The sequence below is a fragment of the Hungatella effluvii genome (assembly GCF_003201875.1).
GTDB lineage: Bacteria > Bacillota > Clostridia > Lachnospirales > Lachnospiraceae > Hungatella > Hungatella effluvii.
Window position 1 is genome coordinate 1 of record NZ_QJKD01000025.1, and the last position, 57,671, is coordinate 57,671.

Consider the following 57,671-nt stretch of genomic DNA (forward strand, 5'->3'; position numbering starts at 1 on the left):
GATCCCTCCCCTCATAAGTACCACCATTTCGAGTGTCAGATTTTCATTTTCTGGAATATGCATCCCTTTACCTGATATTAACTAACTGACATTGGCCTCTGAACAGTAACCTCATCTGCCTCTGCAGCAATTCGGTTCCGCGTTCATACATCTCCATGGTCTCATAGCGTCTGTATTCACATTCCAGAGACTGGAGAACCGCCATATAGATATCATACCACAGCGCCCGGCGTTCCTCGGCTTCAGTAAGCGTCTCTTTCCCATATCCAGCTTTAAAATCGCTGTTGTCACCGAATGTCCGGAATCCCACTTCCAGCAGCGGATCACCCCACAGGCTCCTCTCCCAGTCGATGATTCCAGTCACGTGTTTTCCGTCTGTGAAGATGTTCCCGGCCCAGATATCCCAGTGCACCAGGCGGGGTTCTGTCACCTCTTCGAAAAACCGGCGGTCTTTTTCCAGACGCTCCCGGATCTCGCTGACGGGCAGCTTCAAATCAACCGCTCTCGTCTCAGCGTCACAGAGGCCCATATCCATCATCCTTTTAAAAACGGGATACCACGCATCCCCCTGGCATTCCGTCTGTCCCGGAAGGCCGAAACGGGAGCAGATAATCTCATTGATTCTGCGGTTTATCGCACCGGTCTCCCTCATGAGCGCATGTACGGTTTCCTCTGCCAGCTCCTGACTCTGTGAATAGAGACTGTTTCCCCTCCGTTTTTCCATAAAGAAGTAGAAGGACGAACAGATACTCCTGCTGTCATCATAACCATATATCTCGGGAACCGGAATGAACGGGTCTGCCGCCGCCCTCTTCATGGCTTCCACCTCGGCAAGCATGATATTTTTTTCGTAGGACATCACGGGGACGCCTTCCGGGGGCGCCACTTTTAAGATTACACGTCTTCCGCTCTCTAGCGCCACTTCGTATGCCACATTGAAGTAACCTTCCGTCAGTTCCTCATATTCCTTCAGAGGATCATATGGGAAATACTTCTCTGCCATCCTCCGAATCGTCTCTCTGCTCTGTTTATTCTTTGTCAGGCTTTCCAAATCCCGTATTCCTCCCTGGAATCTCCCATGAAACAAGGAACTCTGCGATCAGGTCGATGCATCCTTCCACATCCTTTTCATCAGCCATCTCGGCCGGATGGTGCATGTAGCGAAGCGGAATCGACACCAGCACGGTGGGAATTCCTTCTCCGGCAAAATGAATCTTGTCCGCGTCGGTATAACTCAGTCTGCTGGCTGCCTCCGTCTGTACTTTTACCCCAATCCTGGATGCGCATTCCCTCATCTTACGGTTCAGCCGTTTGGAGACGATGGGACTGTTGCAGAGTACCGGACCTCCGCCTAAGGTTACCTCACCGGAATCCGCGGCGTTCATGCCGATGCAGTCGCTGGAATACGTCACATCCACCACTACGGCCAGATCCGGTTTTACGCGGCTGGCCGTCCAGTACGCGCCGTTCTTCGTGGTCTCTTCCCCCACAGTGGCCGCGCTGTACACGCCGCAGGTGCATCCACGCTTCCGTGCCTTTTTAAAGGCCTCCATAATAATAAAAACGCCGAGCCTGTCATCCAGTGCCCGGCTTAAGAAACGGCCTCCTGCCGCCTTGCAGAATCCGGTGTCCAGCACGACAGGCGCGCCGGGCTCCACCAATTCACACGCTTCTTCCTTCGAATCCACGCCGATATCGATCAGAAAATCCGATGTCTTTAAGCCGCCTTCCTTTTTAAATAAATCACGGTACGATTCCACGACGCCGTATACCGGTCCCCGCTCTGTCATCACCTTGACACGGTGGCCCGGGTAGGTTGCCGGGACGATCCCGCCGCGGTCGATCACCTGGAGACGGCCCTGCTCGTTTACTGTCGTCACCATAAGGCCGATCTCATCCAAATGAGCCGTCATCAAAATTCTGAAATCACGATCCGGCCCCAGTACGCATACGGTATCCCCAATATCATCAGTCCTCACCTCATCGGCCAGCGGTTCCATATATTTTCTGATGACGGCCTGTCCCTCTTCCTCATAGCCGGATACCGTCACCGCACCTAAAAGTTCTTCCAAAAATACTTCGTCTGTCATCTCTATTCTGTCCTTCCCAGTCTTTTTACGCTTTCTCTGATCACCAGCTTCGCGGGGATAAGCGTCTGAATGGAGATCTCTCTGCCGGTCAGAATACGCTCAGCCAGAACTAAAACCGCCTGCTCGCCCATAAAATCCATGTACAGGTGGACCGTGGTCAGCGGAGGAACCAGATATTTTGCCGCAGGAATATCGTTGTATCCCACCACGCTGATATCCTCGGGAATCGCAAGTCCATTTTCATGGACCGCTTTATAACAGCCGATGGCAAGGGAATCGTTGGCCACAAACACCGCCGTCGGCCGTTCCGAAAGCTCCAGCAGCTCCTTCATCATCTGATATCCATACTTTGGCGTGTAGCCGCCGATCTTTACATATTCCTCGTGAAACAGGCCCTCCTGCTTCATGAAGCGCTGATAGGCGTAAGTCCGGTTGTCCACCACCTCCGCGCCATCCGAGTCCGTCTCGTATCCGCCGATAAAGGCAATCTTTTCATGGCCCTGATCCATCAGGTATTTCATCACCTTCAGAACAGACCGCTCGATATCGTGGATAACGGAATCGAATTTCTCCGTATCGGGTACCGCGTCCGCGAAGACCGTAGGCTTCTGATACGACTCGATCCGTTCCATCATGGACTGGCTGAACGTCCCCAGGCAGATGATTCCGTCCAGGACTGATAAGTCCTCTTTCGTATCGCCGCTGTTAATCCGATACTTTTTGTACCCCTCTTCCGCCAGCTTCTTCTCAATAGCCACACGTACAGAGAGATAATACGTATCCTCCAGCTCCTCTTCCAGAGAATAGGAATAAAGGACGCCGATTTTCAGCTTCCTCTTTCTCTTTTTCTTATCCTTTACCTGGTAATCCAGCTGTTCCGCAACCTCGAAAATCCGTTTTCTCGTCTCATCCTGCACATTCAGTGTCTCATCGTAATTCAGGACTCTGGAAACCGTGGCGATGGAAACTCCCGCTTTCTCCGCAATATCCTTGATCGTAGCCATAACGTTATTCCCCTCTTATCCCCCATAAAAGTCAAAGATCACGGCAGGCCAATGTCTTACAACGTGTTCCTGCCGTGATACGAGTGCCGCCGGACCTAGTGCCGTTTCTGAAGACCTCACTAAGTGTTTTTAGTATACCTCGAAGATTTACGAATTGCAAGCCTCCAAAAGCTCTTCAAAGGATTTCAAATGGTACGCCGCAAGCTCGCAGTCCGATGCATCGCCGATCCCGGCGCCATCCATGCCTCCGGCCTTGGCTGCCATGAGACCGGCTCTGGCGTCCTCCACCACGAGGCAGTCTTCCTGCTTCTCATGGATCAGCTTCGCGGCCAGCAGAAAGACCTCCGGGTCCGGTTTGGAATGGGTGATCTGATTGCCGTCCGAAACGGCGTCGAAGTAACCGTCAAGTCCCAGCTGTCCCAGGATGAAGCAGGCATTTCTGCTGGAAGAACCGATAGCCAGCTTTAGGCCTCTCTCTCTCAGTTCATCCATGGTTGCCTTCACCTCCGGCGCCAGATCCGCCGGTGACATGTTCTTAAGCAGTTCTTTGTAGATTTCGTTCTTTTCCGCTGTATAGCGTTCCTTCTCTTCTTCGCTCATGGCGCCGTCATATCTCTCGAGAATAATCTCAAAACTTTCCATACGGCTCACTCCGCGCAGACGGTTGTTGATGGTCTCGTCAAAGTAGATTCCCAGCTGATCGGCTACCTGTTTCCATGCCTGATAGTGGTATTTGTCTGTATGGCAGATCACGCCGTCCAGATCGAAGATAATTCCGCGGTATTTCATAATTCTACCCCCACTTTCTCTTTCTTTGGTTCTGTTTTTTCCAGCTCTTCCTTCTTCTCTCCGGAGTAGTTGGATAAGATCACGGCCGCCAGAATCAGTACACAGCCGCCGATCATCCGCATCGTCACATTTTCATGGAGCAGGATTACGGAAAACAGGGTGCCGAATACGGATTCCATGGAGAGAATGATGGCCGCCTTCGTCTCATCCACATACTTCTGACAGTTTGTCTGAAGAAGGTACGTAAGCGCAGTACTCACTGCCCCCAAGTATAACACACTGAGCCAGCCTGTGGAAGTAGCATGTACAGAAAATTGTCCCTGCGCCGCCAGAAATACGGCAGACAGAAGAAATGCCGTTGCCATCTGTACTGTATTTAAAACCTTAACCCGGTATTTCGGTGCAAACTCGCCCGTCAAAAAGATCTGGAACGCAAAGCCCACGGCGCCCACCAGAGTCAGCGCATCGCCGGCGCCCAGGGAGAGATTCCCGTTCAAAGACAGAATTCCCACTCCCACAATGGCCATGACGGCTCCCACGATTCCATTCAGCCCTACCGTCTTCTTATAGACCAGGAAGGCGATAAAGGGCACCATCACCACATTTGTGGCCGTTAAAAACGCGTTTTTCGACGGTGTCGTGTACTGGAGACCCACGATCTGCAGGGCAAATCCGGCAAACAGAGCGCATCCCATGAAGAATCCGGCCCGAATCTCTTCTTTTTTAATGTCTTTCATGCCGGGCAGAGAGATTCCGCCCAGGATTACGGTTCCCAGGAAGAACCGGAAGGTCATGATCTGGAACGGGGTCAGGATCTCCAGCGCCATATCGCTGGCTACAAAGCCGCCGCCCCAGATCACGGTCACGAGGATCAGTCCGAATATTGACAGATATTTCTTCATGACGGTCCTCCTGCTGCCTGGCCTGAGCCTTCCGGAACCATCGCCTCATCTGCCGGGCCTGACCCTTTCAGAACCATCGCCTCGCCATTTATGCGAACCGACACCGGACCGCCCTCCAGCACCGTCACCGTCACGCTGTTGTCCGGCAGGACAGTAATCTCCATCTTGGATCCTCTGTGATGCAGCTTAAAGGACAGGCCTTCCCACTCCTTCGGCATATGCGGACGGATATCCACGACGCCGTCTTCCGAAAATGACACGCCTGCAAAACCGAACACCACGGTCTGCCACACACCGCCTGCATTGGCCGCATGGATGCCTTCCCTCGTGTTCTTCTGTAAATCGGTCAGATCGATGAACGCCGCCCTCCTCAAATAGCGGTAGGCCTTCGTCTCATCGCCCACATGGAGTCCCATGACAGAATAGATGCTGGGGCTTAAAGAGGAGCCGTGAAGCGTCCGTTTTTCATAATACGTATAGTTCTTTCGCTTCGTCTCCTCGTCGAATTCTTCCCCGAGAAGATGGAGAAGCATCACCACATCCGCCTGTTTGATGATCTGGGTCTGCGTCTTAGGCACGGTCCTTAAAATCTCCGGGCGAATAGGCCAGTCGTTCTCATCGTAGGCCTCTATCGTCACTTCCTTCAGATCGAAGTATCCCTCGAACTGCTCCAGCAGGCCATTTTCCTTACCTTTTGGAAGGTACATTTTCTCCTTGACGTGAGACCAGCTCTCCAGTTCCTCGTCCCGGATATTCAGGCGGGCCTTCAGATCTTCATAGAGCCCCGTCCCGTCTTCCTTAAATTCCCTTAAAAGCTCCAGGACATAGCCTAAATTCCACCTTGCCAGGTAGTTGGTGTACAGATTGTTGTCCACCGATTCATGCCATTCGTCCGGCCCCGTGACGCGGCGGATCTCATAGCGGTCCATCTCCCGGTTGTATTCGCACCGGCTGGCCCAAAATCGGGCTGTCTCGATCAGGATCTCCGCGCCTTTTTCACGCAGGAAGCACCGGTCTCCGGTTATCTTCACGTAGTTGTAGATTCCATAGGCCACAGCGGCGGTCACATGGTGCTCGTAAACCGCCACGTAGCACCGGTAGCAGGTGCCATCCGGTTCGATGGTCCAGTCCGGGCACTGCTCCGTGCCGTCGTCCGCCGATTCCCAGGGATACTGGGCCCCGCGGTAGCCATTCTTTGCCGCATTGGCTCTTGCCGCATCCAGAAGGCGGTACCGGTAGTTTTCCAGATTCCTGGCCGTATCCGGGAACACGCAGGCAAAGAACGGCAGCATGAAAAGCTCCGTATCCCAGAACGCATGGCCTCCGTATTCCTCGCCGCTCAAAAGCTTGGCTCCCACGTTGACCCTGTCGTCGTGCTCGCTGCCCGCGCTCATCAGATGGAAGAGAGTAAAACGAACGGCGCGGTCCAGATCAAAATCACCCCGGATCTCGATGTTGGCCTCATCCCACATGCGGGCGTACACCTCGATGTGGCGGCTCATCTCCGTCTCGAAGCCGTCGGCGGCAAAGCCTTTGATCTCGTCTCTTACACGGCAGTGAAGCTCAGAACGGTCACTCGCACGCTCTGTGCACGAGTCACCGTGACAATCCGGGACTTCGCGTTCCGTATAGACGGAGGCGTATTTTACCACCTCCACAGCCTTTCCCTCTTCCGCGTCAAAGTCCTGAAATTCCACGGCGGTTTCGCCAAACGCCCCGAAGCTCCGGTTCTTCATCACGGGTCTGCCCCCGGCGTAGGCCTCTATAAGGCTTCCGGTTCCCACGCAGAGCTTCCGGTCTCTCGTCGCCACCTCCACATAGGCGCCTTTGTCGGTAAGCGGGCAGTTTGTGAGCAGCCTGGTATGCTTCACCTTAAAACGAGGCGCATCGCAGAAGTTTATGACGGAGCCATCGATGATATTTTCCACCTCGATGATCCCGCTGTAGTTTAACGGCGTCACGAAGAGGCGGATTCCCATACGGTGGACGTTTGCCCGGCTTACCATCCGGATTCCCTCCACCTCGGTCCTCCTCCCCTTCTTATCTTCCAGGACAAACCGTTTGACCAGCAGCGCGTGCTTCATATCCAGAGCCCTGGAAAATTCCAGGACTCTGCACGTCTCAATGCCGATCAGCTCCTTCTCCACATAGAGCTTTATCCCCAGCCAGTCCGGTAAATTGGCCAGTTCTCTCATGAAGGTCTCCGATTTATCAAAAACGCCGTTAATATAGGTACAGGGAATACTCTTCGCCGCCCGTTCCTCGTAGGCGCCTCTCGTTCCCAGATATCCGTTGGAAAGGCAGAAAAGGCTTTCGTATTTTAAATTCTCCTCCGGATCGTAATGATCCTCGAGGATCATCCATGAGTCATCGCTTAAGTAATTCCTTATGTGTTCTGAAAATCGCTCTCTTATCACGTCTTTTCCACGCTTCCTTCCTTTAATCCAGATATTTTATTTTTGACTGTGCTACATCTTCTGCCGCATCGACTGCCCGCATGGTAAAGCTCAGGGCAAAATCCTGGCGTTTCACCTTATACGCCTCTTCCTGTTCCTGGCCGCAGCTGTTGCTTCCCAGGCCGGAATGGAGGTAGTCCATATGGATGATCACATCCTCCGCCTCCTTGATCTGCCACGGATACTTTGCTTCTTCCAGGCTCTCCTCCGTGTAATTGTGGATATTCAGCCCCAGAGGCCGATCCGCCGTCACCAGAAGACTGCGTTCCCCGTCGCCAAGCGAGTACCAGGAGACCTCTTCCCGATGGCCGTTTTCCTGCGGATATACGTAATTGGTGGACATGCCGTCCACATCGGAACGGTAGACTCCCATAAATGCCGCTTCCCTGCTGTCCGCATAATTCTCCTGGAAGCCCAGGCCATACCACGCGGCCTTCTGAAGGTCCTTTGACGCCTTCAGCCGGATTCCGATGCGGGGCAGAAATCCCGGCTCCGCTTTCCCGCGCTGAATCTGCTTTCCTTCCAGGCGGCAGGTCACAGCGCCGTCTCCGTACACCGTATAGTGATAGTCGCACAAAAATCCCCACGACTGGTTTAAGCAGCCAAAATACGTACCGATCGTCACATCGACATGGTTCTCATGCTCTTCGGTCCTGAAATACTCCATCTGCTCATCCGGAAGCTGTATGAAGTATTTGTTCATCCAGTCGTCCTTCTTATACATATCGTTGTCTATGGTTGCCCGGTAAACCGTCACCTCAGGCCCCGCCGTCACGTATGGCTTTCCATCCACCGTCCAGCGCTCCAGCCGGCCGTAGATCTTATGGAACACCACCTCCGACGACTTGCCTTTTACTTTGAATAAAATACCGTCATCCTCCGTCACAAAGCGGCCGCCTGCCTCATGGAGCACAGCTGTCTCCAGATGCTCCTTAAGCAGAAACTGCCCGCGGGATACCTCATGGCCCTTCCCGGCGTAGGGGACGTCTTGCTTCAGACAGACCGACACATTTAAGTAGTAATCCGTATTGCTCTCCGGCATAAACGGCCGGTATGGAATTTCCAGACGGCAGCCCTCTCCCGGTCCGGCATTCAAATCTTCGATCACGCCCTCTTCCTGTACGGTCTCATCACAGGAAATCCACCATTTGACGCAGAGATGGGACAGATCCTTAAAATCATACCAGTTTTTCAAAAGAATCTCGCGCCCGCTTCCTGTCTTCTTCCTGATTTCCACCGGGGCAATCACCTGCCGGTACTCGGTAAGCGACGGCGACGGCGTGCGGTCCGGCATCAGAAGGCCGTCGATACAGAAATTCCCGTTGTTGGGGAAATCTCCGTAGCTGCCGCCGTACCGGTAATATTCATGGCCTTCCTCATCCTTTGTAAGGAATCCGTGGTCGTACCATTCCCAGATAAAACCGCCCTGCAGCCGTTTGTATTTGCGGAACAGGTCCTGGTAGGCCTTCAGACAGCCGGCTCCGTTTCCCATGGAATGGCCGTATTCGCACATGACATGGGGTTTTTGATTCCCCTTTTCGCCGCGGCCGATCTCTTCCAGCTTATCCAGCCAGGTGTACATGGTGGAGTAGACGTCCGCCGCCTCCGCCTCGAAATCGCCCTCGTAGTGGACCAGTCTGGACGGATCCACCGTCCGCACAGCTTCCGCGCTCTTCACGAAATTACAGCCGAAGGCGGATTCATTGCCGAGGGACCACATGAGGATGGAGGGATGGTTGAAATCCCGTCTTACCATACGGACGGCACGGTCCACGTAGGCAGTCTCCCACGCAGGATCATCGGAGATCCAGGTATAGTTTTCCACCCATTCGAAACCGTGGCACTCCAGATCCGCCTCATCGATCACATAGAGGCCGTATTCATCACACAGATCGTACAGGCAGTCGGCGGCCGGATAATGAGAACACCGCAGCGCGTTGATATTGTGCTGCTTCATCAGAATCACATCGGCCTTCATCTGCTCATACGTGACGGCGCGCCCCTCGGTCGGGCTGTAGTCGTGGTGGTTGACACCATTTAACAGGATGGCGGTTCCATTGACGGTAAAATTACCGTCTTTGATCTCTATGGTACGGAAACCGGTCCGGACCGTGATCTCATGGTTCTCAAACCGGATTCTGATCCGGTATAGGTAAGGGGTCTCCGCGGTCCACGGCCGCACCGTTCCGGCTTCGGCTGTGATTCCTATCTCCTTCTGGTCTCCGGAGGAGGTAAAATCCCCCTCTGCCATCAGGCGTTCCCCGTCAAGCAGGCTCCAGGTTCCGCTTCCGACTCCCTTTACCGTCAGGTCGATGGCGGCCCGGCCGCATTCGCAGGCCGTGTCCAGAACTGCCGTCACGCGGCAGTCCAGGACCGCATTCTTAGGCTCGTTAATCAGTTCCACATCCCTGTAAATTCCGGAAAACCACCACATATCCTGGTCCTCCAGATACGTTCCGTCCGACCACTTGTATACACGGACTGTGACGTCATTTTCTCCCGGCTTCACCAAAGAGGTGACATCAAACTCTGCGGGCAGACGGCTCACCTTGCTGTAACCGGCGTGGACGCCATTGACCCAGATGTCATATGCGCTGTCCACCCCGTGGAATTTGAGAATCGTATCTCCCGCAAACCAGGCGTCGTCCAGAACAAAGCTTCTCTTATAAATGCCTGTAGGATTCTTCGACGGTACGTATGGGGGATTGACCGGGAATAAGTACAGGACATCCGTATAGTGCATATGATCGTATCCGCGCATCTGCCATACGGAGGGGACATCGATAGTATCCCATCCCGCCCCGCTTCCCGGCTCTTCAAAACCGGCCGGAGAAAATTCCGGCGCTTCCAGATACAGAAATTTCCAGTCACCGTTTAAGCTCACATGTCTGGCAGAATCCCCGTAAAATGAGGTTCTGGCTTCGCGTCTTCCCACTCCTGTGATTGTCTCATCTTCCCATCGTTTCTTTTTACGTCTTTCCATAGTTGTCTCCTATTATTTAATCGCTCCGCTCGTTCCCTCCACGATGTGTTTCTGTGCAAAGAGGAATACGATGATCGGGGGCAGAATCATAATGACTGTGATACAGAGCATCGGTATGATCTGTGTGCTGTGAACGCCCTTAAAGGATGCCAGCCCGAGTGCCAGGGTGAATTTACTCCTGTCCTGTAAGAAAATGAGTGGTCCCAGGTAGTCGTTCCACACGGTGATCATATTCAAAACGCCGACTAAGATTAACTGCGGCTTCATGATCGGCATAAAAATCCGCCAGTAAATCTGGAATGCATTGGCGCCGTCGATTCTGGCCGCCTCCTCAAAGTCCTTCGGCACGCCCATCAGGAACTGCCTCATCAGGAAAATATAGTAGGCGGAACCGAACCAGGCTGGGACGATCAGAGGCTTTAATGTATTAATCCATCCAAATATCTTGAACTCCATGTACTGCGGGATCATCGTCACATCCCAGGGGATCATCATGGTGGACAGCAGAATCATAAACAGGACATTTTTGCCTTTGAAATTATATCTTGCAAAACCATAGGCCACCAGCGAACAGGAGATAATCTGTCCCGCCGTGGTTCCGACCGTTACCACAATGGAATTCCAGAGGTAACGTCCGAAGGGCTGAGCGTTCCATGCATTTAAGTAGTTTTCCACCAGCCATTTCTTCGGGAACATCTTAGGCGGATAGGCGATGGCTTCCGCCTCCGTCTTAAATGTGGTAAACAGCATATAGACGAACGGCGACAGGAAATAGAGGGCCATAATGGTCAAAAGCACGTAGATGATGATCTTTGATTTTTTCGACATACTCATAATTACTTCCTGCCTTTCTTGGTCTTCTTCGTGGAATTCTTGGCCTCGGTCTCATAGAATACCCATGCAGAGGAGGACTTGAATACGAGGGCTGTCAGGAACAGGATAATGACAAACATCACCCATGCGTTGGCACTTGCGTATCCCAGCTTGTGGTGCTTGAACGCGTTGTTGTAGGTAAACATCCCGTAGAAATATGTAGATTTTAACGGTCCGCCGTTTGTGAGCAGCATGACGAGGGTCAGCTGCTGGAATGCGCTGATTAACGATGTAATCAAGTTAAACAGAATCGTCGGCGTGATAATCGGCAGTGTGATGGAAAAGAACTGTCTCGCCGGGCTGGCGCCATCCAGGGAAGCAGCCTCATATAAGTCGATGGGAATGCTCTTAATATCCGTATAGAATATCAGCATCATGGTCCCCACACCGAACGCGCTCGCCAGAATAACGGCCAGAAGCGCCCATGAAGGATCCACCAGCCAGTTAGGGCCTTCGATTCCCAGCAGAGAGAGCAGATAGTTTAACACACCGTAGTTGCCGTTTAAAATCCACCCCCAGATGATGGAGATGGCAACGCCGGATACGACTGCGGGGATATAGAAAATGGTTCTGTAAATTTTGACACCCTTTACCGGCTGCGTGATCAGCATGGCCAGGAACAGGGCGATAATCATGTTAAGGGGTACGAAGATTGCGGCATATTTTAATGTGATGACCAGAGATTTGTAAAACTGTTTATCCTTTGTAAACATTTCCACATAATTCCCCAGTCCCCGGAACGTCGGCGTCGATGTGATCGGCCAGTCAAAGAAGCTCATCACCAGCGACAGAATTAAGGGACCTGCTGTAAAGACGATGAACCCGATGATCCACGGCAGGATGAACAGATAGGGAGTTGCCTTTCTAAGGAAACTTTTCTTCTCCATGATTTACCTCCATTTAAGTTCCCCGCGCAGGGTTTGCCTGCCGCGGGGAATGTCTGCAGTTTACTGCATCTCGGATACCGCCTCATTCAGTACGGCTGCCGGATCTTCCATGGTACTCGGGTTATAGACACGCTCAAAGGTCAGATCCAGGGTGTCCTTAAGCTCGGACCAGTTGTCTACAATAAAGCTTGCAGGTGTGTAACCGCTGCTCTGCTCCAGCATGGAGTAGAATGGAGCGTTGGCCGGATCGTCCAGGATCTTCTCGGACTCTACGACAGACTTTAAAGCCGGAAGCTCATAGCCGATTCTCGCCTTGTTCATCTCCTCGCCTGTCCAGTATTTCACAAACTCCCAGGCGACGTCTTTGTTCTTGGAATCCTTGGAAATCGATACACCTGAGGAGCTTAAGATGCTGACAGAATCATGGCCCGCTCCTGCAAATGCCGGAATATCGACGATACCGTAGTTTAAGCCGTCCTCATTAAAGGTAGAAACAGACCATGCGCCGTAGATATACATGGCAGTCTGGCCGCTTCGGAACTCATCTGTACCGTTCTTCTCCGTAGCCACCCCGTATCCGTCCTTTTCCATATTCTGGAACATGGCGACAGCGTCAACCGCCTTGCCGGAGTTTAAATTTCCATCCAGTTTTCCGTCCTTATCCACAAACGCGGTTCCGTTGCTCCATAAATACATCTCATAATCGTATGGATCCGGCTTCATCTGGAAGGAAAAGCCCTTCACGCCGTCCACCTTCTCGGTGATCGTCTTCGCTGCCGCCATCAGATCGTCCCATGTCCAGTCGTTGGTCGGTTCAGCGACTCCCGCCTGTGTGAAAATATCCTTATTATAAAACAGCGCGTGTGTGGTAAAGCCTACCGGAATGCCATAGACCGAATCTCCCTTGGAGTTATATGGCCATAACGCGTCGTAGAAGTTGTCCTTATAATCTGCGCCCTCTTTTTCTATGTAGGAATCCAGCGGTTCCAGGCCTTCATAGTAGGACGGGTAATCCCACATGTAGAGCACGTCCGGCGTATCTCCCGATCCCATGCCGGCGCTGATCTTTGTATCATACTCGCTTCCGTAAGCTTCCAGTGAGACCTCGATGTCGTCGTGGCTGGCGTTGAACTGGTCTACCAGCGCCTGCTGCTTATCCAGATCCTCTGCATTGTCCCACGATGCAAAACGGATCTTTACCTTGCCGCCGTTTGCCTGGCTGTCAGCCTTCGCCCCACACCCGCTCAGTACTGTCACAGCCGCTACAGAAAGAGCTGCAATCACCGCAATTGTCTTTTTCATATAATTATTTCCTCCTTAACTTTTTGGTAAATACATCGTAGCATATCTTGGTAAAATATTCAATATTTTACTTAATAAAAATTACATTTTCAATATTATGCATGATTTTTACGCCTTGTTTTTGTGCATTATTTATAATAAATCTGACTATTTTTTAACTAAATATGCTCATCGTTATATTTTCAGTTTTTTATTAAGTAAAATTTTACCTTTATTATCTCGATAATACTATTTTTTTACCGTGGTATAGTTTCTTCAGTTTTTTCTCGGTTTACGTGTTTTCCGAAGAAGGAAAAAATTACTGTTGAAAAGAATTTGGCAGTTTTAAAGCAGTGGCTTAAACTTGCAGGAAAAGCGGATAAAAATGACCGGGAGTGCCGGACACAGAATACATGTGTCCGGCACTCCCAGTCATTTTTATGGTTCTTTTATGGTTCATAACCAGAATTCAGAGGTTTTCGGCGGGCCGTGAACGCCCCCTAAGACAGCCTCTCTCATCATCAGAATCTCTGATTATCTTAAATCTTCCCTCTCGAGTATCTGCACCTCATATCCATTAAGCTTCCCTGCCTCTTCACCATAGACCAGCCGGTAGGAGGAATCCACGGAGTAAGTCCTCTCCCTGTCTGTATGATTCATAGCAAAGATCCATCTGCGGTCAGCTTTTTCTCTGGCGGCAAGCTCTACACCTTCATCCGCATTTCCCAACGCTGCAATCCCCGCTGCATCTGTCATATACCGGACCAGGGCCGCCATGAACGCCTCGTCAGGCTCCGTTCCGATGTAGTAACAGCAGCCCTGTCCGTATTCATTCTTAGTAATGCAAGGCTCTCCAGCATAAAATTCACTGGCATAGACTGCAAGGACCTCCGCTCCCTCCTTCACGGTTATGATGTCACACCAGTTTCGGGCTGTGTGGCTTTCATTTTGAAAGACCGCCGATACTCTTGCATCTCTTAAGCAGTCATAATCCAATACCTCCGAACCCGTAAGCTCAGACAGCCGTCCCGGAAGTTCCCTGTCGGTCATACAGATATTGGTCTCATCCTTCACTCCGGTTCGCATGGTAAGGACTAAATGGCCGCCGTTTTTCACATAACGGAAGTAACGTTCCTCCAGTTCAGAATTCATCAGATACTGAAGCGGGGCGACAAGCAGCTTATATTTGCCGAAATCCCCGTCATCCGGTACGAAATCCACTGGGATCTGTCTGTCGTAAAATGCCCTGTAGTATTCCTGAATCTGCTCTGTATAAGACATATTGGGATTCTGCGGCTGAATCTGAAGGGCGTAATTCTGCCGGAACGAATATACGATCCCGACTTTTGGAGCGGGCATGGAGCCCTCCATCTTTTCCATCAATGGGGCTGCCTTCTGTATCATTTCCTTTAACTCGTAGTATCTGCGGCCGGGATTACCGCTGTGAGGCAGGATTCCGTGCCAGTACTGCTCCGTTCCCATCGCGCAGACTCTCCAGCGGAAATATACCACCGCATCGGCTCCGTGAGCCACCGACTGGAGAGACCACAGGGAAAGCTGCCCCGGCGCCGGTGCGCGCCCCATCACTTCCCAGCCGGTAATTCCTGACTGCTGCTCCATGATCCAGAAGTTTTTATTTTTGTAGCTTCTTACCACATCCAGGGTGGACGCCAGGATATCGCCGCGTCCGTGGGACTCATCGGCAAAAAATCCGCCGGGATACTGGTCATGACTGACAAAATCCAGTTCTTTTCCCAAATCATAGTAGTCCACCTTATCGGCAAATCCCATATAATTGTGGGTGATAAAATGATTCGGGCAGTATTTGCGGATAATATCGGTCTGCTCCTTCATGAAATCCACAATCAAGTCAGAACAGAAGCATTTCCAGTCCAGCATAGCGGATGGGTTCTCTCCTGTCACTGTAATCCCTGGTGTAAATACTTCCGAAAATTCATTGTACTCCTGGCTCCAGAAGGCATTGCCCCAGGCTTCGTTCAAGCGGTCCACTGTACCGTATTTCTTTTCGAGCCATCCCTGGAAGTTCTTCCGGCAGCTTTCGCACATACACAAATCATGATGGCTGTTTCCCAGCTCATTGTCCGGCTGCCATCCGATGACATTCGGATTGTCTTTATAATGAACCGCCATAGCGGTCACAATTTTCCGCACAAACCCACGGTATACGGCATTGGACTGGCAGTCATGGTGACGCCCCCCGAAGCCTCTTACCCGTCCCTCCCTGTCCACCGGAAGAATCTCAAGATAGCGGTTTACCATCCAGGCAGGCGGAGCGGCCGTAGGCGTTCCCACAATCGTCCTGATTCCGTAGCGGCCCAGCAGATCGATGGCATCGTCCAGCCATGCAAAGTCATACTTTCCTTCCTGCGGTTCCAGCTTGTGCCAGGAAAATTCAGCCATTCGGACTACCGCAAGCCCCATCTCCTTCATCAGTTCAGCATCGGTCTCCCACCGATCTCTCTGCCAGTGTTCCGGGTAATAATCGACTCCAAAATGAATGCCCATAGTATTTCGTCTCCTTTATGTATCATTGTTTTATTTATAGTTTTTTTACAGAATTCCCCTCGCTCAAATACGGTTTGAAGGAGTTAAAATAGTTTACTTTGCGCCCCTCAATCATATCCAGCAGGGTACTGACGCAGCACTCCGCCTGCTCCCCGATGTTTAAAGACACAGAAGAAAGAAACGGCGTCACATACTTCCTGTTTTCGATCCCATCGATACCGAGAATCGATATATCTTCAGGAACCCTGATGTTCAGTTGTTCAAAACGCCTCAGCATTCCCAGAGCAAACTCATCATTAAAGCAGATGATGGCGGTCGCCCCACAGTTTTGTTCGAGAAACCGGTCAGCACCGCTCATTCCCTCCTCGAAAAAATTCTCTCTAGCAAAAGCCGGTCTCGTGTTTCTGGCATTATCGATTACGTAATCCCTAAATTGTTTTCCATAGACCGGCTTCATCTGATTACCAAAGGCCACATGCCTCGGATGTAAACGGCTGTCATGAAAGAAATCATATAAAGTAGCAAAGGCAATCTTTTTATGTCCCATCTCTTTTAAGTAAGCAAGTCCAAGCTCTACCGCATCGTACGTATCCACATCCACATAGGGAATCCGTTTTAAATTTTTAACCGGTACTCCGTAGGAGGCAGTAACAATCGGCATATAAAACGATTCTCCCAATAGTGCCTGCACCTCCTCCGCAACACTGTCGTTCTCCACAATCATTCCATCCATCAGCATGGTTTTTACCCGATCTACACTGAAATTAGAAAAGTAGAACAATGTGTACCCGCGATCCATGGCGTAATCGGACATTTTATTAAAAAGTTCTTTATAAAAGGAATTGTAGATATCTGAACCAAAAAAACACAACTGATAAGTCTGTCTGTTTTTCAGAGAGTTACTCAGGGGATTCGGCCTGTAGCCCAATTCCTCCACCGCTTTATAGATCGCTTCCTTCTTATCCTTTGCAACATATCCTCTGCCGTTCATTGCTCTGGAAACCGCGCTGACCGATACGCCGGCCCTCTTCGCTACATCTTCTCTCGTAATCACCGGATTATTTCCTCCTTACTTTTTATTTTAATGAGTTCGTCATTTATTTCAATAATTTCTTATGTGCACAGATGAGTCATAGTGTATATTGTACTATTTCATATGACTCACGTGAAGCATATTTCTTGTCTTTTTGTTGTTTATTTTTATATTTTGCACATAGCTTATAGAACTATGTTTATATATTTTTAACTTGTACTGTGAACAGGTCATACAGGGTTTCACTTGTATGTCTATGATTTTATCAAAAAGCATACGGAACAACGCCGGCCAAATACCGGCAGAACGCCCTGAAATAGCGAAAGCAAAAAACGAAAAGAAAAAACGCTGTGCTGTCCCTTTCCTCGGACAGCACAGCGTTTTTTTCTTCTATCAGCTTTCATACAGATTCGCAGCCTTCTTTACCAGCCTTTCCAGAAGCTTCTGCATATTTCCGATCACCGGGTGATCTCCCAGGCTGTATTCCTCCGCCACCGGTTTCATCTTAGGAAATGCCAGCCAGGTGCTTCCCGCCTCATCTTCCCATACCGCGATCTTAAGAGGAAGCTCCAGGGCGATGCTCTGGTCCGCCTGCATGAGTCCGGTTCCAACCTTCGGCGCTCCGAATACGAGAACTGTTGTCGGTCTCAGTTCCAATCCTGCCTCCGCCGCGTTCCCTGCATGATCGAATTTGGCAAACACCGGGATATCCAGTGCGTTTAACTGCTTCTCCAGCCTGTTTACCGTCTCGTCTGCCGAGAACTGGCCTTCCATCAGGAACAGCCGCGTATCATCGTAATTGGTGGACAGGAGATCTCCGAAGGCGCCGGCGATCTTTCTTCCCAGATTCGTGAAATCCACGCCCTCCTTGTTTGCCATCAGGGTAACGCATACCAGCTCCTCCGGATGGGTAAAGCGGCTTAAGAAAGAAGAAAATCCGGGTACGGAACCTTTGATGTCCATCAGGCCTCTGTGATGGTAGAACTGCCATCCGGCACTGCCCGGAACGGTCCGTCCATCGGGAAGCGTCCATGACGCGTAGACAACCGCCCTGTCTTCCGGCTTTTTGATCAGGACACCGCCAGCAAGACCGATATCCCAGAAGGAGATATCCTGCGCCGACGCCCACACGTCCCCAAAACCGCGGAGGGCGGAGGAATGCATCTGCGGAAACGCACTTCCGTCGCTCTGGTAACTGACAGCCGTCTCCGCCGGATCAATATACCGGCCGTCGGTCTTAAAGATCTGGTGAACGTATTCACTCAAGGATAAATCCTCCTGATGAAATGCTGAGAGACCATCCGAAAACGATGTATGCTTAAGCCCAAGGAGTTCAAACTGATTCTTCCTGACGAATTCCTGGTACGCCATTTTGCTCACTCTCTCGACCACTTCGGTCAGAAGGAGGAAATTCGTTGCACTCTGAGCCACCTCTGTTCCGGGTTCAAACTGAAGAGGCAGATCTGCAGTCAGACCCATCAGTTCTTCAAACGTCCACTCTCTCGTAAGGCTGAATCCCTCCTGCTTCCTGTAATCCGCAAGTCCCGAAGCGTGATGAAGCAATTGACGAACCGTAATGCTCTTCCACTGTTCCGGGAGTGGATCCACATACTCTGCGGCAGGAACGTCCAACTCCACACTTCCCTCCTCGTACAGCTGCATGACCGCCACTGCCGCATATCCCTGGGAAATAGGACCTGCCGGCCAAAGTGTATTCACCGATGCGAGACGCTTCTGTCCGGCATCTGAAAATCCGTATCCCACAACCCGCGGAATATAGGGAGCCTGAACAATTGCCAGGGTCAGTCCCGGGATCTCCTGTTCCTCCATAAACTCCCATACCATCTCATCCACGGTTCTTCCAAGATAAGATACATCCGCGCTGCCCCTCATCTTCATCTCTGTGTGTTCTCTTGTGTTCATACTGAATACTCCTTTCGTTTTGGACCGGTCGCCTCTCGTTTCACGCACTGACAATCCCGCCAGTTCTCTATGGTGAACTCTGTGGCCGTATACTTAGACTTGTTTTGCTGTTGCTGGTGTGTTACTGCTGTTGTTACTACTGCCGTCATCGCTGTCACTACTGTTATAATTTAAGTTACAGTTTATACTGTAATAATACATGTTACAGTATAAACTGTCAACAGTTTTTTAATATTTTATTGATTAAAAGAATAGAAAACGTATTATAAGTGCTTTTAGGTCTGGAAGTTTACGATGAATGGCTCAGCAGCGGCTTTTTTTACAATTGTCAGGAACGACACAGAAACGGATACTCGTTTTAAAACTATCGATATTTTAGCAAGGTATTTGGGATTATGAATTTTGTAGGATGAGCATATTCATGGCGGAGACAGCAGCGCCATCCGCTCTCCAGCCCCTTTCACTTACTTTCTTCCAAGCAAAAGCGCTTATAAAGAAAGATTCTTCAGAAACTGCGCTCCCCAGCGGATACAGAAACGGAGCACCGTCTCCGGTACTCCGTTTCCCATCATGCACACAAAACTGCGCATTCTCTTTTATGCATTAAATAATAACCTTCACCGGACATTTCGCCGCGCACTTTCCACAGTTGGTACACTTCTCATAGTCGATGACCGCCACATTATTATCCATGTGGATCGCATCGAACTCACACTGCTTCGTACATAAGGTACAGGCGATACAGCCTGATTCACATTTTGCCTTTACATCTTTGCCCTTGTCATGGGAATTGCACTGAACAAGGTGCTCTGCAGAATACGGTACCAGATCGATCAGATGGTTCGGACAGGAGGCCACACATTTGCCGCAGGCCACACACTTCTCCTTATCGACAACAGCCACACCGTCAACTACGTGAATCGCGTCAAAGGCACAGGCCTTGACACAGGAACCGTATCCCATACAGCCGTAAACGCAGGCCTTTTCTCCGGCGCCTGGGACGACTGCGACTTTTTTACAGTCATCCATGCCATAGTAGTTGTACTGGACCTTCGTCTTATCGCAGGTACCCTTACATTTTACAAAAGCCACTTTCTTCTCCGCGCTTGTGCCGTCCACGCCCATGATGGCGCCGATTCTGCCTGCAACTGCCGCTCCGCCTACCGGACAGGCATCCACGGATGCGTCACCCGCGGCGATTGCCTTTGCCAAAGCATCACAGCCCGCATATCCGCAGCCGCCGCAGTTGTTGCCCGGCAGCTCGTTGCGCACGAGAATCTCTTTTTCATCTGTTTCTACTTTAAATTTTTCGCTGGCTACACCTAAGAAGACACCAATCAGAATACCTAGGATACCTACTACGGCTGCCGCTATGATAATACCTGTTATCATTTTCGTCTCCTCCCCTTAAATTAATCCGGAAAATCCGAAAAACGCGATTGCCATCAGTCCCGCGGTAATCAGTACAATCGGCGACCCCTTGAAAGAATACGGAACGTCGTTGTTCTCAATCCGCTCCCGGATACCTGCCAGCATAACGATGGCAATGGTAAATCCGACAGATGTACCAATACCGTTAATTACGCTTTCCAGGATCGAGTAATCATACTGTACGTTGTTTAAAGCCACACCGAGAACGGCACAGTTCGTCGTAATCAGAGGAAGATAGACCCCCAGCGCCTCGTAAAGAGGCGGCATGGACTTCTTTAAGAACATCTCTACGAACTGAACCAGAGCGGCAATAACCAGGATAAATACGATTGTCCGCAGGAATTCCAGGTTTAAATTAACCAGAATCCCTTTATAAATAACGCTTGTCACAAATGATGCAATAGTAATAACGAAAATTACAGCTGCGCCCATACCGGCAGAAGTTTTCACGTTCTTGGAAACGCCAAGGAATGGACAAAGACCGAGGAACTGGCTTAAGACTACGTTATTTACGAGAGCCGAGCCGACCGCGATTAAAAACAGTTCTTTCATCTATCCATCCTCCTATTCTTCTTTTTTCGAGGTCGCGGCCTTTAGCTCCGCTTCCTTTTTGGCAAGATCTGCCTTCTTGGATGCAAGCGAATCTTCCACCGCCTGTCTCTTTCTGGTCTCTAAAATCTCATGATTGGACATGCAGGAAGAGCCGGAACAGTTCATGCAGTCACCGCCGCACGCCAGCTTGGACTGCGGTACGGAACCGTTGGTGGCCGACGGAGCCTTGAATTTATTCTGAAGAGCTGTTAAGACTGCCAGAACAAAGAAAGCGCCCGGTGCCAGAACGAAGATGGAAATATGGAAATCCTCCGGTATAAACGCAATTCCGAAGAATGAGCCTGCGCCTAAAATCTCACGCACCAGACCGATACAGGTCAGCGCGATCGTAAAGCCTAATCCCATACCGATTCCGTCAAAGGTAGAGGCTGCAACCGGATTCTTGGAGGCATAGGACTCTGCACGGCCAAGGATGATACAGTTTACCACGATTAACGGGATGTAGATGCCCAGAGCCGAATTAAGGCTGGGCACATAAGCCTCCAGCAGCAGCTGCACGATGGTAACCAGCGTTGCCACAATAACGATATAAGCCGGAATTCTGACACGGTCCGGAATCACCTTTCTGAGGGCTGCAATAAGCATATTGGAAAACATTAAAACCACGGTTGTGGAAAGCCCCATACCAAGGCCGTTGATGGCTGACGAGGTTACGGCCAGAGTCGGACACATACCCAGCATCAGGACGAAGGTAGGGTTTTCTTTTACGATACCGTTATATAAACGTTCTGTACATTTATTCATAATCCCACCTCCTATTGCGGTATGCAGTTAGCTGCGAAATAGAGTGCCGCATCCACTGCATGAGTCACTGCGTTTGAAGTGATGGTCGCGCCGCTGATCGAATCAATCTCAGAATCAGAGGTACTGCCCGTCTTCGTCACAGTAAATTCTTCTACTGTCTTGTCTTTATACTGATCTTTGAATGCAGGCTCGGTCGCCTTCATTCCAAGACCTGGCGTATCGCTGATTTCAAGGACCTCAACGCCGGTGATCATGCCTTCCTTCGTAATACCCACGGAAACCTTTACCGTACCGCCGTAGCTGTCGGCTGAGGAGGCCGTAATGATATGGCCGATCACGTTGCCGGAGGCATCCACAGCGTTTAACGCCACGTTCACCTCAACGTTGCCGTATTCAGGCTTCTGCTCCGCCAAAGTCTCTTTGGAGACAACAACCTGATCCTGAATCGCCTGATCGAAGATGAAATCCGTTGCATCCGGATAGGCCTGCTGGTATTTGTGAAGGCTCTCCTTCGCCTGCGCCATCTGGATCGGAACCTTGGTGATCTGATACACAGCGCCCAGGAGCAGACCGGAAATCAGGGTAATTGCAAATAAAATCAATGCGTCTTTCATGAATCCGCCTTTTTTCATCTTACTTGCCCTCCTTTCCAAACGCCTTTGGAAGGGTAATCTTCTCAATCAGCGGTACCAGAATATTGCTGATGATGATCGCATAGGAAACGCCCTCTGCGGAACCGCCGAACAACCGGAACAGTCCTGTCAGCACGCCCAGAAGAATACCGAACAGGATCTGCCCCTTCGGTGTGATTGGGCTGGTCACATAGTCGGTCGCCATGAAGAACGCGCCGAAAATAATGCCGCCGCCGCATAAATGCGCAAGCACATACATCAGATCATGCTGTCCGAAAACGAATACGAAAACTGCAAAGGTAATTAAGTAGGCCGCCGGAATCCGGATGGTAATAACCTTCTTAATCAGTAAGTAAGCTGCACCTATTAACAGGGCGATCACAGACACTTCACCGATGGTTCCCGGAATCTTGCCGATGAACATGGCCGGAATATCCACTGCCTGTCCTGCCTTTAATGCTGCAAGCGGCGTCGGGCTGACGACCGCGTCATTATATGTGAATGTGGTCATCTTGCCTGCGAACGCAATCAGTAAGAAGCATCTCGCCGCCAGAGCCGGGTTCATAAAGTTCTGGCCAAGACCGCCGTATAACTGCTTCACAACGATGATTGCAAAGATACCGCCCAGTACCGGCATCCACAGCGGAATGGTGGGGGGCATGTTTAACGCCAGAATGAGGCCCGTTACCAGGGCGCTTCCGTCGCTGATGGTGACCGGTTTTCCCATGAGCGTCTCATACACGTATTCGCTGAGCACACAGGAAAGTACTGTCACAAGAATGACAAGTGCTGCTTTTATTCCAAATTGATATACACCATACGCAGTCGCAGGAATCATGGCAATCGCAACATCCAGCATGATATTACTTGTTGTCACCTGGTCCCTGACATGAGGTGATGATGATACGTTTAATAATTTACTCATTCTTCACCCTCCTACGCTTTCTTCCTGCTTGCCGCAACTGTTTTACGCATTTCCTTGAAGGCCTGGGTTAAAGGTCTCTTCGCAGGACATACATACGTACAGCAGCCGCATTCGCAGCATTCCATACCATTTAATGCGGTAAAACGTTCGATATCGGAGCGTTCCGCCGCATCCATCATCATCTGGGGAACCACATGGCTCGGACAGACGCTTACGCATCTTCCGCAGCGGATACAGGCGGAAGGAGCATGAACTGCCACCTCATCCTTTGTCATACAGGTAAGCGCTGAAGAGGTCTTTGTAACCGGAATCTCTAAATTGAACAGCGCCTGACCCATCATAGGACCGCCGGAAATCACCTTCTCCGGTTCCGTCTTGAAGCCGCCGGAAGCCTCTAAAAGTTCTTTGTAACTGGTTCCGGTCCGCACACTGTAGTTCTGAGGATTCGCTATCGCGTCTCCCGTCACCGTAATGATTCTGCGGATCAGCGGGGTTGTCTTGCATACAGCATTATAAATAGAAATAACCGTATCCACGTTGTCCACGATGCAGCCCGCGTCCGCCGGAAGCATGGAGGAGTTGATCTTTCTGCCGGTAACCGCATAAATCAAAGAACGCTCTCCGCCCTGCGGGTACTTGGTGAGGAGCGGACACACGGTAATTCTCGGTTCGTCCTTTACCAGCTCCGTCATCTTTTTAATGGCCTCCGGTTTGTTGTTCTCAATACCGATAACCCCTTTTGCGTTGTCAAACAACTGAAGGATGACGTTCAGTCCTTTGATAATGCTCTCCGGTTCTTCCAGCATCATACGGTAATCCGAAGTCAGGTACGGTTCACACTCCACGCCGTTTACGATGATTGTGTCGATCGCGGATTCATCTTTTGGCGTCAGCTTTACATGGGTCGGGAAACCTGCTCCACCCAGACCAACGATGCCTGCCTCTTTTACAATATTACGGATCTCTTCCTTGGATAAGGTCTTCGGATCACGGTCCCTGCCGAAGCCCTCCACCGTCTCATACTCGCCATCATTCTCCACAATGATGGAAGGCACCATGGCGCCGTTTGCAACCATTCTCGGTTCCAGAGCCTTTACCGTTCCGGAAACGGAGCTGATGACGCAGGCCGATATAAATCCGCCCGGCTCACCGATCTTCTGTCCAACCAATACATGGTCGCCCTTTGCCACAAGTGGCTTCGCGGGCGCGCCAATATGCTGGGACAGCGGGAAAACCATCTCGCCTTTTGGCTGCAGTACCGATACTGGTTTACTCTCCGACAGTTCCTTGCCCTCGTAAGGGTGGATGCCGCCTTTAAATGTAGCCAAACCCATCTAACTAACCCTCTTTCTATACAGTCTTAATCTCTCCCGGCAAAATATGACAATCGCATTTTTGCCATCTCGTACAGTATAACATAATTCAGGAATCGAAACAATTGAAACTTACACATTGTATACTGTGTTCTTTATGGAAATTCTTCCATTTATCAGATAAATACAGGGATGGAACACAAGAATTCCTTGTTAAAAGTGTGACGAAACTTATTAACCCAGGTTATGTCTTGTATTTATATAAATACAATTATCTTAAAATATTTCTGCTGCAGTGCCGCCGATCCCCTTTTTATTTGATAAATCGATTCTGCCGCTGAAATTTCCATTGTGAAATTTTTATTCAATTCCTTTGTCTGATCCCAGCTTCAGAGAGGATAATCTAATAATTATTTAGGTATTTAAGGTGATTATATATTAGAAAATTTAATAAATACGCCACTATCTGACAGAGGAAAGCAGCTCAGCCACCTTATCTCTCGCCACCGCCTCAAAGCAGGCTGCGTGCTGGGAATCCGCGTAGGAGTAGGATACTTCCTCTCCCACAGTGGTTGGATCGGCGATCCAGTCCTTGCAGGAACTGTGGACCTGCGCAATGCCGGTTTTCTCCGTCAGCTCTTTCGCGTTGCCCGCGTTGATGCCGCTGCCTGCGAGTATCTCAATCCTGTCTCCAAAACGATCCTGGAGCTCTTTTAACAGCTGCCAGCCATCGGGAGCCTTGCTTTTCAGTCCGCTGGTCAGAATCCGGTCCACGCCCAGTGAAATCAGCTGCTCCGCGGCCTCAAACGGATTCTTCACACAGTCGAATGCACGGTGAAACACCGCTTCTCCGCCCTTTTCCCGGATGGCCTTCACCATCAGTTCCGTCTGAGATAAATCGATGGTTCCGTCCGCCTTCAGGCAGCCGAATGCGATTCCATCCGCTCCGTGTCCCATCATCATCTGGCAGTCAAAAAACATCTGTTTGAAGTCCGATACCCCATAACAGAAACCGGCGCCTCTCGGTCTCGCCATGGCGATGACTTTTAGAGGTGTTTTCTGTTTTACCAGCAGAAGTTCGGCCATAGAAGGGGTCAGCCCTCCCAGTGCCAGCGCGCTGTTTAATTCAATTCTCTCCGCGCCTCCGGCTGCCGCCTCCAGCGCATCATAATAACTCCCGCAGCAGATTTCTACCGTAATTTGTCCCATTTTTTCCTTCCTTTCTCCATTTCACCGCCGGAAATAAGCACGCATTTCTTAAGGAAACGCGCGCCTCCGCCTTCCGGTTCATGAACGGCACACAGGGACAGTATATCAGTTTGAAAATACCATGTCAATTTTTGACGGGGGGGGGTGGATTGAAGAAACGTGGACTTTTGCGTAGGGTATTGAGGAAAAGGGCGCGCGGGAGGCAGGGAGAGAAAGGTTCAGGGATTCCGAGGGGGTGGGACTAAGGGAGAATAACCCCCTCCGCAGGGGTCCCGGGCAATTCGACCGAACGCCTGATGCGTTCGCTCTCAGTGCCCGCAAAATCGCGTCCTGAAAACGCGATTTTGCCCCTGCTCCGGCGGGCACTTGGCTCCACAAGGAATGGAGGAACATAAATGGCCTTCCATTGGGGAACTGTGAACTCTGGATTAGACTATTGTTTTTTATCTTAAGGAGCCAATACACAGCCAAAGAGCCTGAGGAGAGCAGGAAGGGGACGGGGGCAGACGAACAAAAGGGTTCCTTTTCCGAGGTTCGCAGGAAGTTAAGCAGAAAGACAGGAAAAAAGGGTGGTGAAATCTGGCCTCCAAGCCAGATTTCAAGTGGACACGGATGAGAAGTCCTTCAGGAGTTCTCCGTAGTTTGCACGATCCGCCCTTTTTTCCTGTCTTTCTGCTTTACTTCCTGCCACCGAGGAAACAAGAACCCTTTTGTTCGTCTGCCCCCGTCCCCCTCCTGCTCTCCTCAGGCTCTTTGGCGTAGCATTCTCCCCCCACTATTTTGTCAAGATCCGCATCGATCCGTCGTTTGCCGTCATAGCGATGTTTTTGTCCGCTCCGTTATTCTCTCTCATATCTTTTTCGCTCGTATTCCTGCCGTTTAAGTTAATATCTCCGTACTTCATCATGAGATCAAAATTATAATCCTTCTCGGCGCCTGTGAGCTCCAGAGTGATGTCGCCGTACTTGTTTTCAAAGTCTCCGTTCTTTATATCAGCCATTCTGATATCGCAGGACCCGTCTGACTGCTTCATGGTCAGTGAATCCGAAACTACTGCGCTGCCCTTGATGCTTCCATATTTATTGGTCACGGTAATATTCTTGGACACGATATCCTTTAATACAATCTGGCTGTCGGAGGCATCAATATCCAGGCGGTCAGCCTCAATACTATTTAAATCCGTTTCTCCATACTTGTTGATGATATCGAGAGAAGTAAACGTACCGCTGTCACAGTGAATGGTCCCGTCGGAAGCGGTAAAGTAAGCCGTTTCAGCCTTTATGCCATTTAAATCGATGCTGCCGTACTTCGATGTGATATCCAGCGTTTTGGTATCCGGTCCATCGTAGATTACGCTGCTGTCGCTGGTATAGAGTTTTACTGCATCCATGGGAGTGTCCTTCGGCACGTAAATCGTTACGCTGCCATCCTCCCGGTCGTGTACATAACTTCCCTCTATCACCAGGAAACCGGCCGATCCCCATGTCTCGCTGTTAGTTGATTCCGGGACACAGGTAAAGCTCAGAATTCCATTCTTTACCGTGTATTCAGGCTCTTTATTTCTTATATAGAGATGGTATTCCAGATAGAAGAAATCATCTTCTGACGGTTTTATCTTAATGCCGTTATAATTCACCCGGACATCCATGGAGGTGAACGGATCAATCTTTGTTTTCTCAAGCTCAACCAGCTTTTCAGCATTTAAATTCCGCGCCTGCTGGTTGGTATACATCCCATTCCGGCCGATCCAGAAGCCCGGCTCTCCGCCCATGGCATATCCGGCCAGAGACAGTCCCAGACCAGCCACGATGCAGACACCCGCAACAGCCATGGTAACCTTCATGATTTTCTTCATTTTTTGTCCCCCCTCGTCAGCAGTCTTTTTGTAAAACCGGCCATGCCCTGATAAATATACTTACAGCTTGCACATCCGGCGCAGATCAGAAGCAGTCCCACTCCCGATTCTCCCAGTGCCGTGCCGAGTATGAAGATTCCGCTGGCCAGCTGAGACGGAATGAAATAGAAACCTGCCACGATACTCACGATTCCAACAGCCACGAATACTACTCCGCTGAGGAAAAGCGCAACGAAAATGGAAAAGACCATAAGCACCATGGCCAGGCCGAAGACCACAACGAGCAGCAGGAGGGGCAGTCCGATGGGAGCCGCACACAGTGCCAGAAGCACGATCCAGAGCGTGGACAATCCTTTCCTGGCGGCCCGTTCCGGCTTGGGCTCCTCCAGACGCTTGAGGGCCAGTTCCTTTACAATCTGAGCCGCACTCTCCTTTGCGTCACCCAGCTCCTCTATGACTTCCGCTTCCCGTTCAGGTCCCGCATCATCAAAATATTCGTTATAATAGGAAAGAGCCTCCTCCCGTTCCGCCTTCGGAAGACGCCTAAGCGCCAGCTCCAGCTCTTTCATATACTCATTCCTGCTCATCTTCTTCACCTCCAATGAGAATTTCGTCAGCCGCAGTCTTAAACTCATCCCACTCTTTCCGGTAGAATAAAAGCTGCCCTCTGCCCGCCTCTGTAATCTTATAATATCTTCTGTTTCTTCCCTGGTACTCCTGGTCATACGTCTCCAGGAACCCCGCCTCCAAAAGTCTCTTTAAAACCGGGTACAGGGAGGACTCCTTCTGACTCGCTATGTTCCGCAGCCGCTGGGCGATCATGTAGCCGTAGGCATCTTCTCCCTCTGCGATCGCCAGTACCATGGCGTCCAACAGCGCCGGTGTCAATTGATACACCATACCGTCCTGCCTCCTCTCATTATTTCTGAACAATTATTTCTGAACAGCCGATTTTTAATCACATTTATGTGTTTTATATATATACTTCATATACGTATATTATATTCCATATAATATATAATGTCAACGGATATATCTAATGATAAACTATGCTTTTTCTTAAGTAATTCTTAATCATGTAAATGATGCGCGATTTTAAAATGGCGGTATCATGAGAGCGGCGGCGGGTCTTACGGCAAAGAAAAAGCAGGCGGGACACGGCTGTGGTTCAGCCGCGTATCCGCCTGCATAGTAATCATTCAATCATTTTTCGCACTGGTGTAAGAATGCTTTAATCCAATTCCTTCACTCCGGTATAGAGTTCGTAATACCGGCCCTTCTGAGCCAACAGATCGTCGTGATCCCCGCGCTCAATGATCTCTCCGTTTTCCAGTACCATAATGGCATTGGCGTTGCGCACCGTGGAAAGGCGGTGGGCAATGACAAATGTAGTTCTGTCTGCCATCAGACGGTCCATACCGTGCTCGATATGTTTCTCTGTACGGGTATCGACCGAGCTGGTGGCCTCATCGAGAATCAGAATCGGCGCCTTGGAGATGGCCGCTCTGGCGATATTTAAAAGCTGCCTCTGGCCCTGGCTTAGGTTCGCTCCGTCGCCTTCCAGCACAGTGTCGAAGCCGTGGGGCAGACGCATGATAAAGGAATACGCCGAGGCCGTCTTTGCCGCCTGGATTACCTCCTCATCGGTGGCCTCCAGTCTGCCGTACCGGATATTTTCCATGACCGTCCCCGTAAATAAATGGGTATCCTGAAGAACCATGGCGATATTCTGGCGCAGATTGTCGCGGTTGATATGACGGATATTGACACCGTCGATGGTGATAGAACCGCTCTGAATATCGTAGAACCGGTTCAATAAGTTGGTAATCGTCGTCTTGCCTGCTCCCGTGGAACCTACAAAGGCGATCTTCTGTCCCGGTTTCGCATAGAGGCTGATATCCTTCAGAATTGTCTTATCCGGGTTATAGCCAAAGGTAACATCCTTCAGCTCCACATAGCCCTTCATTGGATTCAGCACCGCCGCGTCGCCGTCATCCACCGGCTCCGGCTCCTCATCCATAACCGCAAACACACGTTCCGCACCGGCCAGCGCCGAGAAAACGTTGCTGATCTGCATGGAGATCTCATTGATCGGCCTGGAGAACTGTCTGGAGAAGTTTAAAAATACGGTTAGGCCGCCGACGTCAAATCCTCTCAGCACACAGAGCAGACCGCCGATCGCCGCTGTCAGCGTGTAGTTCAGCTGGCTTAAGTTGCTCATAACAGGACCCATCATGCCGCCGAAGAACTGCGCCTTGATCATGTTGTCACGTAAATCTTCATTTAAAATCTCAAACTCTTCTTCCGCGATGTCCTCGTGACAGAAGACCTTCACGACCTTCTGGCCGCTGATCGTCTCCTCGATATAACCGTTGACGGCGCCGAGGGAGGTTTGCTGTGCGGAGAAATACTTCTGGCTCTTTCCCGCCACATAACCGCCGGCCTTCATCATCAGCGGAATCATAAAGATGGTCACCAGGGTCAGCCAGATGTTGGTGTAAATCATCAGGGCCAGCGTGCCGACTATGCTTAAAGCGCCTGAGAACAGCTGCACAAGCGTGCTGCTCAGCATCTGTCCCACGGTATCCACATCGTTGGTAAAACGGCTCATTAGGTCACCATTGTTGTTCGTATCGTAAAAACGTACCGGCAGCTTCTGCATCTTTGTAAAGAGCTCATCCCTGATCTTCTGCAGTGCGTTCTGTGCCACAGTCAGCATGACCCTCGACTGCGCATAGTTTGCGATTACGCCGATGAAGTAGATGGCTGCCATGAATACCAGGGAAGCGGCCAGACCGCCAACGCTTCCGCGGCTTCCATCCATGGGAGCGATATATTTATTGATAATTGGTCTCAGCATATAGGAACCGGTTAAGGTCGCCACCGTATTGACGATGACACAAAAAAATGCCAGCCCCATGTGAAGCTTATATCCATTTAAGTAGGACAGCAGCCGTCTGATGGTCTCCCTGCTGTTTTTCGGCATTCCGCCCTTACCGTGCTGTCTTCCGTGGCCCGGACCGCCCATGGGGCCGCGCCTTTTTGCCGGGGCTACATTTCTGCCGTAGCGCCTTTTTAAACTCTCTACCCGTTTCTGATTGTCCATTACGCGCTCGCCTCCTTCTCCCGGTCTCTCTGTGAATAATAAATCTCCTGGTAAGCTTCGCAGGATTTAATCAGTTCTTCGTGGGTTCCCATTCCCACGATCTTTCCGTCATCCAGAACAATAATCTTATCCGCACTCTCTACAGAACCGATTCTCTGGGCGATAATAAACTTTGTCGTATCTTTTAATGTGGTCTGGAAGCATTCGCGGATCTTTGCCTCTGTAGCCGTATCGACAGCCGATGTGCTGTCATCCAGAATCAGGATCTTCGGCTTCTTTAACAGGGCGCGCGCAATACAGAGCCTCTGCTTCTGGCCGCCGGAGACGTTGACGCCGCCCTGGCCCAAATCCATCTCGTATCCATCCTTAAAGGATGTGACGAATCCATCTGCCTGAGCACTCTCGGCCACTGCACGGATCTCTTCCATGGTCGCGTCATCACTGCCCCACTGCAGGTTTTCTGCAATCGTTCCGGAGAACAGGACATTTTTCTGAAGAACCATGCCGACGCCCTCTCTTAAATTCCGGATGGAATAATCCCGGACGTCGATACCGTCCACCAGCACCTGGCCGCGGTCCGCGTCATACAGTCTGGGGATCAACTGGACGAGGGACGTCTTTCCGCTTCCCGTGGAACCGATGATACCGATGGTCTCTCCCGGATTGGCGGTAAAATTAATATGATCCAGCACCATCTCGTCGGTGTCCTTCGCATACTGGAAACAGACATCTCTAAATTCAATCCGGCCTTCCGTCACGACAGCGTCCTTTCTTGCCGCGTGCTCATCCGTTAAGTCGATCTCCGTATCCAGGACTTCCCGGACACGCTTTAACGACGCCATGGCACGGGAGGCCTGTAAGAACACCATGGATACCATCATGAGGGACATCAGGATCTGAACGATGTATGTGGTAAATGCGGTCAAATCACCGACCGGCATGGAGCCGCCGATAATTAAGTTTCCGCCGTACCAGACGACGGCCAGCGTCGTCACGTTCATGGCCAGCATCATGACAGGCATGGTCGCAATTACGATCTTCATGGCCCGCAGGCTGCCTTCCTTCAAGTCTTCGTTGGTCCGGCGGAATTTTACTTCCTCATAGTCTTCCCGGACAAAGGATTTGATGACGCGCACATTGGTAAGCGCTTCCTGAACGCCTGAGTTTAACCGGTCGATCTTCTTCTGCATCACTTCGAACCGCGGAAAAGCCGTCTTCAAAATAATGGCAATCGCGATCAGCAGAAGCGGAATCACGACCAGAAGAATCGTCACAAGCCTGGGGTTCATTAAGTACGCCATGATCAGGCCGCCGATCAGCATGCCGGGCGCGCGGAACATCATACGAAGGCTCATCATCAGCACGTTCTGAATCTGCTGAACATCATTGGTCAGCCTGGTTACAAGGGAACCGCTGCTGAAATCGTCTATGTTCTTAAAGGAAAACTGCTGTACCTTGTCAAATACGTCTTTTCTCAAATCGGAGCTGAAACAGATGGAGGCCTTTGATGAAAAATAGGCCGCTCCGATTCCGCCCGCGGCCATAACAAAGGCCGTAACCACCATCACGCCGCCCACGGCTATGATATAGCTGGTGTCCCTGTTTGCTACACCGTTGTTAATGATCAGTGACATCAGCTTTGGAAGCATGATCTCACCAAATACCTCTGTCAGCATCAAAAGCGGTGCCAGCAGAAATGAGCCCCAATAGGGCTTTATATATTTCCAGTATCGCTTCACGTTATGAATCCTCCTTTTTTGTCGTTGTCTTAGTCGTTATGTCGGATAAATTCGCATAAATGCGCTCCAGATACCCTTCCATGGCCTGAAACTCTTCCTCCGTGAATCCCAGAAACATCTGATTCTCCACGTTTTTAAAAAACTGCCGGCTGTGTTCCACGACATCGAGCCCTTCCTCCGTCAGACAGAGTTTGTTGTACCGGTTGTCTTCCTGGTCCACAATTCTCGTGATATAGCCGCCCTTTTCCAGTTTTTTCACCGACACCGCTATGGTTGCTGCGGTGACGTTTAAATATTCCGCGATTTCCTTCTGGGACGCGTTGGAATGTTCCGCCAGGGTCGTTAAAATCTGATGCTGGCTCCTGTAGACTCCTGTCTTATTCAGCCGCTGCTCCAGAATGCTCCGGTGCAGCTTCATAATTCTGATGTACTGCGTCAGCACGTGATGAGCCGAAGAATCCAGCCACTTGCTGTCATGGCATGGCCCGCTGCCACAAGATTTCATGTTTTTCCGCCTCCCTTCCTCATCATATAGGGAATAATTAGTTATGTGATAGTTAGCTAATTAATAATTAGGTATTATACTCTTTCTCAATAAGGATTACAATAGGGTAATTATGAAATTTCTGTGAAATATAGAAAAAAAAGAGGCCAAAAGGCCCCTTCGTGTCACGCTCCAGGCGTGATCATAAATATAGATATAAATATAAATATGTAGGATTATATAGCTGCTGTTACATTTCCAGCGTAACCACGGTCCACCTGCTGTTCTGCATTATGAGGAAGCAGGGCCGCTTCATTTTATAGCGATAGTAGCGTTCCATACAGTTTACAAACAAACGGTATCTCATCAGGCTTGTACAAACAGGATAAATTGTCATGGTTTTCCCTCCCATATCATTCTGTTATAGTTTATGCGAAAAGTGCGTCTGTTATGACCATTTTTTCGGCACATCCACTTATTTTCAGTCAGAAAGCCGGAGACCGTAAACAGTCTCCGGCTCTCCGGCATCACCACGTGATCCAGCCGTAGGTTTTGTAATCATGAGGAATCACGTGATCATATGCTTCATTGAAGATTTCCCGTTTCAGCTTCCTGCGAAGTTTCTTAGACGTCTGCTTTTTCACGTACCGGCACTCATGGTCATAAAACCACTTCGTTTTTCTGTGGTGGCGGTAATCTTCCATCACTTCTTTTCTGGGATCCCGGTAATTCTTTTCAGTCTTATACATCCGCTTCCTATTGCGGCAGTATAACTCCATCTCCCATTCTTCAAGTTCTTTCTGAATCTCTCTTTCCAATTCTATCCCTGGCATGGGTTTTATATTTGCCCGTTACGGACACTTGCTCCACACCTAGAACAGATACATACGGTAATATAGCATCATCGCATTCCCCTCTCTCATGATACCTGCTTCTTTTTTTCGACTATACCATACCGGACAGTCATTTTCCATATACGGAAGCTTACAAACAATTACAATATCTTTACGGATGGCGTTCTGTGAAGGTCTCCGGCAGGCTTCCTAAATCGTAATACTTTTGCTACTTGTTTTTCATCAGTCCATCCCCTACAATGATACTATAAAATTGTAAGCGAAAAGGAGGGCCGCATTGATGAGTATTGCTTTTTGGATTATCTATGTCATAGTTATTATCGCCGTACCTGTAGTCTTCTTTGTCCTGGGTTATTATCTAATAAAAAAAGCCGTTAAAAATGGAATTCTGGAAGCCTACAAAGAGATTCACAAGGACCAGCAGTAAGTGAAAGGCGCCATCTCAAAAAAGGACGATCCCATACCGGGTATCGTCCTTTTCCTTTTGCCTCTAAAATAACACGTTTTTCTCAGCCGGCTTCGTACTGGCGATCAGCCTGCCTTCCCGGTAGCTAAAGAGTACCTCGCTCTGTTTGTTCAGCGCCTGATAGAAATCCTTCTGGTTCAGCACAATAAAGTCAGCCGGATTTCCCACCTTGATTCCATAGGTATCTCCCAGATTCAGCGTCCGCGCCGCGTTATGGGTAATCAGCTTATAGCTGTTTAAAATCTCCTCGTATCCCATCATCTGGCACACGTGAAGGCCCATGTGGACCACGCTCATCATATTGCCGTCGCCCAGGGGATACCAGGGATCGAAGATATCGTCGTGACCCATGGAAACGTTATTGCCGTTGGCCAGCAGCTCCTTCACCCGGGTAACGCCGCGGCGGCGCGGGTAATTGTCAAATCTTCCCTGTAAATGGGTGTTTACCAGAGGATTGCTGACAAAGTTAATGTCGCTCATCTTAAGCAGACGGAACAGCTTACTGCAGTAAGCGTTGTTATAGCTGTGCATGGCCGTGGTGTGGCTGGCGGTTACACGGTCCTTCAGTCCGCTTTCTAAAGCGCGGCAGGCCAGAACCTCCAGTCCCTTGGACTGCTCATCGTCGATCTCATCGCAGTGGACATCCACCAGACGGTCGTATCGCTCCGCCAGCTCCATGCAGTAATTGACACTCTCCACGGCGTATTCTCTGGTAAATTCAAAATGAGGGATCGCGCCCACGCAGTCCGCTCCCATCTTCACCGCATTTTCCAGCAGTTCTTTGCCATTTGGATAGCTTAAGATCCCCTCCTGAGGAAACGCGACGATCTGAATGGTCACATAGTCCCTCAGTTCCTCCTTCAGTTCCAGCATGGCTTCCATGGCTGTCAGTGATGGGTCTGTCACATCGACATGGGTTCTTACGTACTGAACGCCACCCGCCGCCTGCATCTGCACCGCCCTCCGGGCGCGCTCCTTGACGTCCTGCCTGCTCAGCTTTTCCTTCCGCTTCGACCAGCACTCAATCCCCTCGAACAGGGTGCCCGACATATTCCACACCGGGTCCCCGGCCGTTAAGCAGGTATCTAAGTGAACGTGGCTTTCGATAAACGGCGGAAATGCAGACTTCCCGGTACCGTCGATCACTTCCTCACCCGGAAGCGGTTCCAATGCAGGCGCAATCGCTTCAAATACTCCGTTAGACACGCGGATATCGGAAGCCTCTTTTCCATTTTCAATCAAGATCTGTTTTATAAGCATAACGGTTCTCCTCTCCTATCTAGTACAGCGTTTTCCAAAAATACGGTCGATGATCACAAAAATCACAGCCGCAACCAGCAAAGAATTCAGCGGCTTAATCCCCCACTGGACAAAGATTCCTACAAGCGCTCCGCCGGCCACCGCTAAAATCCCGCCCGGATTCACTGCTGTATGCGGATAGGACTCGTCCATATAATCCTTTTTGTGGAAGAAGTAATGGAGAATGATCACCGCGCCGACAGGAGGAATCATCCCGCTCAGCAGATTTAAAAAACCGACGAAATTATAGTAGAGCCAGACAGCCGTCGCCGTTCCTACCAGACCTCCCGCTAAAACCATGGGCTTCATGGGAACCTTGGTAATATTGGATACTCCGAGGCCGGCTGTGTAAAGCGCGTTATTATTGGTCGTCCAGATGTTGAGTCCCAGCGTAATTATCGCCGGTACCGCCAGTCCCTGTAAAATCAGAATATTAAAGATATCCGCAACTCCCGTAACAGCGCCGCCGACGGCTCCAAATATCATCATGATGGAATTTCCTACGAAGAAAGCTACCACCGTCGCCGTGACCGCAGTCTTCGGCGTCCTGGAAAATCTGGTGAAGTTTGGCGTCGCCGTTCCTCCCGAGATAAAAGATCCAACCACGATGGCAATGCCAGCCGCCAGCGAAATCGGATTCTCCGGGTTCTGTGCGAAGACATTCGCAAAACCGTGAACCTCCCTGACACCCCAGCTGACAGAATAAATACCCAGAATGGCAATGAGCGGAACCGCAATGGATCCAAGAACCGCCAGCGCCTTGATACCGAAATAGGCGGTAAGCGTCATCACGATGCCCGTAATGATAATCAGAATCGCAACCGGCACATGAGTCAGCTCCGATACCGGGATCGCAAAAATGGCGACACCCACGCCAAACCATCCGATCTGTGTGAAGCTGATTAAGGCTGATGGGAGAAAGGAACCGACCTCACCGAAAGATCGGTGCGCCAGTAAATCCAGCGTCAGCCCCGTCTTCTGCCCGATATACCCCAATATACCACAGTAAATCCCTAAAAAGATGTTGCCGATCAGCATTGCCGCCACAAATCCGGCTGCGTTCATGCCGATTCCTAAATTTCCTCCCGCAGTCATGCTGGGCGTGAAAAATGTGAACCCCACCAGCACTACCATTGCAGCCCACAGCCCCTGACGCTTCAGCTGAGGCGGTACGGCGGTAAGTGAAAATTCGGTATCCTTTGCCGTTGCCTTTTCCTTTGTCATTGCGCACCTCGTCTTCTTATTTATAATATTGTCTCCAGAGCGCATCTGATCATTCAATCGGAATGCGTTCTTTTCCGTAGACTACTATACAAATCTTTTTATGGAATGTCAATCAAATCTATTTTTATCCAGTGAATATTGTTCATTGACTTTTGTTCACTCGAGTGCTACAATGATTTAAGAGAAGAGAGGTGATACTGTGAAGGAAGAAAAAATAAGGATTTCCAAGCCGCCGGAGGAACGAAAACAGGAAATTATGGACGCCGCCATGCAGGCATTTACAGAAAAGGGATATGAACAAACGACTATGCGGGATATTGCTGCAGTGATCGGCGTCGTTCCCGGCCTCTGTTACCGGTATTTTAATTCGAAGCAGGAATTATTTGACAGCGCCGTCTCCCAGTATGTTCTGGACTACTGCGCCCCCATCGTTCAGGCTTTAAAGAGATACCGCGGGGACATCGACGGATTACTGGACTGCGTTGCGGACTTATTCCTGGACCGCGACGGCAAAGAGAAATACCATGAATTTTTCCATCAGGCTGAAAATAAAACCTTTCACAGCCTGCTGTTTCTGTCCAACTGCGATTATTTATTTCCTTATGTAAAGTCTTTTTTCGACAGCCTGAATGAGAATGGAACCGCGGCGGTCGCCGATACCGCTTCCTTTTCCAAATTTGTACTTTATGGTCTGTTTCCGATCCTGAATGATGACGAACTGTCTCCGGAAAGGAAAACAGAATTGGCCAGAGGCTATATTACCGGGCTGCTGAAGCTGTAATAGCACAGATATTGACAGGGGAGGCATTTCGGGCAGCGAGTGAACATTGTTCAATGAGAGGAGTCTTATCAATGAGTAAAACAGCATTAATCACCGGCGCAACCAGCGGTCTTGGGCTCAGCTATGCCAGATACTTTGCTTCCAAAGGATGCAATTTAATCATAACCGGACGGCGGGAAGACATCATCAGGGAAAATGCGGAAAGCCTGCAAAATCAATTCCATGTGAACGTGGAGGTCATCATCGCAGAGCTGTCCAGCTTAGACGGGATCAATCGGTTCCTCGCCCAAATCGGAGATCGAACCATCGATATTTTGGTGAACAACGCGGGCTTCGGGCTAAAACCTTCCTTTGTCGATACCCCGGAAACGGATGTGGAAAAGATGCTTTATCTGCAGGTCTGGTGTGTGACGAAGCTGACCCAGTTTGTACTAAAGGGCATGGTACGGAGGAATTCCGGAGCCATCATTAACATTTCATCGGACGGAGCCTTTGCCGTTCTCCCGCACAATGTTCTTTATTCGTCCACGAAGCTCTATATTATAAATTTTACCGAAGGCTTACATATGGAGCTCTCCGGCACGGACATAAGGGTACAGGCCGTCTGCCCCGGATTTATTGATTCACATTTTCATGAAAGCGCTGAAATGCATATGGATAAGAGCAGGAAGGGATTATTCGGTTTTCGCGATCCCGATGCCATCGTCGCCGACGCCATGAAAGATTTCGCTAAGAAAAAGGTCATCTCCGTACCCGACACCGGTGCAAAGATGATACGGACTCTCGTCAGGTTCTTACCCAGGAACCTGTTTTACCGGATGGCGGCCAGGTTTTCCAGCAGTCTCTCCGGCAAGAAATAAACGGCCACGGTAAACAGCCACGGTCAGTTGCGTGTTCTGAAACAGAATAGAGAGTCCGGCAAGCCTGACTCTCTATTCTGCTGCATTTTCAAACAGCTCAAACCGGTCTGTTATAATCGTTTCATCATCCAATATGCGTCTGCATAAGTCCCATCCTTATACTTCATATTGTTCGGAAATGTCCCGAAGATTTCGAATCCCATCTTCTTATAGAGGGCTATCGCTCTCTGATTATCGGCTACAACCTCCAGCTCAATCTGTTCAAATTGATGCTCTCTCGCAATTTCAATCAGCTTTCCGATCATCGCCTTTCCAATGCCGCGGCCGGTATACTTTTGATACAGCGCGATTCCCAGGCTGACGCGATGCTTAAATCTGCCCTGTTCCATCCCCATCAGGGAACAGTTTCCGACATACTCTCCATCGACAAATCCAAGAAGCATGATATTTTGTTTCGACTCATTCTGATTATGTATGAATTTTCGCTCGTCATCCAGCGTTAAATCGATCTCTTCCGGTTCTTTCACAAGAAACCTGGTCTCGCCGCACGTTGTTTTTAAGCATTCCAGCAGCATTTCGGCATCCTCTTCTCCGGCATTTCTAAGAAGCAGCTGATGTTCGCCCAGATCGATGATTTCGTCCTCTATTCTCATAGTAATCCTCCCATATTCCTAAGAGACTACCGTAAACCCTTTTCCCGCCAGACACGCCTCGACCGCCCGGATATCATCTGCGTGAAAAATCAGGATCGGCTTGTTGGAATCACGGTTAAATGACAGATAAACGTAATCCACATTGATGTTGCTCTCTGAGAGAGCCATCAAAAGGTGATGAAGGTTTCCCACTTCATCCGCCATCTCAACGCCCACCACGTCAGTCAGTTTGCATAAATAGTCCGCCTTCTCAAGTGCCGTTACCGCCTTGTCCGGAGCTGATACAACCATGCGGATAATTCCATACTCTGCACTGTCATTGGTTACGGAACCAAGGATATTGATGTTCTCCTCCTCAAGAATTCCGGTGACGTGCTTAAATGTGCCTTTTCTATTCTCTGCGTAAATCGATAATTGCTTCAGCATAACTTATCCTCCTGATTGTTTACTTTCGCCTTATGGCTCGCTGATTAACAGATTATACCATAAACCTGTCCATTCTGAAACCACCTCTGTTATAGAAGTTCTCCCAGAATCTCTTTCAGATTCTTCATCTCCTCTTCGGACAGCGTCGTTCCCTTTCCCATCTTTTCGTGATCCGGCGCCCAGTCACGGATGTCATACTTCGGGGCACCGCCGTTCCAGCTGATCAGATTCACTTCTTTTCTCCAGCCTTTGGCATTCTCGGACAGCACGCCAAACTCTTTTACAATATCAAACTTAATATCCGCCATTCTCTGCCCCTCTTTCCCGTTTCTTTATTTCCTCCGCAGTCGGAAGTTCCAGATCCTCTTTTATATCGACATCCGCCTCCATGACCGCTTTATAGTACTGATGGATCGTTTTATTGACAGAAATAATCCGGCTTTTGGGATTAATCCGTTTTACTGCCTCATCAAAATCCTGTGTCCCGCCCTTTTCCATGGCGTCTTTGATCTGCAGGTAATACATAATCAGGTGTTCCCGCTTCTCACCCGGAATCAGTTCTTCCAGAAGCCTTCCCACCTTGTTTCTGTGCTTCGCACCGTAACGGAAATAATGGTGCAGGGCTTCCTCTTCCCGCTTTCTCTGTTCTTCCCTGCTTTCTATGGTAAATCCCATAAATTTCATAATAATCACCTCCGTATGCTGTCCGGTCGTCCTGAGTATCAGCCGCGTGCTTTCAGAATATCAGCCTTTTTATGATCTGTCAATCACCGGATCAGCAGTTCATCGCTTATCCGGACTGTGAACCGCAGAATATGGGAACACGGTATACTCATAGAATAAAGAGTCCGGCGAGCCGGAGTCGCGCGCCGGAGCGCGGCTGCTTCAGCGGCCATACTTCCTTAGCGCGGAGTGCGCCTCCTGCCAGGAGGGCTTTTTTGTGTAACAGGAGCACTTTCCTGTTACATAAAAAAAAGAAAAGGCCCAGTAAATACTGAGCCTTTTGAGTGGAGTAGACGGGATTTGAACCCGTGTCCAAAAACCAATTCCCTGTTCTTCTACTATCATAGTCAGTTATTTTACATTCCCTCTGTCACCCGAAAACTGACACCCTGGTGAGTTCAGTAGCTTCATCATACGCCCATATGCTCAAAGCTTTGCATAAGTCGTTTCTCACATCGTCGATGCCGGATTCTTAAGGTGTGAGTGCCCTAAGGCCGACAAGCAGCATTAAGCTGCCAGTGCTAATTCGTTATTGTTAGCGTTTATATTTAAGTTTGCCATTTAACGCATCGCATGCGGATAGCTTCACCAGCTGCATGACCCCTGTCGAAACCAGTACTACCCCGGACTGGTGCCTCTTTTGAGGTATCCTTATACTAGCACGAAACAGGAACGCTGTCAAGAGTGCTGCCCAAGATTCCGGATTTTGGAACTGCCGTCAAATCCCGTTCTCAGGCCCGCCGTCCTCGGCCTCCCGTTCGGCCACGGCTGGCTCCTGCGCCCTTTCCAGTGACTTTGCAGGGTATTAGCAATTCTTAACGCGCAGGATTTTTCGTTCAGGGGAAATGACCACCTGTCTGAGCGCAGCGAGTTTGGTCATTTTCTCTGGTTTTTAGAAAAATTCTGCACGTTTAGAAGTGCTTATGCCCGAAACTGGAACTGGAAAGGGCGCAGGAGCCAGCCGTGACCGAACGGGAGGCCGAGGACGGCGGGCCTGGGAACGGGATCTGCTAATCCTAAAAACCTTTTTTTACCAGTTCTGAAACGATCTGGACATAGCATTCCACCACATCGAAGCCTTTATAATCTTCCCTTTTCAAGTCAATCATATCCCCGTGAGATATCCCGCGGTGGCCGCTGCTGGCAAACACGGTGCGGAATTCTCCCCAGCGGGCAGACTCCGTGCTCACCAGGCCGTCATTGTCCCCCTCCAGAGGCTTTATGAGGCAGTAGGGAATCCACAGCAGCGGATCGCTGAAACAGTCGCGCATCTTCGAAGCATAGCTCTGATAGAAGACACCGGACGCATCGGGAACCGACTCATTAAATGCTCTGCTGGACTCTGTGGAAAACTGATGGGTCGCGGTATAGAAATCCGGGTTCTTATCCCCAAACCGGGAAAATGTCCGGTCAAAGCATTTGGCAACCAGACGGTATAAGCCTTCCGGTAAGCGGACGGCGTAGTCAACGAACCGGCATCCGTGATGCGGGGTACTGACTGTCGTAAGTGACGCCGTGTATGGCGCCATCCCCAGCTTGCTGATGGCATAGCGCGCATCCAGTCCGCCCTTTGAGTGTGCAATGATGTTGACCTTTTCACATCCGGTCTCCTTCACCACCTCCAGGATCTTCTTCCGAATGTCCTCTGCGTTGTAGGTAATGGTCCCCAGCGCCTCCTGATTGCCATAGTAGACGGTGGCCCCTAGCCGCGTCAGTTCCCGGGGAATTCTTCCCCAGTAGTTAAAGTAACGAAGGTCGCGGAAGCCGACTCCATGCACCATAATGAGCGGATACTTCGTCCGGCAGAGATTGGACTCCACGCGGGTCGACCGGACGGATTCCTTGTAGCAGGCAAAATCATACTCCGCCCGTACCAGTCTCATGGCATGGAGCAGCACAGCCAGATTGACAATCGGAATCCACATGGCCAGCAGCATCAGGACCCGCATTCTCACGCGAAGACGCGCCGACGTAAGATACATCCTCAGAATTCCATTCCACAGAAGAACCAGAAGAGCCGCTGCCGCAAATACCATATTGCCGATCAGGACACCCACCGGCCATTCCGCTGTCTCAGCGCTGCCGCTGAGCAGACGGGGATATAGGACAAATGCAATCAGGCACTGTGCCAGAATTCCGTAAATCGCAGCAAATCCAAGAGTCCGTCCACCGCGCATGATAACGAGACGCAGCTTTGCATGGTTCTTGTCATGGTACGGTCTTATATTAAAATAAAGCCAGCAAATGCTTAAGAGAATGGCCCCAACAACTGCCGCTGCGGGCTGTGCCGGTATCGTCCCTTCCATGAGGCGTCCGGTAAATAAGCCGTACACAAGCAGCGGAAGATTCGATACCGCCGCAATCATAAGCGCCAGATACAGCTTCCTTAATAATCTTTTTGCCTTCATGAGTTTACTCCCCTCTGTCTTCTTCTGTTATCCGCCGATGATTCCCACTGATACCTGCTTTCTAACGTTCTTCTCCGTATCCGCGGCCCTCTTGAATATCCAGATCCCGGAACAGCGAGGCGACGGCAGCTTCATACTCCGCGGCCCGCTCCGCCTTGCGAATCTTCTTTCCGTATTTTTCCGATCCTGGAAACAGAAACAGCAGGTAAAACCAGAGTTCCTTCATCTTAAACAGGACATTCCGGTTGCCGGATATGGTCTCCCGGTAACCCTGGTAAATCATATCGTGAAATTCCTTAATCCGGCCTTTGTCCGGAAAACCGAATCCCTTAATCTCACCAGCCAGTCCGGGATTTGCGATCAGGCCCCGGCCCAGCATAATACAGTCCACCTCCGGAAATCCGGCGTGGAACTCCTCCCAGTCCCCGGGAGTAAAGATGTCTCCATTGTACCATACCTCATTTCTGCTGGCTTTCAGAGCCTTTTGAAATGCGGCGCGGTCAGGCGTACTCTTATAGAAATCACTTCTCACCCGCGGATGGATTATCAATTCTTTTAAGGGATATTTATTGTAAATTTCAAGGAGTTCCTCAAATTCATCCGGCGATGCCATTCCCAGCCTTGTTTTTACGGAAAGACGGATATGGATTCCCGCACATACCTCATCAAGAAATGCATCCAGCGCTTCCTTTTTCGCCAGAAAACCGGCTCCCTTATATTTCGTAACCACCGTTCCGGACGGACATCCCAGATTTAAATTCACCTCGTCATACCCCAGCGCCTCAAGCTCACCCGCCATCCAGATAAAGTCTTCCGCACGGTTTGTGAGAATCTGAGGAATCAGGGTAATTCCTTTGTTATGTTCCGGAAGCACATCATTTCGCTCTCTCGAAGCGAAGCGGTGATTCTGGTTCGGCTGTAAAAATGGAGTAAAATACCGGTCCACATGGGGAAACAGCGCGTGATGGGCGCTCCGGTATACATAGCCTGTAATCCCCTCCATCGGGGCAAAACAGCAGCATGGTTCCTTATGATCTTCTCTCTTTTCAATCACCAGACTCGTCTCCGCCTTTCAATCCTTTTATTCTCACAAAATAGCTGACGACCAGCACCACATCCGCGCCGATCCAGGCCAGGATCTCTGCATAAAAAATGCCCTCCTGCCCGAAGGCCCGCGGTAGAAACAGCGCAGCTCCCGTTCTCATTAAAAATTCCACCACGCCGGACAGCATGGGCAGAACTGTATCTCCCATCCCCTGGATGGATGAGCGAACCACGTGAAGCAGGTAAAGGATAGGGAGACAGACGCTCATGATTGCCAGATAATGGTAGGCGATTTCCATAGTCCTGGCCGCCTCTTCGGGTGTTCCCGTGATGAAGCATCCGAGAATCGCCTGCCCGAAGACCAGCATCACGGCCGCGATCACAGCCGAGGTGAGCATGGCTAAGAGAAGCCCTGATTTCATCCCCTGCCTGATGCGCCTGATCTTTCCGGCGCCCAGATTCTGGCCCACATAAGTAGTCATGGCATAGCCATAGGAGGTCGCGGCGATCTCCAGCAGTCCATACAGCTTGTTGGTCGCCGTAAATCCAGCGATGAAGAGAACTCCGAATCCATTGACCACCGACTGCACAATCATACCGCCCACAGCGATGATTCCATTCTGGAATGCCATGGGAATTCCCAGGGTCATCAGCTTTCTGCAAAGATACGGTTCCAGGTGAAAATCCTTCTTTTCAAATGAAAGAATCGACACCTTTAACAGGCTCTTTAAACAGTATAAACTGGAGCAGGCCTGCGCGATCAGCGTGGCCGCGGCCGCACCGCCGATCCCCCAGTGAAAGACAAGTACAAACAGCAGGTCCAGGCCGATGTTGACCGCGGATGCCACCACCATAGCGTGGAGCGGTGTTTTCCCGTCTCCCATGGCCCGAAGGATGGAGGCCAGAACATTATATGCCATCACAATGGGAATTCCCCAGAACATGATCCTTAAATACAAAAGACTCCGCCCGATGATTTCATCCGGCGTATTCAAAAGCAGCAGGACCGGCCGCGCGGCCGCCTGCATGAGAGCTAACATGACCACGGATCCAAGACAGGCCAGAATCGCCGAATTTGCGATTACCTGCCGAAGCTTTCTGTAATCTCCAGCCCCGAATTCGTAGGCCATCAGTATGGCAAATCCCTGGGATATGCCCTGAATCATCCCCAACACCATCCAGTTCAGCCAGTCCGCGGCCCCCAGCGCAGCCAACGCGCCGACGCCCAGGGCCTGACCAACCACCATGGTGTCCACCACGGTATAAAACTGCTGAAATACATTGCCAAACATCAGAGGCAGTGAAAACGCGAAAATAAGCTTCAGCGGATGCCCCTCCGTCATTGTCCTAATTTTGGCCATTTTAATTTTCTCCTGATTTCTTTTTCCTTTTATCAATACCGTATATTTCCAGAATGATTATAACCTGTCAAGGCAAAAAGTGCAATCCGATTCCGGAAAGTGTCCGGCCGGAGGGCGAAGCGGACGTTACAATTCACTCCCCACCAGGGGCACCGCAGTCCGGTTCGGCCGGGCAGGCTTCCTCAGCCTTTCCAGTTCCGGTTTCGGGCATAAGAAGTTCTAAACGTGCAGAATTTTTCTAAAAACCAGGTGAAAATCCCAAACTCGCTGCGCTCAGACAAGTGGGAATTTCACCTGAACGAAAAATTTTGCGCGTTAAGAACTTCTAATACCCTGCAAAGTCACCGGAAAGACTGAGGAAGCCTGCCCGGCCGAACCGGACTGCGGTGCCCCTGGTGGGGAGTGAATTGTAACAAGCGGACGCAAAAATACCACTGCTCATGACGGCTGCATGGGCGGTGGTATTTTACGGAATGCAGTGGATTTCAAACACCATTATGGGTGAAACTGTACCGGGGGCACGTCCGGTGTCAGGGGTTCCATCCGGTATTCCGGGAACTGATCAATCAGATCGTTCAAACAGAGTGCTGTGCTGTGGACAATGTCATGGGCCAGCATCACCACGTGTTTTCTTCCCAGCGCCGTCTCCCGGGCGTTCGCAATCAGTTCTTCCGGCTCGGATTTCTTTAATGCATCCTCCAGGCTGGCATTCCAATCGAAATAAATGAAGCCTCTGGCCGTCATCTCTTTGATAATATCCTGATATACCGGTTTATTGTATGCATTAATGCTTCCGCCCGGAAAACGAAAGAGCGTTACTCTCACTCCGGTCACTTCAAGCACAGTTTTGTAGGCCTCGTTGAAATCTTCAAGATAGCTGGCTGTGCTTTGATAAATCTGCTCGTAATCATGGCGGTTGCAGTGGATTCCAATGGTATGGCCTTCCGCTGTGATCCGCTTTGCCACCTCCGGATTTTTCCTGACGTTTTCGCCTACCAGGAAAAATGTCGCCTTTATGTTCCGGGCTTTCAGCACATCCAGAACGGCGGCGGTATTTTCCGCAGAAGGCCCGTCATCAAAGGTTAAATACATGGTTTTGGGGTGGAAGAAGGCGTCGATCCCTCCCGCAATGCCCTCCGCCAGCTTCTCCTGATATTCCGCCTGGGTAAGCTTTCCGCGTTCCTCCGGGCTGGACAGGAAACCGGTCTCGATCAGGCACGCAGGCATCTTCGTCCAGCCTGTCACCACAAAACCCGCGTCGCCCCGCAGTTCCCTCTCCTTGGCTCCAGTACGCTTCACCGTTTCCTCATGAATCAGGAGAGCCAGCCGCCTGCTGTCACGGGAGGGGTCCGTTCCGTCGTACCACGTCTCGATTCCGGTTGGCTCTTCCTCTTCATACGTATTCTGATGAATGCTCACAAAGGCATTGGCACCATAGCGGTTCGCCGCTTCCGCCCGCTGCTCCTTCGTCATATAGGTATCAGTTTCCCGGGTCAGAATCACCCTGTAGCCCGATTCCACCAGCTCCTCCCGAAGCTTCTTTGCGATTTCCAGATTGATGTCCTTTTCCAGTACCCCGTCTGCGTAACAGCCCTCATCGGTCCCTCCGTGGCCCGGATCTACTATAATAAGCGGATGTTCCGGGTCGCTATCTGTGGTTTGGAAAACTGTTTGTTTCTCCGTCCTGCTCTGTACATCAGTTTCCTGCCATGTGCTGCTTCTATCCTTCTTGCCTGCTGCCTCCAACTGGTATTCTGCTAATTTTCTTATTTCCGATGCCGGCAGAGTCTGTAATACTGCCGGATTCATGGCTGCCGCCTGGCTCTCAGTTACTGGTAGATTCGCCGCTGCCGCCTGGCTCCCGGTCGCCGCCTGCGCCTCAGCCGTTACCGGGCTCACCGCCGCATTACCTCCCGGAAACATCCCCATCGTCTCCATTGCAGTAAACAGAAACACAGCCGCAATTCCGCCAGCCGCTGCCGCAGCACAATCCTCCAGCCATCTTCTTCTCGTATTTCTCCCGTTTTTTCTGCAACGGGTTTCTCGTTCGTATCTCATTGTACAGCTCCTCCCTCGCCAGGGCATGTTTGAAAATTCATTTCTGCCGTCTGCACGCCCTGCGAAACCGATCCGGAAGGCTTTTGTGCAGTCAAACACCTGCCGCAGCCAGCGGCACATTAAAATGTCCCTTTCTGCTGCACAAAAGCTCCTGTGTCATCCGTCTCAATATTCATTGATTCCAGATTACACAGGAGCTGCATCAAAAGATCATCATTTTTGCATCATAGTTGCATCATCTCGATATTTTTACAAATAATTCCTGGATACCGTCATAATAACCGACCGTCGCAGTCGTATTTCCTTTTCCAGTTCCGGGAAACACGTACTTCTTAAAATACGGTGTCATTTCCATCAGCGGATTGTTTCCCTCATAGGGTTGCGGAGCTTCCAGTCCCAAATATCCGCTCCACTTCCCGGCGATCTCGTCCGGATCCATGTCAGCCCAGGTGCGTTCCGTCCGGACATAAAACTCATATAGTTTTCCATCGTCCGCGTCGATATAGGCATCGATCAGGCGGTTTCCCCGGTCGTTGTTTTTCTGAATGTTGGAAAGGCTGACCTTCCACACTGCCACGTTATTCCGAGGCTCCAGCACGTCGATCGCGGAATAGAGGACAGCGTCGTAGGCGGAACGATCGGCTTCTCTCACGGAATCAGGAAGAATTCCCAGTTTTTTCAGCGTTTCAAGGCCCTCGTTTACGACCCCAAACAGCTCCTCCTCTTTGATCTCACGGTCGGACGGTCCTCTGTGATTGACGATAAACGCATACGTTCCCGCCGTCTCTCCGTAGGCTTCACCGGAAGCCTCCTGCCTCTCCCCGGCATACGATTCGCTCTCAGAAAGCGTCTGGCTGTTTAAAGCCTCCGCCAGGATAAACAGCTTATCACTGCGGCTTAAGGAGTATCGGTACCCCTCGCCTTCTCCCTCCCCGTCTTTTACGTGGATCTCATTCAAAACCGATTTGTCGCGGTATCCGGATATGGCTTCCGGCCCCCAGATAGCCAGAGCCATGACCAGTGCAGCAAACAGAAGCAGCAAGAAATTTACAGCTGTTTTTTTCATGCTTCGCCACCTCCTTCACCGTCGCTCCGCCAGGCGGCAGGAGCGCCGTCTTCCCACGGGAGGACAAAGCTGAAGCAGGAGCCTTTTCCCGGCTCGCTCTCGATTTCCAGCCTGCTGTGATGAAGAAGCAGTATCTCCTCACAGAGAGCCAGCCCCAGTCCGGCTCCGTTTCTGCTCCTGGAACGGGATTTATCCACCATGTAAAATGCCTTCGTTATCTTGTAAACTTCCTCCTCCGGAATCCCGACACCGTGATCCTTAACGGAAAAGCGGTAGCCCTCCGAAACGGCATACCCATCCACATCGATGCGGCTGCCTGGCTCTGAGGCCTTGCAGGCGTTGTCCAGAAGATTGATGAGCACAGATTTTATCAGGCTAGCGTCACACCGGATCATCCCTTCGTCGTAAGTAAAATGAAAATCCATATTTTTCTTCGCCGCGTACATATCATACAGGTAGAAAAACAGCGATTCCGCAGAGACCATCTGAAGCTCGATCTCCTGGCGTTTCGTCACAATGATGTCTAACAGCCGAAGCGACATTGTCTCCAGACGCCGTCCTTCTGTATAAATGTAATTGGCGCACATAAAACTCTTCTCCTCATCCAGCCGGTGAGACCGCAGCATATCCGCATAACCGATGATCGCGGTGAGCGGCGTCTTAAGCTCATGGGCAAAGGCCCCCACGAAGTCTTCCCTCGCCCGGATCTCTTCTTCCAGCTTAATGATATTATCTTCCAGTGCGTTGGCCATACGGTTAAAATCCGCTGTCAGCTGCCCCAGCTCATCATCGCTTACGAGCCTGGCGCGATAGTCGTAGTCGCCTGCCGCCATCCGTTTCGTGGCCCGCGTCAGCAGCCGGATCGGCCTTGTCAGCCAGGAAGAAATGAGATGCATGAGAACCGTTCCCAGAAGCAGAATCACGACCGTCACTCTCCGGTAAACCACAAAGCCTGTAGCCCGGTCATGAAACACCTCTGTGACGTCTCTCATCGTCTCTAAATAAAGGCTCTTATCCAGCGCCTCTACCCGGGCGGCCGTCTGAATATAATAGCTGTCCTCCAGCCGGATCACCCGGTAGGTCTTCGTATTTTCGTCAAGTGCGAGAAGCAGCCCGTCATCGGCCGTGAAGCCGTCGGCTGCGTAAAGCACCTGTTTCTGATCATCGGAAATCCGCAGCATACGTCCCGTGTCCTGCCCGCCTGCCTCTAAGTTGGAGGCGATCTGACGTGTCGTGTCTTCCTGCAGCACATCATATTTGGCCGGGACATTGAGCGCGGCCGTCTCAAATGCAAACTTCAGGATGCTGCTCTCATCGAGCGCCTGCCCGGCTTCCCGGTCCAGTGCACGCTCAAACACGTAATTAACGAAATAAAAACCGCTGAATCCAAATGCGGCCGCCATGACAATCATGGTCCATAAAAGCAGTTTCAGTGAAAATTTCATCGCCCTACCTCAAGCCGGTACCCCACCTTATATACGGCCACCAGCCGTGGAAATTCGCCGTTTTCCCAGTTCAGCTTCTTCCGGAGACGCTGTACATGCAAATCCAGCGTACGGCTGTCGCCGGAGTATTCGCCCTCCCACACCTTCTCGTACAGAGTTTCCCGAAACAGCGCCACATTCCGGTTCCGCAAAAAAAGGACCAGGAGCAAAAATTCCTTATTGGTCAGCTCCACCGGCCTTCCGGCCTTCACGACGGTCCGCGCCTCCACATCGACCACCACATCGCCCGCGGACAGACGCCTCTCCGTCTTATTATATCTGCGCAGAACCGCCTCCACTCTGGCCACCAGCTCAACCACATCAAAGGGCTTCACCAGATAATCATCGGCCCCCAGTTTAAGCCCCTTCACCCGGTCTCTCACCTCATATTTTGCGGTAATGAAAATGACGGGTATCTCCATGGGGCGTATGTATTCCATGATGTCGAAGCCGTCAATCCCCGGCAGCATGATATCCAGTAAAATGAGGTCAAATTTCTCATTTTCTATGATTCTTAGCGCCTCCGCCCCATCCTGAACCGCCGTGCAGTGGTATCCGGCCTCCGACAGGTTCAAATCGATCAGATCGCAAATCGGTTTCTCGTCGTCCACTATCAGTATTTTTATCATGATTCCTGTCTCCACCCCCAATATGCCCTGGCCTTTTCCACCAGTTCCTCCATCGTGCTGTCGTCTTTGCTCTGGTACTGTTTCTTAAATTCTGTTTCCGGATAGAATCCGCCTGTCTTCTGATAATAGATGGAATAATCATTTTCCAGGATCGTCTCACCGTCTTTTCCCTCATAGCTGTACCGCGCCAGAACCGCCAGATCCTTCATCCCGTCGCCGTCAATGTCTCGGCAGGCGACTCCCTTCAGCGCATACAGATTTTCATAGTCGCCCATGGGCTGGAAGCTCCATACGATGTAGCCCTGCTCATTGACGAGATAGACCATAAATACGGTATATTCCGCCATCCGGTACGTTCCCGGAACCACAAGAAGGTTCCCCAGCTTCTCGAACCTGCGCCAGTAACTCTGCTCGGATACCACCGTGAATCCATGTTCCTTTAATTCATCCAGCGTGGCGGCTGTATACAGGAATTCCGTTGAATAACCGTCCTCTAAAAAAGAGGCAATAAACCGGATACTCTTGTTCATTCCAAACCGGTTAATCTTGTCGGAGAGGCGCCAGTCACGGTAAAAACCATTTTCATTCTGAAACAGCACATCTCCAACCTTATATGCCCTGCCTGCGGCGGAATCTTCCTTTTCACAGGAAGTAATCAGCAGAATGTCTGTCTTTCCGTCTCCGTTTAAATCCTGAAAAGAGACGGCGGAAATACCCTGATTGAGCTGATTAAGCTCCCCTCTGACCTGATTGTTTGTCTCCAGCTGATCCGTATGATAGACCGTGTTTCCGTCTTCATCTGCAAAAAAAAGGACGAGGCGGCGATACGTCCGGTCAATGGCCGGAATCATTGAGACATCCCCAAATGCTTTAACCGTCATGGTAAATACCTGGTTCTCTATAATATCGAAACCGCTTGCTGCGATATCCGCCTCTTTCTTCACACCTTCAAGTCGTTTCTGATAGGCATTGTAGGCGTAAAGCGTACTTTGCTCCTCCTCCGCCTGCACGGTAAAGCGGCCGGGACAGGCCGCAGAAAACAGGGAGAAGCACAGTAGGCCTGCCGCGGTGCGGACAAATAATTTTCTGTATTTCAAAGGGATCACCTGCCTTTTTCTTCGGAATCAGACGTAATTCGTGTACATTGATATTTTATCAGACATAGCGGGAAAATGGAATGGCGAAAGCAAAAAAGCGGGAACCGCCCTCCTGACATATTCGATGATTCGGTGGATCACTATCACCTGGCTTCGCTTAACCCGAAAAAGCCTTCCTGAACTCTTCGTATGATATAGTTTCCGCTGTCACTGTCGCTTTCTCCCTGACGCCGCAGGATTCCCGCCAGTTCACTGCTCTCCACCGCAAATTTTGCTTCGCTGACCGCGTGGCGGAACAACACGCCCTCTGTCTCCCATTCATCGATGGAGCTTCCGCCTTCCTCACACGGAATCAGGCCTATCTTTTCATCCTGATTTTCGCGGCACCAGGCTTCTGCAAAGGACGCTGCCATGCTTACGCCTGCAACCGGCCATTCATAGTTTATCGGCTCAGTCATCATCTGCCATCTTCCGCTGCGCAGCATTTCGATTCTTTCATTATAGATATGGGGCATTTCATGGATTCCTGCCTCCGTTACAACAAATCATTTTTTCCTATAAGCTTCCTTCGCATTGTGAGCGAAAAAAATCAGGGCGGTAACCGGTCCTGTTGTATCCAGTATACCATGACCGGAATAAAATTTCAGCAGTTTTTGGCTTTACCGTAGTTCACAACGCTGTCTTTCTGTTTTATAATGAACCTGTAAGTACACATACGGAGGATGTCTATGAACGAACGAATCGTGGAATACATCAACATTTTAGGGGGATTTTGCGGAAAAAGAGACGTTTCCGAACTGTCTCCGGAAGAGTTAAAGAAGACCTACGGAATCAATCAGGCAGACGTCATGGTGCTGTTTGGCGGCAGCATCCTGTGCGGCGGCGATGTGCTGGCCCAGGCGATGCAGAACCATGCCGCGAAAAAGTACGTCATTGTAGGCGGAGCAGGCCATACCACGGAAGCGCTGCGAATCCGGGTCCATCAGGAATTCCCTGATATCGAGACGGCAGGACTGCCGGAAGCCAGGGTCTTTGCTTCCTATCTGAAGGCACGCTATGGGCTGGAGGCCGATCTTCTGGAATGCAGCTCCACCAACTGCGGCAACAATATCACGTATCTTCTTGATCTGCTGCGGGAAAATCAGATTTCCTTCCGCTCCATCATCCTGGCGCAGGATGCCACCATGCAGCACCGCATGGAAGCCGGACTGCGCAAGTACGTCTCGAATGACGTCATCATCATAAATTATGCCGTCTACCAGGCAAACGTCATCATGAAGGACGGGAAGCCTGCCTATGATACAGAAATCTATGGCATGTGGGACATCGACCGTTATCTCACGCTCCTCATGGGGGAAATCCCGCGTCTCACTGATGGTCCGGAGGGATACGGACCCCTGGGCAAAAATTATATTGCGCATGTCGACATTCCCGACAGCGTCGCCGCCGCTTTTGATGAGCTTCAGCACACCTGCCGCGGCATGGTGCGGCAGGCCAATCCGCTGTATGCCTCCCGGGACTAGCGGCCGCTCACCACTGCCCTGTTACAGGCTTTGCCAGTCCCCGCACCCGGGTCTCCGTTACGGGTCTCATAATGAAAAGCAGGATAGGATTACCGGCTTGTAATGATTCTGCCGGTCATTCTACCCTGCTTTTTTCTATCTGAATTAATCCCAAAATAGATTGTACTTACGTATTCTCCGCCCGTTTAGCAAGTTCCCGCCTAAGAAGTTCCAACTCATCGTCTTTTGCTCTCAGTTCTTCTTTATTAAGCCTTAGTTCTTCTTCCCTCTTCTGCGCCTCCTCTTCCAGCCTCCTGATCTCTTCCTGCTGCTCTTCAATCATCAGTTCCACCGTGTTCTTATCATATAATGCCAGCGTCTCATTATACATCGCTATCAACTCCTCCGGTTTTCTCTGAAACTCTGCGATCTCCATGTATAGTTCCCGAAAAGCCGGATACGCCTCTGTCACCCGGATCATATCTTCCGGTTTGTCTGAACTCAAAAAATACAGCCAGGCATCCAACTCTTTATCTATATTGTGAGTGATTTCCTGAAAAATGTCAAGTGCTATAAAGATATACTCCTGCAGTAATTCCAACTCCAGTCCGGTGTCAAATTTCTGGCTGGAACGGTGAATATACTGGTCAGGAATCTGATGGAACTCTCTGGAACTGTGCTCTACCAGCACGATTGTATAGACCTTCTGAAGATCGCGGTAGGAAAACTTTTTCTTCTTCAAACTCTTCTGCCGGTCATATTGCCGGATGATCAGATCTGAGGAGTAACAGGCACTTCGTTGTCCTGGAAAATGGTAGCCAACCTTCTGGATTTCCACATTAGCCAACGCTCCCGATTCCAGCTCCACAACAATATCCATAATGATCAGCGACGCTTCCGCCGCCAGTCGTTTGGACTGTGACGGCAAAACCTGTTTTACCGTTACTTTCTGACCGATTATTACAGTTAAAAGCCGCGACAGCCTCTCCCCGTGAATCACCGGATCAAATATGTGCTAAAAAAACGGGTCATACTTTATCTTAAGCCCTCTCGTTCCTTTGACAAAGTCGAGAAGTTCTCTCTGCATATCCTCTGTCAGTGATAAGTACTGTCCATAAGCAGGCGATTGTTCTAAAATTCCTAATGCCTCTTTTTCGGACAGCACAAGTCCGCCCATGCAATTTGATGGTTGCTTTGTGTTCCTCATACGCTTTTTCTCCTTATTCAGATATGATTGGTTGAAATAAGTGGCGAAATGTCAGACAACAAAGCCCCATATTTTCATCATCTGAAAATACGGGGCTTCTGACTTAAATCCTCTGTATTCTTTATCCGCGTCCAATCCTCTCTGCAATCTCCACAAGACTAGGCAGACAGGCGTCAAAGAACATCTTATACGACTGACAGAAGTACTGATGATTCCCGTGATCCTCCTGTCTGGTTCTCCGGCAGCCGCCGCGGCAGAGCATTGCATATCGGCAGTCTGCACACGCCTCCTCTTTCTGAAGGGATTTCTCAATAAATTTTATCTCTTCCCGCTTCTTATCTATCATCTCCACCGTATCCGTCCGGAAATTCCCCAGACGGTACTCGTCCAGAACATAGAAATCACATGGATATACGGTTCCATCCGCCTCAACCACGTACTGCATTCCGCAGGTCCCGCGCATGTCGCAGGATTCCGGCATCTGGCCCAGCAGAATCGCGATATAATTCTCAAACTGCCGGATATACGGCTGTTTTCCCTCCTTCAGATCACGAAACCACAGTTCGAACAAATCGATCAGAAACGTTCCGTACGCCTCCGGTGTCAGCGAATAATCCCGACCCCCCGGTTCTTCCATGAGCGGATCGAGACAGGCGATAAACTGCAGGTAATTTAACTGGTTTTTACGGTAAAACTCATACGTTTTTTTAATATGAGGCGCGGTTCTCGCGTGCACCACGGAAAGTATGTTGAAGTCCACTCCGGTCTTCTTAAGCATTTCAATATTTTCCATGATCCGGGTAAAACTGCCTTTTCCTGCGGGAGTTTTCCGGTAATAATCATGCTGCTTCGGTCCTCCATCCAGGGATACGCCCACAAGGAAATGATTTCTCACAAAGAATTCCGCCCACTTCTTATCCAAAAGCGAACCATTCGTCTGGATTGCATTGAAAATCTTCACGTTGTTGACATTGTATTTTTCCTGAAATTCGATGGATTTTTCAAAGAACGGAAGCCCGCTGAGCGTCGGCTCGCCTCCCTGATACGCGATCGTGCAGCTTCCCTCCGAATAAGCCAGAACCTGGCGGATCACAGCCTCTAGTGTCTCAACTGACATAAACCCGTAGGCCCCCTGTTCCCGTTTGGACATCGTATCATAATAAAAACAGTATTCACACCGCAGGTTGCAATTTCCTGACGATGGTTTAATCAGTACACTGATTGGCGGCATAAGCACCCTCCCTCTTTCGTACCGGCAATCATGCCGGCGGCCATTTTCATAAACACACTGATAAATATTATAATGGTTTCTTACCGTAAGTACAAGAGTAAACTTAAGCCACCAGGACAAACGCAGTAACAGTCCAGCCTTAAAATAGGGATTTAGTGGATGAAAGATACGCCTGAAAGAGAGGGGGAGTGGAGGCGGGGGAAGGGGAGGAACCTGTCGTCCGCCCCGCGCTGTTGCCTGCTCCCGCTATTTGTCATAGTTTTCAACCCTTCTTTCTCTCGTCCAGTTCCGTGCGGATTTGGGAGTATTTCTCATTGGTAATCTCATAGAATGCCATGGAAATCAGGGATGCTATGTAACCGAGTACCGGCATTCCGAAACGCAGGAACACGATCATATTTAATACCTGCGGAGTCTGCTCCTGATTTGCCACAAAGCCGACCAGTCCCATGAAGAAGCTGGCGATAAATCCACCGATCGCCATGCCGAACTTGTTGATAAATGTCAGGGAGGAGGACATCAGGCCATCTGCTCTCTGACCAAATTTCCACTCGCCGTAATCAGAACACTCCGGAAGCATCGCCCAGCCAAGGTTGCTTGGAATACGGGAAATGAATCCGAATACAGCCATCATACTCATAAGAATCGTAACCGATGCCGTAGGCCTCAGCCACATGACCACCAGCGGTACGATGGAGAACAGGCTTCCTAACCAGTACAGGCGCTTTTTCCCAAACACTTTGGAGAGTGCAGGAAGCAGCGGAAGGAGAATGATTCCGGCAAACAGAATGGCGGAGGCAACCTTGGGAACTAAATCTACCCGGTTTAACACATACTTAAAGTAATACATATTTACAGCGCTGTAGGTCGCGTTGGCCAGTACATCCGTACCGAAGGCGATCATGAGCATCAGCATGGGTTTGTTTTTCACCAGCAGCTTCAAATCTTTTGCCATGTTCATCGGAACGCGTTCTTTTTCCATATCACAGACATCGTACTTCTTTCCGCCCCATGCGCAGATCCAGAATGCGGCAGTTGTCAAAATACCGATGAGCGCGCCATAGATGGCCCATCCCTGTTTACCGCCGCCAAATGCCTCTACCAGTGGAAGTGCCATGATGGTGATAATAAACTGGGATACGGTTCCCATGCCCTGCTTCCATGAAACGATGACCGTTCTCTGATACGGATCCTGAGACATAACCGGCGTCAGGGAATGATACGGGATATTTACTACGGTTGAGGCCAGAGAATATGCGATGTAGACCGCATAGACGTAGACCACTTTCATATTCGGTGATAAGTCCGGCGCGGTGAAAAGAAGGAAGATGAGGAATCCAAGGACCGGAGCTCCCCAGATAATCCATGGCCTGTATTTTCCCATTTTCGAGCGGGTATGGTCGCCCATCATTCCCATAATCGGATCGGTAAATGCGTCGATAAATCTGGATATCAGCATGAGGCCGGAAACCACCATGGAGCTGATTCCAAAGATATCGGTGTAAAAGAATGTAAGATAAGACATTACAAGAAAGAATGCGAGGTTTGACCCCAGTCCCCCAAATGAATATTTGAAAACATCCAAAAACTTTGCTTTTGCATACTTCGTTTCCATACGTTTCTTCTCCTTTATAAACAAATGTTTCGTGTAAAATCCTTTTCCATTCTGGTGTCTTTTTGAAATGGAACGACATCACACGTATCCTGGTAAAATTCCAGAAGCTTTTCCTTCATCTCCGCGATCATGGGTGCATATTCAGGACTTCCGATGCGGTTTTGAGTCTCCTTCGGGTCCATCCTCAAATCGTAGAACTCGTCTTCCTCATAAAGTCTTCTGATATATTTGTAATCCCCTGTACGGCACATCGTGGCTTTTCCGTTGTACATCTCATCGGAGGCCTGTAAAAACTGTCTCGGATAGTACTGACCGCCCGGATCCGGTACGGCCTGGCCCCCCGTCTCCTTGCAGTGGTCCTCTCCCTTTCGGAAACCGCCCTCACAGAACACCGCCTGGCGAAGCGCCTCTTCCCGCTGTTCCATATAAGGAATCAGGGATTTTCCAAAATGTGTGTGCTCGGCGGGCAGCTCGGCCACCGCCTCCGCAGTTGCGTAGAAGTCAACCAGCTCCGTCATTTCCTGACTGACGCCATGGCGTTTCTGCATCGCGGCGGGCAGCTTCACAAGAAACGGGACATTGGTCAGGCAGTCCTCAAAACAGTTCTGAACCTTCTCCACCAGACCGTAATCTCCGGTATAATCTCCGTGATCGCTGAAAAAGAAGACGGCAGTATCATCGTAGATGCCTTTTTCCTTCAATGCACGGACGATCTGTCCCGTCAAGTCATCCACCTTGCTGCACATCCCTAAGTAAACCGCCCGCAGCTCATCGTACTCCTCTTCACTCCAGTCCTTCATGTTCTGCAGTACCGCCAGTTCCCTCTGCATTCTGGATTTTCCCATGTATCCCTCCGGAGGCAGAATTCGTTCCGGCAGCTTCTTAC

At 50.3% G+C, this 57,671-nt stretch carries 52 protein-coding genes and 1 other RNA gene (1 of these 53 running past the window's edge); 4 read left to right on the top strand and 49 right to left on the bottom strand.

Annotated elements, in window-relative coordinates; translation table 11 throughout:
• Nucleotides 1-67: 67 nt before the first annotated feature.
• The 28 genes from DFR60_RS27705 to DFR60_RS27835 form a co-directional block, all read right to left on the bottom strand.
• A complete protein-coding gene (locus tag DFR60_RS27705; protein WP_110326197.1) occupies nt 68-1,051 on the bottom strand; it encodes a phosphotransferase family protein in 984 nt (327 codons plus the stop codon).
• Nucleotides 1,029-2,090: a M20/M25/M40 family metallo-hydrolase gene (locus DFR60_RS27710; RefSeq protein ID WP_110326198.1), complete on the bottom strand. Its 1,062-nt coding sequence runs from the start codon at nt 2,088-2,090 to the stop codon at nt 1,029-1,031. Before DFR60_RS27710 ends, DFR60_RS27705 begins: the two co-directional genes overlap by 23 nt.
• Nucleotides 2,091-2,092: 2 nt before the next feature.
• On the bottom strand, nt 2,093-3,094 hold the full coding sequence (locus DFR60_RS27715; protein WP_110326199.1) for a LacI family DNA-binding transcriptional regulator: 1,002 nt from the start codon (nt 3,092-3,094) through the stop codon (nt 2,093-2,095).
• A gap of 147 nt (nt 3,095-3,241) precedes the next feature.
• Nucleotides 3,242-3,883 (bottom strand): beta-phosphoglucomutase, encoded by a 642-nt coding sequence (pgmB, locus tag DFR60_RS27720; RefSeq protein WP_110326200.1) that lies wholly within the window; start codon nt 3,881-3,883, stop codon nt 3,242-3,244.
• Nucleotides 3,880-4,785, bottom strand: a complete 906-nt coding sequence (locus tag DFR60_RS27725; protein WP_110326201.1) for a DMT family transporter — start codon at nt 4,783-4,785, stop codon at nt 3,880-3,882. Before DFR60_RS27725 ends, pgmB begins: the two co-directional genes overlap by 4 nt.
• Entirely contained in the window at nt 4,782-7,202 is a 2,421-nt protein-coding gene (locus tag DFR60_RS27730; RefSeq protein ID WP_110326202.1) for a glycoside hydrolase family 65 protein, read from the bottom strand. The genes DFR60_RS27725 and DFR60_RS27730 overlap by 4 nt, the downstream gene beginning before the upstream one ends.
• A 22-nt stretch (nt 7,203-7,224) precedes the next feature.
• Complete coding sequence (locus DFR60_RS27735) at nt 7,225-10,224, bottom strand: glycoside hydrolase family 2 TIM barrel-domain containing protein (protein WP_110326203.1); 3,000 nt, start codon at nt 10,222-10,224, stop codon at nt 7,225-7,227.
• Between the two features lie 12 nt (nt 10,225-10,236).
• A complete protein-coding gene (locus DFR60_RS27740) occupies nt 10,237-11,058 on the bottom strand; it encodes a carbohydrate ABC transporter permease (protein ID WP_055655728.1) in 822 nt (273 codons plus the stop codon).
• Nucleotides 11,059-11,060: 2 nt separating this feature from the next.
• Nucleotides 11,061-11,984, bottom strand: a complete 924-nt coding sequence (locus DFR60_RS27745; protein WP_110326205.1) for a carbohydrate ABC transporter permease — start codon at nt 11,982-11,984, stop codon at nt 11,061-11,063.
• A 60-nt stretch (nt 11,985-12,044) separates the two neighbouring features.
• A complete protein-coding gene (locus DFR60_RS27750; protein WP_110326207.1) occupies nt 12,045-13,286 on the bottom strand; it encodes an ABC transporter substrate-binding protein in 1,242 nt (413 codons plus the stop codon).
• A 513-nt stretch (nt 13,287-13,799) separates the two neighbouring features.
• Nucleotides 13,800-15,791 carry a beta-galactosidase gene (locus tag DFR60_RS27755; RefSeq protein ID WP_110326209.1) on the bottom strand — a complete coding sequence of 664 codons (1,992 nt, stop codon included), beginning with the start codon at nt 15,789-15,791 and terminating at the stop codon, nt 13,800-13,802.
• Between the two features lie 34 nt (nt 15,792-15,825).
• The gene (locus DFR60_RS27760; RefSeq protein WP_110326211.1) at nt 15,826-16,845 is read right to left on the bottom strand and encodes a LacI family DNA-binding transcriptional regulator; all 1,020 of its coding nucleotides are present in this window, start codon (nt 16,843-16,845) and stop codon (nt 15,826-15,828) included.
• A gap of 372 nt (nt 16,846-17,217) precedes the next feature.
• A complete protein-coding gene (locus DFR60_RS27765; protein ID WP_110326213.1) occupies nt 17,218-18,747 on the bottom strand; it encodes a serine hydrolase in 1,530 nt (509 codons plus the stop codon).
• Nucleotides 18,748-19,350: 603 nt separating this feature from the next.
• A complete protein-coding gene (locus DFR60_RS27770) occupies nt 19,351-20,139 on the bottom strand; it encodes an RnfABCDGE type electron transport complex subunit B (protein ID WP_110326215.1) in 789 nt (262 codons plus the stop codon).
• 15 nt (nt 20,140-20,154) lie between these two features.
• A complete protein-coding gene (rsxA, locus tag DFR60_RS27775) occupies nt 20,155-20,730 on the bottom strand; it encodes an electron transport complex subunit RsxA (protein WP_110326217.1) in 576 nt (191 codons plus the stop codon).
• A gap of 12 nt (nt 20,731-20,742) precedes the next feature.
• Complete coding sequence (rsxE, locus tag DFR60_RS27780; RefSeq protein WP_110326219.1) at nt 20,743-21,534, bottom strand: electron transport complex subunit RsxE; 792 nt, start codon at nt 21,532-21,534, stop codon at nt 20,743-20,745.
• 11 nt (nt 21,535-21,545) lie between these two features.
• Nucleotides 21,546-22,166 carry an RnfABCDGE type electron transport complex subunit G gene (locus tag DFR60_RS27785; RefSeq protein ID WP_110326221.1) on the bottom strand — a complete coding sequence of 207 codons (621 nt, stop codon included), beginning with the start codon at nt 22,164-22,166 and terminating at the stop codon, nt 21,546-21,548.
• A 1-nt stretch (nt 22,167) separates the two neighbouring features.
• Nucleotides 22,168-23,091: an RnfABCDGE type electron transport complex subunit D gene (locus DFR60_RS27790; protein WP_110326223.1), complete on the bottom strand. Its 924-nt coding sequence runs from the start codon at nt 23,089-23,091 to the stop codon at nt 22,168-22,170.
• 11 nt (nt 23,092-23,102) lie between these two features.
• Nucleotides 23,103-24,425, bottom strand: coding sequence for an electron transport complex subunit RsxC (gene rsxC / locus DFR60_RS27795; RefSeq protein ID WP_110326225.1), 1,323 nt, complete (start codon nt 24,423-24,425; stop codon nt 23,103-23,105).
• A gap of 441 nt (nt 24,426-24,866) precedes the next feature.
• Nucleotides 24,867-25,613 (bottom strand): copper homeostasis protein CutC, encoded by a 747-nt coding sequence (locus tag DFR60_RS27800; protein ID WP_110326227.1) that lies wholly within the window; start codon nt 25,611-25,613, stop codon nt 24,867-24,869.
• Between the two features lie 775 nt (nt 25,614-26,388).
• Nucleotides 26,389-27,468 carry a DUF4097 family beta strand repeat-containing protein gene (locus DFR60_RS27805; protein ID WP_110326228.1) on the bottom strand — a complete coding sequence of 360 codons (1,080 nt, stop codon included), beginning with the start codon at nt 27,466-27,468 and terminating at the stop codon, nt 26,389-26,391.
• Nucleotides 27,465-28,055 (bottom strand): DUF1700 domain-containing protein, encoded by a 591-nt coding sequence (locus DFR60_RS27810; RefSeq protein WP_002600149.1) that lies wholly within the window; start codon nt 28,053-28,055, stop codon nt 27,465-27,467. Before DFR60_RS27810 ends, DFR60_RS27805 begins: the two co-directional genes overlap by 4 nt.
• Entirely contained in the window at nt 28,042-28,368 is a 327-nt protein-coding gene (locus DFR60_RS27815) for a PadR family transcriptional regulator (protein ID WP_110326231.1), read from the bottom strand. The genes DFR60_RS27810 and DFR60_RS27815 overlap by 14 nt, the downstream gene beginning before the upstream one ends.
• Nucleotides 28,369-28,699: 331 nt before the next feature.
• Nucleotides 28,700-30,574: an ABC transporter ATP-binding protein gene (locus DFR60_RS27820; RefSeq protein WP_110326232.1), complete on the bottom strand. Its 1,875-nt coding sequence runs from the start codon at nt 30,572-30,574 to the stop codon at nt 28,700-28,702.
• Nucleotides 30,574-32,313: an ABC transporter ATP-binding protein gene (locus DFR60_RS27825; RefSeq protein ID WP_110326234.1), complete on the bottom strand. Its 1,740-nt coding sequence runs from the start codon at nt 32,311-32,313 to the stop codon at nt 30,574-30,576. Before DFR60_RS27825 ends, DFR60_RS27820 begins: the two co-directional genes overlap by 1 nt.
• A gap of 1 nt (nt 32,314) precedes the next feature.
• Complete coding sequence (locus tag DFR60_RS27830) at nt 32,315-32,818, bottom strand: MarR family winged helix-turn-helix transcriptional regulator (protein ID WP_002600153.1); 504 nt, start codon at nt 32,816-32,818, stop codon at nt 32,315-32,317.
• Between the two features lie 229 nt (nt 32,819-33,047).
• Nucleotides 33,048-33,194, bottom strand: a complete 147-nt coding sequence (locus DFR60_RS30585; protein ID WP_002600154.1) for a hypothetical protein — start codon at nt 33,192-33,194, stop codon at nt 33,048-33,050.
• A 130-nt stretch (nt 33,195-33,324) separates the two neighbouring features.
• On the bottom strand, nt 33,325-33,546 hold the full coding sequence (locus DFR60_RS27835; protein WP_002600155.1) for a hypothetical protein: 222 nt from the start codon (nt 33,544-33,546) through the stop codon (nt 33,325-33,327).
• Between the two features lie 385 nt (nt 33,547-33,931).
• Here DFR60_RS27835 and DFR60_RS30590 point away from each other — a divergent pair, with 385 nt between their 5' ends.
• Nucleotides 33,932-34,078: a DUF6019 family protein gene (locus DFR60_RS30590; protein ID WP_002600156.1), complete on the top strand. Its 147-nt coding sequence runs from the start codon at nt 33,932-33,934 to the stop codon at nt 34,076-34,078.
• A gap of 63 nt (nt 34,079-34,141) precedes the next feature.
• Here DFR60_RS30590 and codA read toward each other — a convergent pair whose 3' ends face one another.
• Nucleotides 34,142-35,377 carry a cytosine deaminase gene (gene codA, locus DFR60_RS27840; protein WP_110326236.1) on the bottom strand — a complete coding sequence of 412 codons (1,236 nt, stop codon included), beginning with the start codon at nt 35,375-35,377 and terminating at the stop codon, nt 34,142-34,144.
• 15 nt (nt 35,378-35,392) lie between these two features.
• Complete coding sequence (gene codB / locus DFR60_RS27845) at nt 35,393-36,640, bottom strand: cytosine permease (protein ID WP_110326238.1); 1,248 nt, start codon at nt 36,638-36,640, stop codon at nt 35,393-35,395.
• A gap of 199 nt (nt 36,641-36,839) precedes the next feature.
• On the opposite strand from codB, the gene DFR60_RS27850 reads away from it, so the two are divergent.
• Nucleotides 36,840-37,421 (top strand): TetR/AcrR family transcriptional regulator, encoded by a 582-nt coding sequence (locus DFR60_RS27850; RefSeq protein ID WP_243005204.1) that lies wholly within the window; start codon nt 36,840-36,842, stop codon nt 37,419-37,421.
• Between the two features lie 71 nt (nt 37,422-37,492).
• Nucleotides 37,493-38,281 (top strand): SDR family NAD(P)-dependent oxidoreductase, encoded by a 789-nt coding sequence (locus DFR60_RS27855; protein WP_110326240.1) that lies wholly within the window; start codon nt 37,493-37,495, stop codon nt 38,279-38,281.
• A 110-nt stretch (nt 38,282-38,391) separates the two neighbouring features.
• Here the strand turns inward: DFR60_RS27855 and DFR60_RS27860 are convergent, their stop codons facing one another.
• From DFR60_RS27860 to DFR60_RS27925, 14 genes are all read right to left on the bottom strand, one after another.
• On the bottom strand, nt 38,392-38,934 hold the full coding sequence (locus DFR60_RS27860) for a GNAT family N-acetyltransferase (RefSeq protein ID WP_110326242.1): 543 nt from the start codon (nt 38,932-38,934) through the stop codon (nt 38,392-38,394).
• Between the two features lie 18 nt (nt 38,935-38,952).
• Complete coding sequence (locus tag DFR60_RS27865; RefSeq protein ID WP_002600162.1) at nt 38,953-39,360, bottom strand: ACT domain-containing protein; 408 nt, start codon at nt 39,358-39,360, stop codon at nt 38,953-38,955.
• An 89-nt stretch (nt 39,361-39,449) separates the two neighbouring features.
• The gene (locus DFR60_RS27870) at nt 39,450-39,668 is read right to left on the bottom strand and encodes a YdbC family protein (RefSeq protein WP_110326244.1); all 219 of its coding nucleotides are present in this window, start codon (nt 39,666-39,668) and stop codon (nt 39,450-39,452) included.
• Complete coding sequence (locus DFR60_RS27875; RefSeq protein ID WP_110326246.1) at nt 39,655-40,044, bottom strand: hypothetical protein; 390 nt, start codon at nt 40,042-40,044, stop codon at nt 39,655-39,657. The genes DFR60_RS27870 and DFR60_RS27875 overlap by 14 nt, the downstream gene beginning before the upstream one ends.
• A 321-nt stretch (nt 40,045-40,365) precedes the next feature.
• Nucleotides 40,366-40,708: a transfer-messenger RNA gene (gene ssrA, locus DFR60_RS27880) on the bottom strand.
• 391 nt (nt 40,709-41,099) lie between these two features.
• A complete protein-coding gene (locus tag DFR60_RS27885; RefSeq protein WP_110326248.1) occupies nt 41,100-42,491 on the bottom strand; it encodes a lipase family alpha/beta hydrolase in 1,392 nt (463 codons plus the stop codon).
• Nucleotides 42,492-42,552: 61 nt separating this feature from the next.
• Nucleotides 42,553-43,494: a tRNA dihydrouridine synthase gene (locus DFR60_RS27890; protein ID WP_110326298.1), complete on the bottom strand. Its 942-nt coding sequence runs from the start codon at nt 43,492-43,494 to the stop codon at nt 42,553-42,555.
• A gap of 43 nt (nt 43,495-43,537) precedes the next feature.
• Nucleotides 43,538-44,896: an MATE family efflux transporter gene (locus DFR60_RS27895; RefSeq protein WP_110326250.1), complete on the bottom strand. Its 1,359-nt coding sequence runs from the start codon at nt 44,894-44,896 to the stop codon at nt 43,538-43,540.
• 495 nt (nt 44,897-45,391) lie between these two features.
• Nucleotides 45,392-46,954, bottom strand: a complete 1,563-nt coding sequence (locus DFR60_RS27900) for an N-acetylmuramoyl-L-alanine amidase (RefSeq protein WP_110326300.1) — start codon at nt 46,952-46,954, stop codon at nt 45,392-45,394.
• Between the two features lie 235 nt (nt 46,955-47,189).
• The gene (locus DFR60_RS27905; RefSeq protein ID WP_110326252.1) at nt 47,190-48,020 is read right to left on the bottom strand and encodes a hypothetical protein; all 831 of its coding nucleotides are present in this window, start codon (nt 48,018-48,020) and stop codon (nt 47,190-47,192) included.
• Nucleotides 48,017-49,465 carry a sensor histidine kinase gene (locus DFR60_RS27910; protein ID WP_110326254.1) on the bottom strand — a complete coding sequence of 483 codons (1,449 nt, stop codon included), beginning with the start codon at nt 49,463-49,465 and terminating at the stop codon, nt 48,017-48,019. The genes DFR60_RS27905 and DFR60_RS27910 overlap by 4 nt, the downstream gene beginning before the upstream one ends.
• Nucleotides 49,462-50,133, bottom strand: a complete 672-nt coding sequence (locus DFR60_RS27915; RefSeq protein WP_110326255.1) for a response regulator transcription factor — start codon at nt 50,131-50,133, stop codon at nt 49,462-49,464. The genes DFR60_RS27910 and DFR60_RS27915 overlap by 4 nt, the downstream gene beginning before the upstream one ends.
• On the bottom strand, nt 50,130-51,239 hold the full coding sequence (locus DFR60_RS27920; protein ID WP_341458011.1) for an FG-GAP repeat domain-containing protein: 1,110 nt from the start codon (nt 51,237-51,239) through the stop codon (nt 50,130-50,132). Before DFR60_RS27920 ends, DFR60_RS27915 begins: the two co-directional genes overlap by 4 nt.
• Before the next feature lie 134 nt (nt 51,240-51,373).
• Entirely contained in the window at nt 51,374-51,745 is a 372-nt protein-coding gene (locus tag DFR60_RS27925; RefSeq protein ID WP_432764132.1) for a sialate O-acetylesterase, read from the bottom strand.
• Nucleotides 51,746-51,958: 213 nt separating this feature from the next.
• On the opposite strand from DFR60_RS27925, the gene DFR60_RS27930 reads away from it, so the two are divergent.
• Nucleotides 51,959-52,753, top strand: coding sequence for a YdcF family protein (locus DFR60_RS27930; protein ID WP_110326259.1), 795 nt, complete (start codon nt 51,959-51,961; stop codon nt 52,751-52,753).
• 166 nt (nt 52,754-52,919) lie between these two features.
• Here DFR60_RS27930 and DFR60_RS27935 read toward each other — a convergent pair whose 3' ends face one another.
• The 5 genes from DFR60_RS27935 to DFR60_RS27955 all read right to left on the bottom strand — a co-directional run.
• Nucleotides 52,920-53,732 carry a PD-(D/E)XK nuclease family transposase gene (locus DFR60_RS27935; protein ID WP_146218636.1) on the bottom strand — a complete coding sequence of 271 codons (813 nt, stop codon included), beginning with the start codon at nt 53,730-53,732 and terminating at the stop codon, nt 52,920-52,922.
• Nucleotides 53,733-53,747: 15 nt separating this feature from the next.
• Entirely contained in the window at nt 53,748-53,939 is a 192-nt protein-coding gene (locus tag DFR60_RS27940; protein WP_110326263.1) for a hypothetical protein, read from the bottom strand.
• Between the two features lie 121 nt (nt 53,940-54,060).
• On the bottom strand, nt 54,061-55,170 hold the full coding sequence (locus DFR60_RS27945; RefSeq protein WP_110326265.1) for an anaerobic sulfatase maturase: 1,110 nt from the start codon (nt 55,168-55,170) through the stop codon (nt 54,061-54,063).
• A 262-nt stretch (nt 55,171-55,432) separates the two neighbouring features.
• Nucleotides 55,433-56,785, bottom strand: coding sequence for an MFS transporter (locus DFR60_RS27950; protein WP_110326267.1), 1,353 nt, complete (start codon nt 56,783-56,785; stop codon nt 55,433-55,435).
• Nucleotides 56,786-56,799: 14 nt separating this feature from the next.
• A protein-coding gene (locus DFR60_RS27955; protein ID WP_110326269.1) for a sulfatase family protein crosses the window boundary here: on the bottom strand, nt 56,800-57,671 show its 3' portion. It continues 616 nt past the right edge of the window; the window shows 872 of its 1,488 coding nt (coding positions 617-1,488); its start codon lies beyond the right edge, outside the window — the gene reads right to left on this strand; it ends in the stop codon at nt 56,800-56,802.

Bases quoted from the DNA above. Each gene is read 5' to 3' on its own strand.
- DFR60_RS27810 (WP_002600149.1), bottom strand. From the start codon at position 28,055: ATGAGCAGGAATGAGTATATGAAAGAGCTGGAGCTGGCGCTTAGGCGT.
- DFR60_RS27900 (WP_110326300.1), bottom strand. From the start codon at position 46,954: ATGAGATACGAACGAGAAACCCGTTGCAGAAAAAACGGGAGAAATACG.
- DFR60_RS27910 (WP_110326254.1), bottom strand. From the start codon at position 49,465: ATGAAATTTTCACTGAAACTGCTTTTATGGACCATGATTGTCATGGCG.
- rsxC (WP_110326225.1), bottom strand. From the start codon at position 24,425: ATGGGTTTGGCTACATTTAAAGGCGGCATCCACCCTTACGAGGGCAAG.
- rsxE (WP_110326219.1), bottom strand. From the start codon at position 21,534: ATGAATAAATGTACAGAACGTTTATATAACGGTATCGTAAAAGAAAAC.
- DFR60_RS27940 (WP_110326263.1), bottom strand. From the start codon at position 53,939: ATGAGGAACACAAAGCAACCATCAAATTGCATGGGCGGACTTGTGCTG.
- DFR60_RS27715 (WP_110326199.1), bottom strand. From the start codon at position 3,094: ATGGCTACGATCAAGGATATTGCGGAGAAAGCGGGAGTTTCCATCGCC.
- DFR60_RS27805 (WP_110326228.1), bottom strand. From the start codon at position 27,468: ATGAAGAAAATCATGAAGGTTACCATGGCTGTTGCGGGTGTCTGCATC.
- DFR60_RS27905 (WP_110326252.1), bottom strand. From the start codon at position 48,020: ATGAAAAAAACAGCTGTAAATTTCTTGCTGCTTCTGTTTGCTGCACTG.
- DFR60_RS27950 (WP_110326267.1), bottom strand. From the start codon at position 56,785: ATGGAAACGAAGTATGCAAAAGCAAAGTTTTTGGATGTTTTCAAATAT.
- DFR60_RS27870 (WP_110326244.1), bottom strand. From the start codon at position 39,668: ATGGCGGATATTAAGTTTGATATTGTAAAAGAGTTTGGCGTGCTGTCC.
- codB (WP_110326238.1), bottom strand. From the start codon at position 36,640: ATGACAAAGGAAAAGGCAACGGCAAAGGATACCGAATTTTCACTTACC.
- DFR60_RS27925 (WP_432764132.1), bottom strand. From the start codon at position 51,745: ATGCCCCATATCTATAATGAAAGAATCGAAATGCTGCGCAGCGGAAGA.
- DFR60_RS27860 (WP_110326242.1), bottom strand. From the start codon at position 38,934: ATGAGAATAGAGGACGAAATCATCGATCTGGGCGAACATCAGCTGCTT.
- DFR60_RS30590 (WP_002600156.1), top strand. From the start codon at position 33,932: ATGAGTATTGCTTTTTGGATTATCTATGTCATAGTTATTATCGCCGTA.
- pgmB (WP_110326200.1), bottom strand. From the start codon at position 3,883: ATGAAATACCGCGGAATTATCTTCGATCTGGACGGCGTGATCTGCCAT.
- DFR60_RS27895 (WP_110326250.1), bottom strand. From the start codon at position 44,896: ATGGCCAAAATTAGGACAATGACGGAGGGGCATCCGCTGAAGCTTATT.
- rsxA (WP_110326217.1), bottom strand. From the start codon at position 20,730: ATGAAAGAACTGTTTTTAATCGCGGTCGGCTCGGCTCTCGTAAATAAC.
- DFR60_RS27815 (WP_110326231.1), bottom strand. From the start codon at position 28,368: ATGGTGTATCAATTGACACCGGCGCTGTTGGACGCCATGGTACTGGCG.
- DFR60_RS27725 (WP_110326201.1), bottom strand. From the start codon at position 4,785: ATGAAGAAATATCTGTCAATATTCGGACTGATCCTCGTGACCGTGATC.
- codA (WP_110326236.1), bottom strand. From the start codon at position 35,377: ATGCTTATAAAACAGATCTTGATTGAAAATGGAAAAGAGGCTTCCGAT.
- DFR60_RS27800 (WP_110326227.1), bottom strand. From the start codon at position 25,613: ATGGGACAAATTACGGTAGAAATCTGCTGCGGGAGTTATTATGATGCG.
- DFR60_RS27790 (WP_110326223.1), bottom strand. From the start codon at position 23,091: ATGAGTAAATTATTAAACGTATCATCATCACCTCATGTCAGGGACCAG.
- DFR60_RS27865 (WP_002600162.1), bottom strand. From the start codon at position 39,360: ATGCTGAAGCAATTATCGATTTACGCAGAGAATAGAAAAGGCACATTT.
- DFR60_RS27745 (WP_110326205.1), bottom strand. From the start codon at position 11,984: ATGGAGAAGAAAAGTTTCCTTAGAAAGGCAACTCCCTATCTGTTCATC.
- DFR60_RS27930 (WP_110326259.1), top strand. From the start codon at position 51,959: ATGAACGAACGAATCGTGGAATACATCAACATTTTAGGGGGATTTTGC.
- DFR60_RS27885 (WP_110326248.1), bottom strand. From the start codon at position 42,491: ATGAAGGCAAAAAGATTATTAAGGAAGCTGTATCTGGCGCTTATGATT.
- DFR60_RS27710 (WP_110326198.1), bottom strand. From the start codon at position 2,090: ATGACAGACGAAGTATTTTTGGAAGAACTTTTAGGTGCGGTGACGGTA.
- DFR60_RS27875 (WP_110326246.1), bottom strand. From the start codon at position 40,044: ATGAAATTTATGGGATTTACCATAGAAAGCAGGGAAGAACAGAGAAAG.
- DFR60_RS27830 (WP_002600153.1), bottom strand. From the start codon at position 32,818: ATGAAATCTTGTGGCAGCGGGCCATGCCATGACAGCAAGTGGCTGGAT.
- DFR60_RS27945 (WP_110326265.1), bottom strand. From the start codon at position 55,170: ATGCCGCCAATCAGTGTACTGATTAAACCATCGTCAGGAAATTGCAAC.
- DFR60_RS27765 (WP_110326213.1), bottom strand. From the start codon at position 18,747: ATGAACACAAGAGAACACACAGAGATGAAGATGAGGGGCAGCGCGGAT.
- DFR60_RS30585 (WP_002600154.1), bottom strand. From the start codon at position 33,194: ATGACAATTTATCCTGTTTGTACAAGCCTGATGAGATACCGTTTGTTT.
- DFR60_RS27820 (WP_110326232.1), bottom strand. From the start codon at position 30,574: ATGGACAATCAGAAACGGGTAGAGAGTTTAAAAAGGCGCTACGGCAGA.
- DFR60_RS27835 (WP_002600155.1), bottom strand. From the start codon at position 33,546: ATGTATAAGACTGAAAAGAATTACCGGGATCCCAGAAAAGAAGTGATG.
- DFR60_RS27785 (WP_110326221.1), bottom strand. From the start codon at position 22,166: ATGAAAAAAGGCGGATTCATGAAAGACGCATTGATTTTATTTGCAATT.
- DFR60_RS27755 (WP_110326209.1), bottom strand. From the start codon at position 15,791: ATGGGCATTCATTTTGGAGTCGATTATTACCCGGAACACTGGCAGAGA.
- DFR60_RS27770 (WP_110326215.1), bottom strand. From the start codon at position 20,139: ATGATAACAGGTATTATCATAGCGGCAGCCGTAGTAGGTATCCTAGGT.
- DFR60_RS27750 (WP_110326207.1), bottom strand. From the start codon at position 13,286: ATGAAAAAGACAATTGCGGTGATTGCAGCTCTTTCTGTAGCGGCTGTG.
- DFR60_RS27740 (WP_055655728.1), bottom strand. From the start codon at position 11,058: ATGAGTATGTCGAAAAAATCAAAGATCATCATCTACGTGCTTTTGACC.
- DFR60_RS27855 (WP_110326240.1), top strand. From the start codon at position 37,493: ATGAGTAAAACAGCATTAATCACCGGCGCAACCAGCGGTCTTGGGCTC.
- DFR60_RS27735 (WP_110326203.1), bottom strand. From the start codon at position 10,224: ATGGAAAGACGTAAAAAGAAACGATGGGAAGATGAGACAATCACAGGA.
- DFR60_RS27890 (WP_110326298.1), bottom strand. From the start codon at position 43,494: ATGGAGGGGATTACAGGCTATGTATACCGGAGCGCCCATCACGCGCTG.
- DFR60_RS27915 (WP_110326255.1), bottom strand. From the start codon at position 50,133: ATGATAAAAATACTGATAGTGGACGACGAGAAACCGATTTGCGATCTG.